The organism is Chitinophaga filiformis (genome assembly GCF_023100805.1).
Lineage (GTDB): Bacteria > Bacteroidota > Bacteroidia > Chitinophagales > Chitinophagaceae > Chitinophaga > Chitinophaga filiformis_B.
Window position 1 is genome coordinate 807,400 of the sequence record NZ_CP095855.1, and the last position, 57,671, is coordinate 865,070.

Annotated in this window: 55 protein-coding genes (2 of these 55 only partly in view); 28 read left to right on the top strand and 27 right to left on the bottom strand. The window is 47.4% G+C overall.

The genetic code is table 11. The features are described from left to right. Both MYF79_RS03355 and MYF79_RS03360 read left to right on the top strand, forming a co-directional pair. Positions 1 to 903, top strand: partial view of a BatD family protein gene (locus MYF79_RS03355; RefSeq protein ID WP_247812552.1) — the 3' portion only. The gene continues 1,080 nt to the left of window position 1, outside the view; only the last 903 of its 1,983 coding nucleotides appear in the window; the start codon falls outside the window, past its left edge; its stop codon occupies positions 901 to 903. A 19-nt stretch (positions 904 to 922) separates the two neighbouring features. Beyond that, positions 923 to 1,684: an SH3 domain-containing protein gene (locus MYF79_RS03360; protein WP_247812553.1), complete on the top strand. Its 762-nt coding sequence runs from the start codon at positions 923 to 925 to the stop codon at positions 1,682 to 1,684. 67 nt (positions 1,685 to 1,751) lie between these two features. Here MYF79_RS03360 and MYF79_RS03365 read toward each other — a convergent pair whose 3' ends face one another. The 7 genes from MYF79_RS03365 to MYF79_RS03395 form a co-directional block, all read right to left on the bottom strand. Further along, positions 1,752 to 2,504 (bottom strand): LytR/AlgR family response regulator transcription factor, encoded by a 753-nt coding sequence (locus MYF79_RS03365; protein WP_247812554.1) that lies wholly within the window; start codon positions 2,502 to 2,504, stop codon positions 1,752 to 1,754. 135 nt (positions 2,505 to 2,639) lie between these two features. Next, on the bottom strand, positions 2,640 to 3,350 hold the full coding sequence (locus MYF79_RS03370; protein ID WP_247812555.1) for a sensor histidine kinase: 711 nt from the start codon (positions 3,348 to 3,350) through the stop codon (positions 2,640 to 2,642). A 281-nt stretch (positions 3,351 to 3,631) separates the two neighbouring features. Then, entirely contained in the window at positions 3,632 to 4,339 is a 708-nt protein-coding gene (locus MYF79_RS03375; protein WP_199654323.1) for a response regulator transcription factor, read from the bottom strand. Positions 4,340 to 4,362: 23 nt separating this feature from the next. Continuing rightward, positions 4,363 to 5,382, bottom strand: coding sequence for a sensor histidine kinase (locus tag MYF79_RS03380; protein WP_247812556.1), 1,020 nt, complete (start codon positions 5,380 to 5,382; stop codon positions 4,363 to 4,365). After that, positions 5,363 to 5,869 carry a gliding motility lipoprotein GldH gene (locus MYF79_RS03385; protein ID WP_247812557.1) on the bottom strand — a complete coding sequence of 169 codons (507 nt, stop codon included), beginning with the start codon at positions 5,867 to 5,869 and terminating at the stop codon, positions 5,363 to 5,365. The genes MYF79_RS03380 and MYF79_RS03385 overlap by 20 nt, the downstream gene beginning before the upstream one ends. Positions 5,870 to 5,917: 48 nt before the next feature. After that, the gene (locus tag MYF79_RS03390; RefSeq protein ID WP_247812558.1) at positions 5,918 to 6,793 is read right to left on the bottom strand and encodes a YicC/YloC family endoribonuclease; all 876 of its coding nucleotides are present in this window, start codon (positions 6,791 to 6,793) and stop codon (positions 5,918 to 5,920) included. Between the two features lie 125 nt (positions 6,794 to 6,918). Next, a complete protein-coding gene (locus MYF79_RS03395) occupies positions 6,919 to 7,506 on the bottom strand; it encodes a pseudouridine synthase (RefSeq protein ID WP_247812559.1) in 588 nt (195 codons plus the stop codon). Between the two features lie 51 nt (positions 7,507 to 7,557). Here MYF79_RS03395 and MYF79_RS03400 point away from each other — a divergent pair, with 51 nt between their 5' ends. From MYF79_RS03400 to MYF79_RS03455, 12 genes are all read left to right on the top strand, one after another. After that, on the top strand, positions 7,558 to 8,283 hold the full coding sequence (locus tag MYF79_RS03400) for a Crp/Fnr family transcriptional regulator (protein ID WP_247812560.1): 726 nt from the start codon (positions 7,558 to 7,560) through the stop codon (positions 8,281 to 8,283). A 448-nt stretch (positions 8,284 to 8,731) separates the two neighbouring features. Next, entirely contained in the window at positions 8,732 to 11,125 is a 2,394-nt protein-coding gene (locus tag MYF79_RS03405) for a heavy metal translocating P-type ATPase (protein ID WP_247812561.1), read from the top strand. Between the two features lie 87 nt (positions 11,126 to 11,212). Continuing rightward, positions 11,213 to 11,428, top strand: a complete 216-nt coding sequence (gene ccoS / locus MYF79_RS03410) for a cbb3-type cytochrome oxidase assembly protein CcoS (RefSeq protein ID WP_199654335.1) — start codon at positions 11,213 to 11,215, stop codon at positions 11,426 to 11,428. 52 nt (positions 11,429 to 11,480) lie between these two features. Next, on the top strand, positions 11,481 to 13,607 hold the full coding sequence (gene ccoN / locus MYF79_RS03415) for a cytochrome-c oxidase, cbb3-type subunit I (RefSeq protein WP_247812562.1): 2,127 nt from the start codon (positions 11,481 to 11,483) through the stop codon (positions 13,605 to 13,607). 28 nt (positions 13,608 to 13,635) lie between these two features. Then, positions 13,636 to 13,800, top strand: coding sequence for a CcoQ/FixQ family Cbb3-type cytochrome c oxidase assembly chaperone (locus MYF79_RS03420; RefSeq protein WP_199654339.1), 165 nt, complete (start codon positions 13,636 to 13,638; stop codon positions 13,798 to 13,800). A 40-nt stretch (positions 13,801 to 13,840) separates the two neighbouring features. Beyond that, positions 13,841 to 14,935 (top strand): cbb3-type cytochrome c oxidase N-terminal domain-containing protein, encoded by a 1,095-nt coding sequence (locus MYF79_RS03425; RefSeq protein WP_247812563.1) that lies wholly within the window; start codon positions 13,841 to 13,843, stop codon positions 14,933 to 14,935. Between the two features lie 24 nt (positions 14,936 to 14,959). Further along, positions 14,960 to 16,342, top strand: coding sequence for a cytochrome c oxidase accessory protein CcoG (gene ccoG, locus MYF79_RS03430; protein ID WP_247812564.1), 1,383 nt, complete (start codon positions 14,960 to 14,962; stop codon positions 16,340 to 16,342). A 31-nt stretch (positions 16,343 to 16,373) separates the two neighbouring features. Beyond that, positions 16,374 to 16,811 (top strand): FixH family protein, encoded by a 438-nt coding sequence (locus tag MYF79_RS03435; RefSeq protein WP_247812565.1) that lies wholly within the window; start codon positions 16,374 to 16,376, stop codon positions 16,809 to 16,811. 8 nt (positions 16,812 to 16,819) lie between these two features. Beyond that, positions 16,820 to 17,536, top strand: a complete 717-nt coding sequence (locus MYF79_RS03440; protein ID WP_247812566.1) for a sulfite exporter TauE/SafE family protein — start codon at positions 16,820 to 16,822, stop codon at positions 17,534 to 17,536. Between the two features lie 2 nt (positions 17,537 to 17,538). Then, complete coding sequence (gene hemN / locus MYF79_RS03445) at positions 17,539 to 18,897, top strand: oxygen-independent coproporphyrinogen III oxidase (RefSeq protein WP_247812567.1); 1,359 nt, start codon at positions 17,539 to 17,541, stop codon at positions 18,895 to 18,897. A gap of 484 nt (positions 18,898 to 19,381) precedes the next feature. After that, complete coding sequence (locus tag MYF79_RS03450) at positions 19,382 to 20,326, top strand: UDP-3-O-(3-hydroxymyristoyl)glucosamine N-acyltransferase (protein WP_247812568.1); 945 nt, start codon at positions 19,382 to 19,384, stop codon at positions 20,324 to 20,326. A gap of 58 nt (positions 20,327 to 20,384) precedes the next feature. After that, positions 20,385 to 21,059, top strand: coding sequence for a hypothetical protein (locus MYF79_RS03455; RefSeq protein ID WP_247812569.1), 675 nt, complete (start codon positions 20,385 to 20,387; stop codon positions 21,057 to 21,059). A 3-nt stretch (positions 21,060 to 21,062) separates the two neighbouring features. On the opposite strand, the gene MYF79_RS03460 is transcribed toward MYF79_RS03455, so the two are convergent. The 5 genes from MYF79_RS03460 to MYF79_RS03480 all read right to left on the bottom strand — a co-directional run bounded on the left by MYF79_RS03460 (position 21,063) and on the right by MYF79_RS03480 (position 26,179). After that, positions 21,063 to 22,049: an NAD-dependent epimerase/dehydratase family protein gene (locus MYF79_RS03460; protein WP_247812570.1), complete on the bottom strand. Its 987-nt coding sequence runs from the start codon at positions 22,047 to 22,049 to the stop codon at positions 21,063 to 21,065. A 19-nt stretch (positions 22,050 to 22,068) separates the two neighbouring features. Continuing rightward, on the bottom strand, positions 22,069 to 22,929 hold the full coding sequence (locus tag MYF79_RS03465; RefSeq protein WP_247812571.1) for a 3-hydroxyacyl-CoA dehydrogenase NAD-binding domain-containing protein: 861 nt from the start codon (positions 22,927 to 22,929) through the stop codon (positions 22,069 to 22,071). Positions 22,930 to 23,022: 93 nt separating this feature from the next. Then, entirely contained in the window at positions 23,023 to 24,051 is a 1,029-nt protein-coding gene (gene pheS / locus MYF79_RS03470) for a phenylalanine--tRNA ligase subunit alpha (RefSeq protein ID WP_247812572.1), read from the bottom strand. Positions 24,052 to 24,066: 15 nt separating this feature from the next. Next, a complete protein-coding gene (locus MYF79_RS03475) occupies positions 24,067 to 24,759 on the bottom strand; it encodes a response regulator transcription factor (RefSeq protein WP_247812573.1) in 693 nt (230 codons plus the stop codon). Positions 24,760 to 24,769: 10 nt separating this feature from the next. Then, entirely contained in the window at positions 24,770 to 26,179 is a 1,410-nt protein-coding gene (locus MYF79_RS03480; protein WP_247812574.1) for a sensor histidine kinase, read from the bottom strand. A gap of 175 nt (positions 26,180 to 26,354) precedes the next feature. Here MYF79_RS03480 and MYF79_RS03485 point away from each other — a divergent pair, with 175 nt between their 5' ends. Further along, positions 26,355 to 27,128, top strand: a complete 774-nt coding sequence (locus MYF79_RS03485; RefSeq protein ID WP_247812575.1) for a GLPGLI family protein — start codon at positions 26,355 to 26,357, stop codon at positions 27,126 to 27,128. Between the two features lie 46 nt (positions 27,129 to 27,174). Next, complete coding sequence (locus MYF79_RS03490) at positions 27,175 to 30,051, top strand: TonB-dependent receptor (RefSeq protein WP_247812576.1); 2,877 nt, start codon at positions 27,175 to 27,177, stop codon at positions 30,049 to 30,051. Between the two features lie 193 nt (positions 30,052 to 30,244). Here the strand turns inward: MYF79_RS03490 and MYF79_RS03495 are convergent, their stop codons facing one another. Then, on the bottom strand, positions 30,245 to 30,562 hold the full coding sequence (locus tag MYF79_RS03495; protein ID WP_247812577.1) for a hypothetical protein: 318 nt from the start codon (positions 30,560 to 30,562) through the stop codon (positions 30,245 to 30,247). 309 nt (positions 30,563 to 30,871) lie between these two features. Here MYF79_RS03495 and MYF79_RS03500 point away from each other — a divergent pair, with 309 nt between their 5' ends. After that, on the top strand, positions 30,872 to 31,765 hold the full coding sequence (locus MYF79_RS03500) for a hydroxypyruvate isomerase family protein (RefSeq protein WP_247812578.1): 894 nt from the start codon (positions 30,872 to 30,874) through the stop codon (positions 31,763 to 31,765). Here MYF79_RS03500 and MYF79_RS03505 read toward each other — a convergent pair. The 3 genes from MYF79_RS03505 to mqnC form a co-directional block, all read right to left on the bottom strand. Next, positions 31,762 to 32,304 carry a GNAT family N-acetyltransferase gene (locus MYF79_RS03505; RefSeq protein ID WP_247812579.1) on the bottom strand — a complete coding sequence of 181 codons (543 nt, stop codon included), beginning with the start codon at positions 32,302 to 32,304 and terminating at the stop codon, positions 31,762 to 31,764. The genes MYF79_RS03500 and MYF79_RS03505 overlap by 4 nt on opposite strands. Before the next feature lie 48 nt (positions 32,305 to 32,352). Continuing rightward, a complete protein-coding gene (locus MYF79_RS03510) occupies positions 32,353 to 32,985 on the bottom strand; it encodes a hypothetical protein (RefSeq protein ID WP_247812580.1) in 633 nt (210 codons plus the stop codon). A gap of 222 nt (positions 32,986 to 33,207) precedes the next feature. Continuing rightward, positions 33,208 to 34,332, bottom strand: a complete 1,125-nt coding sequence (mqnC, locus tag MYF79_RS03515; protein WP_199654359.1) for a cyclic dehypoxanthinyl futalosine synthase — start codon at positions 34,330 to 34,332, stop codon at positions 33,208 to 33,210. Positions 34,333 to 34,412: 80 nt separating this feature from the next. Between mqnC and MYF79_RS03520 the strand changes: the two genes are divergently transcribed. From MYF79_RS03520 to MYF79_RS03540, 5 genes are all read left to right on the top strand, one after another. Next, positions 34,413 to 35,627: an aspartyl protease family protein gene (locus tag MYF79_RS03520; protein WP_247812581.1), complete on the top strand. Its 1,215-nt coding sequence runs from the start codon at positions 34,413 to 34,415 to the stop codon at positions 35,625 to 35,627. 84 nt (positions 35,628 to 35,711) lie between these two features. Further along, positions 35,712 to 36,644, top strand: a complete 933-nt coding sequence (locus tag MYF79_RS03525) for a retropepsin-like aspartic protease (RefSeq protein WP_247812582.1) — start codon at positions 35,712 to 35,714, stop codon at positions 36,642 to 36,644. Between the two features lie 57 nt (positions 36,645 to 36,701). Then, on the top strand, positions 36,702 to 37,937 hold the full coding sequence (locus MYF79_RS03530) for a M16 family metallopeptidase (RefSeq protein WP_247812583.1): 1,236 nt from the start codon (positions 36,702 to 36,704) through the stop codon (positions 37,935 to 37,937). Positions 37,938 to 37,996: 59 nt separating this feature from the next. Further along, entirely contained in the window at positions 37,997 to 39,280 is a 1,284-nt protein-coding gene (locus MYF79_RS03535) for a M16 family metallopeptidase (protein ID WP_247812584.1), read from the top strand. A 115-nt stretch (positions 39,281 to 39,395) separates the two neighbouring features. Next, positions 39,396 to 39,806, top strand: coding sequence for a lysozyme inhibitor LprI family protein (locus MYF79_RS03540; protein ID WP_247812585.1), 411 nt, complete (start codon positions 39,396 to 39,398; stop codon positions 39,804 to 39,806). Positions 39,807 to 39,964: 158 nt separating this feature from the next. On the opposite strand, the gene MYF79_RS03545 is transcribed toward MYF79_RS03540, so the two are convergent. From MYF79_RS03545 to MYF79_RS03555, 3 genes are all read right to left on the bottom strand, one after another. Then, a complete protein-coding gene (locus tag MYF79_RS03545) occupies positions 39,965 to 40,855 on the bottom strand; it encodes a YitT family protein (RefSeq protein WP_247812586.1) in 891 nt (296 codons plus the stop codon). A 16-nt stretch (positions 40,856 to 40,871) separates the two neighbouring features. After that, entirely contained in the window at positions 40,872 to 42,017 is a 1,146-nt protein-coding gene (locus tag MYF79_RS03550; RefSeq protein WP_247812587.1) for a formimidoylglutamase, read from the bottom strand. A gap of 150 nt (positions 42,018 to 42,167) precedes the next feature. Continuing rightward, positions 42,168 to 42,416, bottom strand: a complete 249-nt coding sequence (locus MYF79_RS03555) for a hypothetical protein (RefSeq protein WP_089829456.1) — start codon at positions 42,414 to 42,416, stop codon at positions 42,168 to 42,170. A 390-nt stretch (positions 42,417 to 42,806) separates the two neighbouring features. On the opposite strand from MYF79_RS03555, the gene MYF79_RS03560 reads away from it, so the two are divergent. Then, positions 42,807 to 43,904: a glycosyltransferase gene (locus MYF79_RS03560; RefSeq protein ID WP_247812588.1), complete on the top strand. Its 1,098-nt coding sequence runs from the start codon at positions 42,807 to 42,809 to the stop codon at positions 43,902 to 43,904. On the opposite strand, the gene MYF79_RS03565 is transcribed toward MYF79_RS03560, so the two are convergent. Beyond that, a complete protein-coding gene (locus MYF79_RS03565; protein ID WP_247812589.1) occupies positions 43,905 to 44,261 on the bottom strand; it encodes an arsenate reductase family protein in 357 nt (118 codons plus the stop codon). 144 nt (positions 44,262 to 44,405) lie between these two features. Between MYF79_RS03565 and polA the strand changes: the two genes are divergently transcribed. The 3 genes from polA (at position 44,406) to MYF79_RS03580 (ending at position 49,301) form a co-directional block, all read left to right on the top strand. Beyond that, a complete protein-coding gene (polA, locus tag MYF79_RS03570; protein ID WP_247812590.1) occupies positions 44,406 to 47,228 on the top strand; it encodes a DNA polymerase I in 2,823 nt (940 codons plus the stop codon). 238 nt (positions 47,229 to 47,466) lie between these two features. Further along, positions 47,467 to 47,988, top strand: coding sequence for a GNAT family N-acetyltransferase (locus MYF79_RS03575; protein WP_247812591.1), 522 nt, complete (start codon positions 47,467 to 47,469; stop codon positions 47,986 to 47,988). A gap of 170 nt (positions 47,989 to 48,158) precedes the next feature. Next, positions 48,159 to 49,301 (top strand): aminopeptidase C, encoded by a 1,143-nt coding sequence (locus MYF79_RS03580; RefSeq protein ID WP_247812592.1) that lies wholly within the window; start codon positions 48,159 to 48,161, stop codon positions 49,299 to 49,301. 629 nt (positions 49,302 to 49,930) lie between these two features. On the opposite strand, the gene MYF79_RS03585 is transcribed toward MYF79_RS03580, so the two are convergent. Both MYF79_RS03585 and MYF79_RS03590 read right to left on the bottom strand, forming a co-directional pair. Further along, entirely contained in the window at positions 49,931 to 50,281 is a 351-nt protein-coding gene (locus tag MYF79_RS03585; protein WP_247812593.1) for a hypothetical protein, read from the bottom strand. Positions 50,282 to 50,292: 11 nt separating this feature from the next. Continuing rightward, positions 50,293 to 50,910, bottom strand: coding sequence for an L-threonylcarbamoyladenylate synthase (locus MYF79_RS03590; protein ID WP_247812594.1), 618 nt, complete (start codon positions 50,908 to 50,910; stop codon positions 50,293 to 50,295). Positions 50,911 to 51,022: 112 nt separating this feature from the next. Here MYF79_RS03590 and mtgA point away from each other — a divergent pair, with 112 nt between their 5' ends. Then, entirely contained in the window at positions 51,023 to 51,736 is a 714-nt protein-coding gene (mtgA, locus tag MYF79_RS03595; RefSeq protein ID WP_247812595.1) for a monofunctional biosynthetic peptidoglycan transglycosylase, read from the top strand. A gap of 7 nt (positions 51,737 to 51,743) precedes the next feature. Here mtgA and MYF79_RS03600 read toward each other — a convergent pair whose 3' ends face one another. From MYF79_RS03600 to MYF79_RS03615, 4 genes are all read right to left on the bottom strand, one after another. Further along, positions 51,744 to 52,268, bottom strand: a complete 525-nt coding sequence (locus MYF79_RS03600; RefSeq protein WP_247812596.1) for an AAA family ATPase — start codon at positions 52,266 to 52,268, stop codon at positions 51,744 to 51,746. 9 nt (positions 52,269 to 52,277) lie between these two features. After that, on the bottom strand, positions 52,278 to 52,913 hold the full coding sequence (gene pnuC, locus MYF79_RS03605; protein WP_247812597.1) for a nicotinamide riboside transporter PnuC: 636 nt from the start codon (positions 52,911 to 52,913) through the stop codon (positions 52,278 to 52,280). Between the two features lie 18 nt (positions 52,914 to 52,931). Next, complete coding sequence (locus tag MYF79_RS03610; RefSeq protein ID WP_247812598.1) at positions 52,932 to 54,605, bottom strand: PNGase F N-terminal domain-containing protein; 1,674 nt, start codon at positions 54,603 to 54,605, stop codon at positions 52,932 to 52,934. Between the two features lie 110 nt (positions 54,606 to 54,715). Further along, positions 54,716 to 55,312, bottom strand: coding sequence for a NifU family protein (locus tag MYF79_RS03615; RefSeq protein ID WP_199654377.1), 597 nt, complete (start codon positions 55,310 to 55,312; stop codon positions 54,716 to 54,718). 260 nt (positions 55,313 to 55,572) lie between these two features. On the opposite strand from MYF79_RS03615, the gene MYF79_RS03620 reads away from it, so the two are divergent. Then, entirely contained in the window at positions 55,573 to 57,129 is a 1,557-nt protein-coding gene (locus MYF79_RS03620) for a glycoside hydrolase family 10 protein (protein WP_247812599.1), read from the top strand. A gap of 183 nt (positions 57,130 to 57,312) precedes the next feature. Here MYF79_RS03620 and pafA read toward each other — a convergent pair whose 3' ends face one another. Beyond that, positions 57,313 to 57,671: the 3' portion of an alkaline phosphatase PafA gene (pafA, locus tag MYF79_RS03625; protein ID WP_247812600.1), read on the bottom strand. Its footprint extends 1,279 nt past the window's final position; 359 of the gene's 1,638 nt are visible here — the last part of the coding sequence; its start codon lies beyond the right edge, outside the window; its stop codon occupies positions 57,313 to 57,315.

Below are 57,671 nucleotides of genomic sequence, written 5' to 3' on the forward strand. Positions count from 1 at the left end.
ATGACGGCAAGCATCGACAAGCGGAATCTCACCACAGACGATGCCCTTACGCTGAAGGTTGTAGTGTCCGGCCAGGGTAATGTGAACCTGCTGAACGGGCCCAAAGTGGATATACCTGCCGGTTTTGAAAAATATGATCCTAAAGTGACTGACAATATCGAGAAGAACAGCAATCCGCTGTCCGGCTCACGTCAGTTCGAATATGCGCTGATGCCCCTGGAAGCAGGCGATCAGACCATTCCGGCTGTGGAGTTTTCTTACTTCGATGTAGCCTCCAACAGCTATAAATCGATCCGTTCAGCACCTTTTTCCGTGCATGTCACTCCGGGAAAACAGACGAAACGCGATAAAGAAGACTTCAGCGTAAACAGGAATACTATTACCTCCAATTACAACGGAGTGCTCAACTGGGTGAAGGAAGGCAGGTTCCTGCTGGTCAGCCCGTTATTCTACATCCTTTTGCTTGTGCCAGTTCTTTTACTGGCAGGCGCCCTGGTATATCGCCGCAGGCTGAACTATCAGCAAAATAATGCAGCGTTCCTCAAACACCGTTATGCTAATAAAGTGGCACTGAAACGACTGGAACTGGCGGCGCGTTATCTGAAGGAAGGAAAAGACAAGGCTTTCTATGAAGAGACTTCCCGTGCTATATGGGGTTATCTCAGTAATAAATTGCATGTTCCTTTTGCAGACCTCAGCAAACAGCTTATACAGGATAAACTGACCCGGCAGCAGGTGAGCGTACAATATACGGCCCAGCTGTTTGACCTGCTGGACGATTGCGAGATGGCGCTATATACACCAATGCATAACAACGATAAAATGCAGGGTACTTATCAGCAGGCCGTATCAGTGATCAGCCATCTGGAAGATGAACTGCAAGGTGTAAAAAGTGTTGTGTAAACTCAGGTAACTATAACGGATGAAAAGAACATTAACAGCTATCTGTGCTTTCTTTGTGCTGGTATACAACGTTTCAGCTGCTGCTCCGGAACAGCAACAGCAGTTTGAAAAGGCCAACCAGCTTTATAAACAGAAACAATACACTGAAGCCGCCGGTATCTATCAGCAACTGATTGACGAAGGCTATCACCAGCCGCAATTGTTCCTTAACGCCGGCAATGCCTGGTATAAAGCCAATAAAACCGGCCTGGCAATATATAACTATGAGAAAGCGCTCGGAAAGGATCCTTTCAATAAATCCGCCCAACATAACCTGTCCGTTGCCAATCAAAGGGTAGAAGGATATGTAAATGACCTCCCCCTGTTGTTCTTTCAACAGTGGTGGCTGCAGCTGCAACATTTCCATAGTCCCAATGGCTGGGCCACCGGCGCCGTTATTTTCTTCTGGGTGCTGATAGCGGGCATTATTGCTATGCTGATCGCTCCATCTGTTAAACCCTCATTGCTGCGGTGGGGGACAGGGGCGGCATCGCTGCTGTTCTTCCTTTACCTTACAATGGGCATCAGCACCTACGTCACTGCCAATGCACACGACGAAGGCATTATCATGGGTGCTGCTGTGAAAGTGAAAGCGGCTCCGGACCAGGGAAGTAAAGATATATTCGAACTGCACGAAGGCGTAAAAGTGCAGGTAACCGATGCTACACAGGAATATTGTAAAATATTGCTGCCGGATGGCAAGACCGGCTGGCTGGCTTGTGCAGAGATTAAGAGGTTGTAGAGAGGCTGCAAACTATAGGCTACAGGCACGTAGGGCAACCTCTTCTCCTGAAGCCCGTAGTTTGCGGCTAAAGCTTTTCGATCCTTTCCATAAACTCCTGCTTGCGCTGACGGGAAACGGGTATACAACTACCGTCAGTCATAATGATATCTCCTCCATCGCCCTTGATATACCTGTCCATATAGTTCAGATTGACCAGGTAACTGTGATGCACCCTGAAGAAGCCTTTGTTCTTCAGCAATCCTTCCACTTCTTTTAAAGAGCGGCATACAAATGAAGGTTCGGCGCCATTTATCAGGTGAATACAAGTGCTTTCCCCTTCGGCTACGCAATAAAGGATGTCTTTTACCAGCAGCATTCTCAGGCCTTCGGGGCTTGGAAGTGCCAATCTTTCGCCGGGGTAAAGATGCTGATGCAGGAATTCCATCAGGGAATCTGTTTTTTCCTCTGACTGTCCCTTTTGCCTTTGCCGCATCATTGCCTTATCAACGGCGTCTACCAGGTCTTCCCTGATAATTGGCTTGAGCAGATAGTCCAAGGCATTATGGCGGATCGCGTCCAGGGCATAATGATCATATGAAGTGGTAACAATAACGGAAAACGAAGCCTCCCTGCATTCCTGCAGGACTTCAAATCCATTCAATCCCGGCATTTCTACATCCAGGAAAACCAGATCCGGTTGATATTTTTCTATTGCCTCCAGTGCAGAGATCCCATCAGCGCAAACGGCCACTATATCTACTGCAGGGCAATGTTTCTCCAGCAAAAGCTTTAATACACTTCTGCTAAGTTTTTCATCATCCACGATAATGGTGCGCATGTTTTTCTAATTCTTGTCCCCAAAAGACTCTCCCTCAGTCAGCATAAGAAAAGCACAGGCGAGAGTCTGATATAATATACAATATTCCGTGTAAAGATGTGAAAGTTTATTTTAGGCAGATGCCGTTTTTATGTCTTACATTACGGCCTCTCTGGCAGCGATTTGCTGCATACTAATAATAACAAGATGACCGCTTGGTTGTTGCATTTCATTGTAAAGTTCCTGCTCTGTTATACCCGCACGCATATTATACCGCTCGTTAATAGCTTCCAGTCTGGCTGCAGCGATCGTGATTCCCTGGGAAAGATGGGCATCATCGCCGGAGGGGGCCTGATGGATACCATTATCTTCGATCCGAACGGAAAGCATTTCATTTTCCCTGCTTATACTGATCCGCAGGCAACCTCCCGTCTTGGCCGGGCGTAACAACAACCTGCGCCAGATGGCTTCCTGGATGTAAGGCTGAATAATGAGAGGAGGTACAAATGTGACCTGCTGGAAGACGTCGGGAGCGATTTGCAGCTCATAGTCGAACTGGGGGCCAAAGCGGAGCTGCTCCAGCTGTAAATACAGTTCCAGCGCCTCAATGTCCTCTTCTAGGTTTATCCATTCCCGGTTACAGTTACGGATAATAAGGCGCATCAGGCGCGCAAAGCGGGTCAGGTAGAGGGAAGCCAGATCTGTACTGGTAGTAAGGATGTAGTGATGTATAGCGTTCAGGCTATTGAAGATAAAATGAGGATCCATCTGCGCCTGGAATGCGTGCATTTCCAGGTGTATCAGCTGCTGCCTGCTTATCTCTTTTGTTGAAGCCTGCTTTATATGCTTCTCGCGTATATAAAACACACAGCAGATCATGATCAAACTCAACAGAAAAAACACCCAGTACGGCCAACCTACTGCATTGAGTATGTTAGAGCAAAAGACCAAATTTGAAAAGGTTTACGAAAGGATACAAATTATAAGCACCTCACAAAGTCGCACATTCCTTATAGCACGATACTAAATACGGAGTTAAGACCGTGCTAAATATCCATCAAATCTGGTTCCCGGGAAAGGGGCAATTAATACAAGGCAGCATTTGCAGAACAACCGGGGGAAAACGAAGGGTAAGTGGCGGTAAATGGCTATTCCGTGAACTTGTATCCCACCCCTCTTACTGAGTGAAAGTACCTGGAATTCCGGCTATCCTCTTCAAAATATTTACGGAAATTGAGAATAAAGTTATCAATTGTACGGGTGGTAGGGTAAACATTATAACCCCATACTACCTGCAGGATCTTTTCACGGGTTACTACCTCGCCCTTATTTTCGATGAGCAATTTCAGTAACATCGTTTCTTTCTTGCTTAGTTCATAGTGTTTTCCGTCTTTACCGATGCATTCCTGTGCGGCAAAGTCGATCTCGTTGCTTCCGAAACGATATACGGTGGATACACTGTCCTTATCCTGTATGCGTTTATTTTTGACGATCAGCTTTTCCACGCGCAGTAGCAGCTCTTCCAGGTTAAAGGGCTTGGTCATATAATCGTCCCCGCCCTTCTTCAGGCCCAGTACACGGTCTGCGCTGCTGTTCTTCGCACTGAGGAACAGGATGGGGACTTCATTATTCTGGATACGGATGTTCTCACAAACGGCAATACCGTCCATTTCCGGCAGCATGATATCCAGGATGATCAGGTCAAAATATTCGTTCTTTACCGCCTTTAAAGCGGCGGTGCCATTATCTACAGCTGTTACTTCATATCCCTCCAGCTCCAGGTTCAGTTTCAGGGCCTCCTGGAGGTTTTCTTCGTCCTCTACCAGTAGTATGGATGCCTTAGTAGCTTCCTTCATAGTTAATAATTGCAATCGCTAATTTACACTCTTTGAATGGAATATACGGGCCAGGTTATCTCAAAACTGGCGCCCGCAGGTACGTTATCTTTCACGACAATCGCACCTCCATGCTGCTGTACGATCTTTCTGCTGAGGAACAATCCGAGCCCGGACCCTTTTGCTTTACGCGTATTTTCATTGCCTATACGATAAAACTTGAGAAAGATCCTGTCCCGCTCATCCACCGGGATGCCAGGCCCCTCGTCTGTTACCTTCAGTTTCAACATGCTTCCGCTGCATTCTTCCAGCGTTACATCGATCACAGTATGTCTGGGAGCATATTTAACAGCGTTTTCGACCAGGTTGCTCAGCAGGATCTGCAGCATGAATTTATCTCCATTGATCCACACATCTGGCAAAATATGTGCCTGTATCGTATGTGTCGAAATGCGTGATTGCATTTCCCTGATCCCCGTTTCCAGCAGATCGGAGAAATTAATGTCCTCACGGAACAGCTGATATCGTTGCGCTTCCATCTGGGAAGCCAGCAGAATATTGTTGCAAAGCTGGTCCAGACGGTTGGTCTCCCGGATGGTGTTATCCAGTAGCTTTAGTCGCTTTTCCTCATCCAGCTTGTGTTTACGGAGCGTTTCCAGGTTTAGTTTTGCGGCAGCGATGGGCGATTTCAGTTCATGTGTGACCGCCATCATGAAATTCTGCTGCTGCTGGGATAAGCGCATCTGCTTCCAGATAGAGCGGTATACGAAGAATCCTCCCAGCAAAATAATAGCCAGAAAGATAATACCTTCTCCAAAGAACATGACAGAACGTCTCTCTTCGGTGGTCTGTATACGGTCTGATTCCTGGTGAAATTCCACCGGATGTGCAATACTGTCAGTCCGGAGCATCAGGTTCTGCATTTCAAAGCGGGTGATCTGTTCACTCTGGTTGAACAGGAGTACCCCCCACCATACCAGCGCGAGGATGGTATATGCCAGTACAAAAAGATATACGAAGTGGATACCACTTCTTCCCTCCATTTTACGGAATAGCCTTTTCATTTTTTCGCAACCCGGCTTTCTCAATCCGCAGGCCTACATTCATGATGTCCGGCAACGGATTTTGCCGCATGTTTTGTTCAAAAGTAAACTTGTATGTACCCGGCTTGTTCAGGATGGCATTCTGCTGGATGGGGATCTTATGCTCATAAATGTCATCCAGCCCGCTACCCAGCCATTTGCCGCTCATATCTGCCAAAGGTAGTTCTACCCTTTGTGTTACCGGTTTTTCTCCCGGGAACTGGGTATGTACCTGCAACCATATATTGCTGAAAGGGTAGGAGTCTTTATGCCGTACATTTACATAGATATTGTAAAGGTATGCCGTGTCCTGAGGCTGCACGGTAACCTCAAAAACAGGTTTATAGGCATAGGACCATTCATGCCCCGGAATATCCAGGTTCTTTTCATAGGTGTCCATCTTCAGTGGCTGACAGGCCGCTGTTACCAGCATTCCCGCTGCCACAATAATCCGGCAGAGTTTATTCATATTTTATCGCAATACGTTTTATATCTGAGGAACCATATCGTTGCCTGATCACAGTACATTCAGCACCTGTTCTTTTGCCTTTTCCAGTTCATCTTTCATGAGCACCACCCATTGCTGAATGTTGGCATCATTCGCTTTGGAACCGGTCGTATTGATCTCGCGTCCAACTTCCTGGAGCACGAAGCCCAGTTTCTTTCCCTTTGAAGGATCTGCCTCTGCCAGGATCTCCTTGAAATAACGGCAGTGGTTTTCCAGCCTGATAAGTTCTTCGGAAATATCGAGTTTCTCCAGGTAAAAGATCAATTCCTGTTCCAGGCGGTTCTCATCCACATTTTCCTTCCCCACATGTTCTGCCAGCAGGGCTTCCAGTCGCTGACGCACCCTGTCTTTACGCAGCGGATCCAGTTCTCGGACCTTTATACAGTAGGATTCTATGTTTTCTATACGCAGCAGCAGGTCTGCCGACAGCATCTGTCCTTCATCCAGGCGATGGGCATCCAGGTCGGTAACTGCCAGATGGATCACCTTTTCCACCTCCAGCCATTCTTCTTCAGAGATCTGTTCTGTAGCCGGCGATACCACTTCGGGCAGCTTCATCAGTACATTCAGCATGTCTTCCTGGGGAAGATTCAGTTCTGTAGCCAGAGAAGTAATAGTGCTATGGTAATATTTAGCCAGATCAGTATTAATGACCACCGGACGGGTAGCCCCGTTTTGCCTTATATTTACCGTCGCATCCAGGGTACCGCGCAAGAGGGTTTGCTGCAGCTTGTTACGGATATCAAACTCATAAGGCTTCAACAGCGGGGAAATCTTCAGGTTTACCTCAAATTGCTTACCATTGAGCGATTTTACTTCAACCACTATTGTGGTCTCGCCCTTGGTAGTTTCCGCCCTTCCAAAGCCGGTCATTGATTTCAGCATAATAGAGATTTGTAGGCAACAAACCTACCTAAATTAGCCCAAAGCACAAAGAATAGGTGCAAGCAAACAACAGCAGGACACCATATAATGCGCCGGGAAACCACGTCGGGGCATCTCCGTAAAAGTTACCTGAAGAGCATATCATAGAGTTCCTTTTGCCCCATTTCCCGCATCTGTCCTGGCTCCAGCCCATCTACAGTGACGCGGCCTATCCGGTAACGGATAAGTCTCAACGTAGGAAAACCCACAGCCGCTGTCATCTTTCTGACCTGCCGGTTTTTACCCTCGCCGAGCACTAACCTGATCCAGGGAGCAGGGATAAGCTTACGGAAACGGATAGGTGGATTACGTTCCGGTACAACAGGATCGGTTTCAAATAAAGCGGCCTGGCAACGCCGGGTTAAATATTGCTTGCCGTCTACGGCGATCTTTACCCCTTGTTTCAGTTGTTGCACTGCTTCGGGTGTCACCGCACCATCTACCTGGACCCAATATTCCCTTTCGTGGGCAAATTTCGGATCCAGCAACCTGTTTGTCAGCGACTTATCGTTGGTAAGAATGAGCAGGCCCTCACTGTCATAGTCGAGCCTGCCAACCGGATAAACATCCGAAGGAACTTTAAAGTAATCCGCCAGGCTCTCCTTTCCTTCCTCCTTCCCGAAACGGGTCAGCACCTGGAAAGGCTTATATATAATAAAGTATTTAAGTGACATGCTTGAAGTAGTAAGGGAACGTACGCTTATTTTGGCTGTAAATTAGTAATTTTGCAGACTGAAACTATGTGTACGCCTTTCCATAACGCTTCATGTACGAATTGCCAGGACCGCTTTGGATCAATTTTATTCAAAGCGGAGAAGTGCAATCTGGAAGAGATCGAATCTGCCAAGGTGTGTACTATGTACAAAAAAGGCCAGATCGTATTCCAGGAAGGCGCATACCCCTTCGGCATTTACTGCGTGAACACCGGCAAGATTAAACTGTCACATTGTGGCGATGATGGCCGGGAACAGATCGTGCGTCTATGTAAACCAGGCGACATTATCGGCTATAAGGCGCTCCTCAGTGCAGAACGTTACACCGCTTCTGCGATTGCCCTCGACGATTCTTCCGTATGTTTCATTCCCAAAGACCTTTTTATGAGCGTATTGCAGAAAGATGCCAGCCTTTCCCTCGAAATGATGCGCATCCTGGCCAGTGAGCTCAGAAAAGCAGAGATGAAGATCACCCACCTGGCCCAGAAACCCGTACGTGAGCGCCTGGCAGAAACCCTGCTTTTCATAAAAGAAACCTATGGCGTGGAACAGGATGGTTATACGCTCAACGTCCGCCTCTCCCGCGAGGAAATCGCCAACCTGGTAGGTACCGCTACAGAATCGGCCATACGCCTGCTTTCCGAGTTCAAAAAAGATGGGCTGATCGAATTGCAGGGTAAAAAGATCCGCCTCCTGAACCCTGAAGAGCTGACCCGTACAGCCAACCTGCAGGATTGAGTCCACTTCGGGTCCGCTCAGATCCACATTAAGCCCGGGTCCAAGTCGCTTCGAACGCTGCATTCATTCCACCCGTAGCTAATTCAAAACCCTGCCGAAACAGCTTCACAAACCTCTCTTTCAATCTGCTTTACTGTAAAGCAAATAATGAATTTACAATAACACCTGTAAAGTAAATTCTGAAGCTCCGCACAAAAATGTAAAGTTTTTCTGTACTAAGACATAGGCCAATAAATACCGTCCTGATACCGCTTTGATACCGCTAATCTTACGTTAAAGTTACGTTCAGGGACGTAAGATTAACGTAAGATTAGCGGTATCAAAGCGGTATCTGGACGGCATCTGGACGGGGAAAAAGCACAAAATGTTGATAAGGATCAGTTCCGCTTTTGACACCCATCATTGTCCTCCCGCAACGATGCAGGTAGTTTTGCAAAAATCCTTTATCATGGCAACAATAGCTGTCGCGCCCGATACCAAACTGAAATGTGCTCACTGTGGGGAAGACTGCCCGGACGGGAAAATACTACTGGACGACAAGCATTTTTGCTGTGAGGGATGTAAACTCGTATACGAGATCCTGAACGAAAACGGTCTCTGCGACTACTATACACTTAATAACAATCCTGGCCAGTCGCAACGGATCCCCGTCAGAAAAGATAAATTCGCCTTCCTGGACGATAACAAAATACAGCAACAACTGATTCAGTTCCAGGATGATACCCAGACACATGTCACTTTCTATATTCCGCATATCCACTGTAGCTCCTGCCTGTGGCTACTCGAAAACCTGCACCATCTCGATGCCGGCGTTCAAAGGGTGAATGTCAATTTTGCCAAAAAAGAGGCAATGATCGTATTCCGGCAGCAGGAAACCTCGCTCAGGCATATCGCAGAAACCCTGACCAGCATTGGTTATGAGCCATATATCAGCCTGCAGGACCTCCGGCAGCAAAAACCCCGTATACAGCGCGATCTGGTCTACAGGCTGGGGGTGGCCGGATTCTGTTTCGGCAATATCATGTTGCTTAGTTTCCCGGAATACTTTTCCCACTACGGGTATGCGGACGTAAAAATGAACCACATCTTCCGCTGGCTCAACCTCACACTATCGCTACCCGTCTTCTTTTACAGCGCGCAGGTATTCTTCCGCTCCGCCTGGGGCGGTCTGAAAAGCGGCTTTCTGAATATCGACCTGCCCATCGTGCTGGCAATCATCGTCACCTTTGTCCGCAGCCTGACAGACGTTCTTACAGACAGTGGCGGCGGGTATTTCGACTCTATGACGGGCATCGTTTTCTTCATGCTCGTAGGGCGTATCCTGCAGGATAAAACCTACCAGGGCCTGTCTTTCGACCGTGATTATACCGCCTATTTCCCTATTGCCATTACCGTACTGAAAGACAAACAACAGATCCCGACCGCACTGCCGGACATCAAAACCAACGATACTTTACTGATCCATAACCAGGAACTGATCCCTGCTGACGGGATCCTGCTAAAGGGCAATGCCATTATAGATTACAGCTTTGTAACAGGAGAAGCCGTTCCCGTACAGAAAAGCACCGGAGAGATCGTGTATGCGGGAGGCAAACAGCTGGAGGGAAATATTGAAATTCTTACCATCAAAGAGGTTGCACAAAGTTACCTTACCAGTCTTTGGAACAGGGAAGAGCTCAAAAGGCCGCGGGAGAAAAAACCATCTTTTATTCACCTGCTGAGCCGCTATTTTACCTGGGTAGTACTGACCATCGCGATTATTACAGCTACATACTGGTGGGCGTACGATCCATCACGTATATGGCCTGCAGTAACCGCAGTGCTGATCGTTGCATGCCCCTGTGCCTTGTTGCTGGCGGCATCTTTCACCAATGGGCATATCCTCCGCATACTGAGCAGGCATCATTTATATCTCCGGAATGCCGATGCAATAGAAAGGCTCGCAGACGTAGACCACATTGTGTTTGACAAAACAGGCACCTTAACCGGCAAAGCCACTTCCAGCGTGTCTTACCAGGGCATGCCGCTCACTAAGGAAAAACTATGGGCCATTGGTACGCTGGCAGCACAATCCACACATCCGCTCAGTAAAATGATCGCATCTTTTTGTGGCAAGGATGAAAATCTGCCGGTGAGGAACTTCAGGTCAGTAGCAGCAAACGGTATCAGCGGCTGGGTACAGTATAATTTCATTCAACTGGGCAATGCAGCATTCACAGGCACAACCAGTAAAATAGAGACAGACGGCAGCACCGTGTATATTACTATCGACGGGCAACAGACCGGTTGCTTTATCATCCGCCATCACTACAGAGAAGGTATACCTGCACTGCTGCAACACCTGCAGAAGAAATATGCATTATCATTATTGTCCGGCGATAATGATGCTGAAGCAGCCTATCTGCAGGAAATGATGGGATCTTCTGCCAGCCTGCATTTCGCGCAGAAGCCGGCAGACAAGCTCGGCTATGTGTTATCTCTCCAGAAACAAGGCCATCGCGTACTCATGATCGGGGACGGGCTCAATGACGCAGGCGCATTGAAGCAAAGCGATGTAGGCATATCACTGACGGAAAACAGCAATAATTTCACGCCTGCCAGTGACGGCATTCTCGAAGCTGATCAGTTGATACAGCTGCCTCGTTTCATCAGGACCTGCAAGAACAACAAACGTATTATAGTCGCCACTTTCATCATCTCTCTCTTATACAATTTCATCGGCTTATTCTTTGCCGTACAGGGCATCCTCTCTCCGTTAACAGCTGCCATACTCATGCCTGCAAGCTCCATCAGCATTGTGCTGCTTACCTATGGCCTGAGCGAATGGCTGGACAGACCATGATATGAATCAGTGTCCCGATTGAGCGGCATCATCGTATCCGCATACGCGACATGCTAGCTTTGCTCATGTAATTTAAACCCACATACTATGAGCGTGATCATCATACTTCTCGGAGCCAGCCTGTTGGTGGCAATCTTCTTCCTCGCTGCATTTATATGGTCAGTCAGGAACGGACAATTTGAGGATGATTTTTCCCCTGCACACCGTGTGCTGTTCGACACAAAGCCAGCTGAAAGCGGCTGCAAATCGGGGAATGCATGCAGTAACAAGGACTGCAAGTCACGCATCTGCAATCATAATTGATTCTCCTTTCTATACTATCAACTCATCTCTTATCATTCGTAATTGAACAAACATGTCTCTCGAAAAGTTTTCGTACGATAACCGTACCGTGAAATGGTTTGCATACGCCTGTATCGGCTGGGGGCTGATCGGTATGCTGGCCGGGTTGTGGGCTGCGCTGGCGCTGGTGTTGCCCGACCTTAACCTGGGTTATGCACCTACAACATTTGGTCGTCTAAGACCCGTACACACCAATGCTGTCATTTTCGCCTTTGTAGGTAATGGCATCTTTATGGGTGTGTATTATTCATTACAACGCCTGTGTAAAACACGCATGTTCAGCGATGTACTGAGTAAGATACATTTCTGGGGATGGCAAGCCATCATTGCCGGAGGCGCTATCACATTATTCATGGGCTGCACTACCGGTAAGGAATATGCAGAGCTGGAATGGCCTTTCGACATCGCCATTACACTGGTCTGGGTCGTGTTTGGAGCGAATATGCTCGGTACCATCCTCCGCCGTCGTGAAGCGCATCTGTATGTGGCTATCTGGTTCTACATCGGCACATGGGTGGCTATTGCCATGCTGCACATCGTGAACTCGTTCGAGATGCCGGTATCTTTCCTGAAAAGCTATTCCTGGTATGCAGGCGTGCAGGATGCACTGGTACAATGGTGGTATGGACATAATGCGGTGGCATTCTTTCTGACCACTCCTTACCTCGGACTGATGTACTACTTCGTACCGAAGGCTGCCAACAGACCGGTGTATTCGTATCGCTGGTCCATCATTCACTTCTGGGCACTGATCTTTATCTACATCTGGGCGGGACCTCACCACCTTTTATATACAGCCTTACCTGAGTGGGCGCAATCCCTGGGCACTGTATTCTCTATTATGCTGATCGCACCATCCTGGGGCGGTATGCTGAATGGCTTGCTTACACTGCGTGGTGCGTGGGACCGCGTAAGGGAAGACGCCATCCTGAAATTCTTTGTAGTAGCGCTGACCTGTTATGGTATGGCTACATTCGAAGGACCGATGCTGTCACTGAAGAATGTGAACGCCATCAGTCACTATACCGACTGGACCATCGCACACGTACACGTAGGTGCCTTGGGCTGGAACGGATTCCTGACATTCGGTATCCTGTACTGGTTATTACCTCGTCTTTTCACTACTGAACTATATTCCCGTAAATGGGCCAATACGCACTTCTGGCTGGGCACACTGGGTATCATTTTCTATGTGATCCCATTGTACTGGGCTGCGTTCACACAAAGCATGATGTGGAAACAGTTCACACCGGAAGGACAGCTGAAATTCCAGTTCCTCGAAACAGTGAATACCATCATTCCGATGTATGCGCTGCGCGGCCTGGGTGGTATATTGTATATCAGCGGTGTGATACTGATGATCGTGAACCTCGCCAAGACCGTACGCCGTGGCTCTTTTGTAGCAAATGAACCTGCTGAAGCAGCGCCATTGCCAAAAGTGATTCAGACACATGGCAAAGCTCACTGGCATAACTGGATCGAGCGCAGGCCTATACAGCTGGCCGTTTTCAGCCTGGTAGTAGTAGCAATAGGAGGTATTCTCGAACTGATCCCTACCTTCCTTGTAAGAAGCAATATTCCTACCATCACCAGCGTAAAACCATATACACCGCTTGAACTGCATGGCCGCGATGTATATATCCGCGAGGGTTGCTATACCTGCCACTCACAGATGATCCGTCCTTTCCGCGATGAAGTAGCGCGTTATGGTGAATATTCCAAAGCTGGTGAATTCATTTATGACCATCCTTTCCAGTGGGGTTCAAAAAGAACTGGTCCGGACCTGGCCAGGATAGGAGGAAAGTACCCGGATTCATGGCACTACAACCACATGCTGGATCCTACGTCTATGTCTCCCGGCTCTATTATGCCACAATATCCCTGGTTGTTCGATGATAAAACAGACAAGGCAAAGACACCTGCTATGATCAACGCTATGCGCAAGCTGGGCGTACCATATCCTGCAGGATATGAATTGCAGGCCAATGCAGATATGGCTAAACAGGCACAGGAAATAAGCGCCGCATTAAAGAAGGACAAGCTGGAAGTAGCGCCGGATAAAGAGATCGTTGCGCTTATTGCTTACCTGCAACGCCTGGGCGCCGATATCAAAAATCCTGTGGTGGCAGAGAAAAAATAATGTGATCAAACAGTAAATCTTACGAGATATGAAATTCATCAATTACCTGCAATCTATAACAGGTGTAAGTATATACCCGCTGGCATCTTTGTGCATATTCACCCTGTTCTTTGTGGTGGCCGCATTCTGGGCATTGAAGGCTGATAAAGGCATGATAGACCATATACGGAACATTCCGCTGGATGACCGCTGATCACAGCATGCTTATTTTATCATCTCCTAATCGCAACATTATGAACAAGAAATCAATCACTATAACCGGCTTATCCCTTTTTACCCTATGCCTGCTGCACAGTATGCCGGCAGCAGCACAATACAAGCCTACCCCACCATCAGAGCTGGGGCATCCGGTAGCTATTGTACTGCTGACGGTTATTGTCGGCCTGCTGATCGTCATCGCTATCCTGGGCAGTGCTGTGCTTAACGCCATGGACGTTTACAGGGAAAGAGTAAAAAGCGAAAAAAGTAAAGCGATCGTTTCCATCGCGATCCTGGTGGCAGGTATCCTTTCTTCCAACAGCCTGCTGGCGCAGGAAGCTGCGGAAACAGCCAAACCCGTTGCTACTAATATTATCAGCGGATTGTCCGACACGTCTTTTTATATACTGGCGTCTGTCATCTCACTGGAGATCCTGATCATTATATCCCTTTTGTATACGCTGCGCGTGCTGTTGGGTATAGAAAGGAAAAAGAAGGTGGCGGCTCCCGGCAAGCCGGTTATACACTGGCTTGAAAAGCTCAACAAGACCAGAACACTGGATGCTGCTTCAGAAATGGAGGAAGATATGGGCCATGATTATGATGGCATCCGTGAGCTGAACAACCCTACACCTCCCTGGTGGAGATGGGGTTTCTACTTCAGTATTGTGTTTGCCGTTGTTTATGTATGGCGCTTTCAGATAGCACATTCCGCTCCATCGCAGGTTGAGGAACTGGCCATTGCAGAAGCTGCAGCAGCGGAGGCAAAAGCAGAATATCTTAAAAATGCGGCCAACAATATCGATGAAAACAGTGTGACACTGCTGACAGGTGCTGATGATATTGCTTCCGGACAAAAGATCTTCTCTACCAGCTGTGCACCATGTCACGGTCCCCAGGCGCAGGGTGTGGTAGGTCCCAACCTGACGGATGACTACTGGTTGCACGGAGGACAGGTGAAGAACGTATTCACCACTATTAAGTATGGCGTGCCTGAGAAAGGGATGAAGTCCTGGAAAGACGATTTCTCTCCCAAACAACTGGCACAACTGACCAGCTATATCAAGAGCATACGTGGTTCAAATCCACCTAATCCAAAAGAGCCGCAGGGCACATTAGAAAAAGAGTAGACAGATCAAGTAAACATATTCGTGATGGAAGAATCGTTCAGAGACAGCCTGGCGACTGTTGACAAGCAAGGAAAACGCAGCTGGATATACAGCCAGAAGCCGAAAGGTAAACTCTATAACGCGAGGAGTGTGCTAAGCTTCCTTTATTTCCTTGCGTTTTTTGCCGGCCCATTCATTCAAGTGAATGGCCGGCCCTTGTTTTTGTTTAATGTAGTTGAAGGCAGGTTCATATTGTTCGGCGCCATATTCTGGCCGCAGGACTTCTTTATATTCGGCTTAGCCATGGTGGCTTTTATCCTCTTCATTGTAGTATTCACCATGGCCTTCGGCCGCCTGTTCTGCGGATGGGCATGTCCACAGACCATCTTCATGGAAATGCTCTTCCGCAAAATAGAATACTGGATAGAAGGTGATGCATCTGCCCAGAAACTTTTGAACAAAGCGCCATGGAACACGGACAAGATCGTGAAAAAGACCAGCAAGCATATCCTCTTTTACATGCTGTCTTTCCTGATCGCCAATACGTTCCTGGCTTATGTAATCGGCATAAACAGTTTGCTTGAAATAATAACCGGTCCGGTTACAGAACATACAGGTGGTCTTGCCGCAATGATCATTTTTGCAGGCGTGTTCTATGGCGTATTTGCCTTCTTCAGGGAGCAGGTATGCACGGTAGTATGTCCTTACGGCCGCCTTCAGGGTGTGTTGCTGGACAGGGACTCTGTGGTGGTAGCATACGATTATACCAGGGGAGAGCCCCGCGGGCATTTTAAAAAACAGGCAGACAACAACCTGGGCGATTGTATCGATTGCCTTCAATGTGTAAAGGTATGTCCAACCGGCATAGACATCCGCAATGGTACACAGTTAGAGTGCGTGAACTGTACCGCCTGTATTGATGCCTGCAACTTCATGATGGAAAAAACAGGACGCCCCCTGCATCTCATCCGCTATGCATCAGAGAACGGGATCGCCAACAAACAGCCCTTACACTTTACCACAAGGATCAAATTATATAGTTCCGTGCTGGTGATACTGCTCACCGCCATCACCTGGATGCTGGTAAGCCGGAAACCGGTAAGTGGAACGATCATCCGGACAGCAGGCATGTTGTACCAGGAAAGAGGTGCTGACAGTATCTCCAATCTTTACCGGATTAAGCTGGTCAACAAAACAGCCAGCGATATTCCACTCAGCCTCCGGCTGGAAGATGCACCAGGCAAAATAGAACTGCTTGGTCATCAGCAGGTAACTGTAAAAGGGGAGCAACAGGGCGAGGGTATCTTCTTCGTTATATTGCCCCGTACCGCCATCAAAAAGCGTAAAACAACCTTACATATCACGCTGTATACAGGCAACAATAAGGAGGGCACCATCGGCACCACCTTCCTGGGACCTGCGCAGTAATTGTTATATCCTTCATCAAAATATCCGAATCATGAACTGGGGTCATAAAATCATTATCGTATTCATTCTTTTTGCAGCGGGCATCCTCACGCTGGTAACCAAAAGTATGCGCACCCGCATAGACATGGTTACGCCTAATTATTACGCAGAAGAGCTGAAATATCAGCAGGTGATCGACGGCAGGAGAGAAGCCCTTTCCCTTTCTGCGCCTGTCAGCATCAATCAGTCAGAGAAGTCAGTTGGTATTCTTTTTCCCGCTGAAATGCAGGGCGTTCCTCTTGAGGGCAACGTGTTGTTCTACCGTGCCTCAGATTCCCGCCAGGACGTCTCTCTCCCTTTACAGCCTGATGAGAACGGGCTGGTGCTGGTTAGCAAGAAACGATTTCAGAAAGGCAATTACCGGGTACAATTACAATGGGAGGCAAAGGGAAAATCTTATTACCAGGAAAGTTTTGTAACCGTTAACTGATACAGATCATGCTCCTGACGTTTTTATATGCCTTGTCGCTGGGCTTCATCGGCAGCTTTCACTGTATCGGCATGTGCGGGCCCATTGCGCTCACCCTCCCGGTGCAACACCTGGACGGCGTCCGTAAGCAGGTGGGCATTCTGTTGTACAATGCAGGAAGGGTTACTGCCTATGCCGGCTTAGGCCTTGCTTCCGGATGGCTGGGCAGACAATTCTTCCTGGGAGGCCTGCAGCAGTGGTTGTCTATTCTGCTTGGAACTGGCATGTTGCTGCTGATAGTGCTGCAATATGGTTTCCGCCGGCACCGCTTCCAGCTGAATACGGGCTTTTATACACGTCATATCAAAACAATGCTGGGCAACCTGCTTCGTCGTCAGCAACAGCATACCCTGTATGCGATCGGCTTCCTGAACGGCCTATTGCCCTGTGGCCTGGTATGGTTTGCCATTACCGGGGCTGTAGCCACCGGCAGCTCCCTGCAGGGCGCCCTTTTCATGGCAGCCTTTGGTACAGGTACACTACCTGCTATGATAGCGCTAAGCTGGTTCAACGATCTTATCAGTATCCGCCTGCGTAACCGTTTACGCAGCTGCATCCCATATGTTCTCACCGTTATGGCCATTCTGCTCATCATGCGCGGGCTTAATCTGAATATTCCATACGTCAGCCCCGCATTGACTGCACCGGGCGAAAAAGTCTCATTACACTGCCTTAAACCATCCTGATCATGCAACTCATTAGAAAATATAACACCGCTGCTCCCCGCTATACAAGTTACCCGACCGTTCCTTACTGGGATGAGCAGCAGTTTGATATCGATACCTGGAAGCAGGCTTTACTGCAATCTTTCCGCGCCACCAACCACACGGAAGGGATCAGTATCTATATCCATCTGCCTTATTGTGAACAATTGTGCACTTACTGTGGATGCAATAAACATATTACCGTCAACCATGGCGTAGAAGCCCCCTATATACAGTCTATACTCAATGAATGGGAGCTGTATCTGCAGCTGTTCAAAGAACGTCCGCGCATCAGGGAGATCCATCTTGGCGGAGGCACACCAACATTTTTCAGTCCACAGAACCTGCACAACTTACTTTCCCGTATATATCTGCATGCCGATCTGTTGCCTGATGCCACACTTAGTTTCGAAGGCCATCCAAACAACACGACAAAGGCGCATATGCTGACGCTGTATAATCTTGGCTTCCGCCGTATGAGCCTGGGTATTCAGGACTTCGATCCGCGCGTGCAGGACATCATCAACCGGATACAACCCTATGAGACGGTGGCAGAAGTCACCGCCACTGCAAGAGCTATCGGTTATACCTCCATCAACTATGACCTGGTATATGGCTTACCCCTTCAAACCATGGAAAGCGTAGGAGATACGATTAATAAAGTAATGCAGCTAAGGCCGGACAGGATCTCTTTCTATAGCTATGCGCATGTACCCTGGGTAAAAGGTGTTGGTCAACGGCGTTATTCTGAGGCAGATCTTCCAAAGGATGAAGAGAAGAGAGCGCTCTATGAGCTGGGTAAAACACTGTTCGCTGAGAACGGGTATACAGAGATCGGGATGGACCACTTTGCGTTGCCTCATGACAGCCTGTATCATGCCTGCAATCAGGGATCATTACACAGGAACTTTATGGGATATACCGATCACCATACATCGCTTATGGTGGGCCTGGGTGCGTCTTCTATAGGAGACAGCTGGTATGCATATGCACAGAATGAAAAGCGGATCGCTATATGGCAGCAGCTTGTGAACAGCGGACAGTTCCCTGTAGTACGTGGTCACATCCTGGATGCGGAAGACCTCCGGTTGCGTCGCCATATTCATGACCTTATGTGTAGTTTTAAGACAGCCCTGAGTGAGGCAGACAGGAGAAGCCCCGTTATTGCAGAAAGCCTCGAAAGGCTTGAGGAGCTTGAGAAAGACGGGCTGGTAGACATAACGGAAAATGCAGTATCTGTTACCGGGAAAGGCGGGCCTTTTATCCGCAATATCTGTATGGCTTTTGATGCCCGCTTATGGAGAAAGCTGCCACAATCTCAACTGTTCAGTACTGCCATCTGAGTTCTTCCGCAGCTTATTCACTTCATTCTTATCACTTTATACCCTTTGAAATTATGTTACTGAAAGGCAGTGTGCTTTTCCAGAAATTGGAATTTAGAAAGGTCCGGTATACAGGGTGATAAAAAGTAGTTCCCTGTTCATATCTGAAGAGATAAAACCAGGCTTGAAAGATCAGCGGAAACACTTGCGGGGAAAGGATTTCACAGGGCATTAAAAAAGTCTGACCGTGTTTACAATCAGACTTTCTTGTTATGTGAATGGGTTAGTAAGTACAGGGAACAAAAATTCCCTACACAATATTAAAAAGAATTTCATCACAAAAGAAAAAAAATGCAAACTTTTTTATTCACACACTAAAAAAAATGTGGATAACAACAGTTACAAAGAAGCGTTAAAACTTCATTTCTCTTCTTGATGAAACAAAAACGGGTGAACAATCGTATCGTATTCTCTACTACCTTTGCTCCACTAAACAACAGAAAACATGAAGTTTAATGAACCGATCGCGGTAACGGAAATAGCGGCATTCATAGGCGCAGAGCTGGAAGGCGACGATACGCTGATGGCCACCGGCATCAATGAGATCCATAAGGTAGAACCGGGTGACATCTCGTTTGTGGACTTCGCAAAGTACTATGATGCCTGCCTGAGATCAGCAGCTACGATTATCATCATTAATAAAAAAGTGACTTGCCCTCCGGGAAAAGTATTGCTCGTAACAGACGATCCGTTCAGTGCTTATGTGAAACTGGTAAAACGCTTCCGTCCTTTCGAACCAGCCACCAACCCCATCAGCGATTCTGCTGTGATAGGCGAGGGGACTATCATACAGCCGAATGTATTCGTTGGTAATCATGTTACTATCGGTACCAATTGTATCATTCATCCCAACGTAACTATTTACGACAATTCCATCATCGGGAATAACGTGATCATCCATGCAGGCACTGTTATCGGTGCGGATGCCTTCTATTTTAAGAAACGGGCCGACAGGGAGGTGATGTACGATAAACTGGAAAGCTGCGGAAGGGTGATCATTGAAGATGACGTGGAAATAGGCGCTGGCTGTACCATTGACAAGGGTGTAAGTGGCGATACCATCATCGGCCGTGGCACGAAATTCGATAACATGATCCACATAGGACATGGCACTGTCATCGGCCGTAATTGCCTCTTTGCCGGTCAGGTAGGTGTAGGCGGTAAAGCACATATAGAAGACAACGTGATCCTCTGGGGCCAGGTAGGTGTTTCAAAAGACCTTACTATCGGGAAAGGTGCTGTTGTGCTGGCGCAAAGCGGTGTACCTTCTTCACTGGAAGGAGGTAAGGTATACTTTGGCTCTCCTGTTGAAGATGCCAAGGTTAAGATGAAGGAAATAAACTGGATTAAACGTATTCCTGAGATCTGGCAAAAACTGTATGGCCATTGATATATTATTTCACAGGCTCCATGCAAACCATGGAGCCTTTTTGTTTAAAAGTCTCTCTATGCCCCGGCATTTTCTTACACTTATATTTCTGATCACCTTCAGTAACCTTGCTTTCGCCCAGGACGGTCTTTATACCTCCACGCAGGAATGGCCCGTCAGCATCAGTGACGGATGGTTTACAGCAAAAACCATCTCCTTCGGCCAGTACACCACCTCCTCCCGGAAAAACGGGATAGCCGATGCGGCAGCGGTCAGCTTCATCAAAGATCCTGTAAACCCATTCAATATCCGGGTTAGCGGCAGGGAGGAGAACATACTCACACAAGTCATACAGGCTGCACATATTGCTTTTTCCGGGCATTCCCTGCCCTCATTTCTGGACAATATGCCGGCAACTGCACTCTTCTCCTACATATTGATCAACGGGACCAAAAATGAGCCCCTAAAACGATGGGAGATGATCCTGAAAGATGTGAATTACCTGGAATTGAATGAAAATAAACCGGCAGGCATCCTGCGCTCGGCAGACGATGAGGTGCGTGTTACAGCCCATAACCGCTTCGGCACTAAAAACTCTTATGAGAATATCTGTTATGAATTTCACATCCGCCGGCAGGTAGTGGCGGCTGTTGTTACAGGAGCCCATCCAAGGGTATGGATGAGCGCGGAGATGGAAGGAAAGCCGCTCCTGCCGGTATTAGCAGCGGCCATAGGAGCGCTCCTTGTCAGGTAAGCGTTATCCCTGGCGGCGCTTCTCCTCCAGGAAAACCCGGCACATATCGGCAATTGTTGTTTGTAAGGGTGTAAAAGAGAATCCCGGCAATGCTTTCAGGATCTTTTCATTGCTGTAGTATACTTTCAGCTGTGCGGTCCGGGACGTTTCCTTGGTCAGCAATGCCTTTTTACCGGATAGCTTGCTTTTTATTGCCTCCAGTCTCCATACGATTTCCGCCATCCAGGGCTTTACAGCAATATGAGGTGGCTTTTTTCCCAGTTGATGTGCCATTTCTTTAAACAGGTCGTAGTACTTCCAGTTATCGGTTGTCAGCACGAAACGTTCCCCTTCTATATCGCTTTCCATCAGCCTGAACATGACTTCTGCCACATCGCGTACATCTGTGAAACCGTTGATGCCTTCTGTATAATATGGAAATTCTTTCCAGGCGTTTTTTATCAGCATACCGGAGCTATCCTCCCAATATCCGGCGCCCAGTATAATACCCGGGTTAACAATGACAACATCCAGGCCTTCTGCCATACCTCTCCAGGCTTCCATCTCTCCCAGGTGTTTACTGACACTATACCTGGAATTATTACTGCCATCCCGCCATTCACTTGATTCATCAAGCACGCCGTCTACCCTTGCCCTGCCCAGTGCTGCGGTGGAACTAACATGCACCAGCTTTCTGACACCTGCATCAATAGCAAGATTAACTACGTTGGCAGTTCCCTCTACATTCACTTTCATTATCCGGTCCTGCTCACCGGGACTGAACGATACCACGCCTGCACAATGATAGACTTTATCTACGCCCTGCATAGCGTCTTCCAATGCGCTGACATCCAGCACGTCGCCCTGTACCCATTCTATCTTATGCCGTATATCTTCTACCTGAGGAGGAATTGCTGTGCGGTACAAAGCCCGTACCGGCTGTCCGACATTCACCAGTTTACGTAATAAATGACTGCCTAAAAAACCTGTGCCGCCCGTAACTAAATTCATGAAATAAGTCCCGTTTGCGTCAAAGATAATTATAAAATCCCTTCCCGCTTTTCTTCCCCAATGCACCTTCCTCCACCTTTGCTATCTGTAAGGGGCTGGGAGCGAAGCGGGGCGCCCCGTTGTATGCGTCATAAAGGGAGCGCGTCACCGCCAGGTTAACATCGTTGCCGATCAGGTCCATCAATGCAAAAGGCCCCATACGGAACCCCGCGCTTTCCAGCAGGCGGTCTATGCTTTTGTATCCTGCAACCCCTTCTGCGGCTATCTGCATCGCTTCCAGGTAGTAGTGCCGGGCCACCCTGTTGACGATAAATCCGGGGGTATCCTGCACCATTACAGGCGTTTTTCCCAGCCTTTGGGATAGTGTGTATAAGAGCGCTGCAACATACGGTGCTGTATCTTTTCCTTTAACGATCTCCACCAGTTTCATTACAGGCGCCGGATTAAAAAAGTGCATCCCGGCCACCCTCTCCGGGTGATCTATGCCGGCAGCAATACCGCTCACCGGCAGGGATGAAGTATTGCTGGCAAGTATGGTAGCGGGCGTATTGATGGCCGCCAGCTGATTGAACAGCGCCGTCTTTATCTCCAGCTTTTCAACAATCGCTTCTATGACCAATTCCGCCCGGCAGTCTTCCACATGAGCGGTAAAAGTGATCCGCTCAAGCATCGCGTCTTTCTCTTCAATGGTCATCTTCGCTTTCTTTACGGCATTGTCCAGCTGCAACGTGATCTGTTGCTGCGCTTTTTCAAGCATGGACGCCTGTACATCAAACAATATGGTACGGTAACCGCTTGCTGCTGCTACTTGTGCAATACCGGCGCCCATTGTGCCGGCGCCACATACAGCAATCGTTTTGATCTGGTCAGCTGTGATCATACGGGGAATTTATCGGGGTAAAAAAGACAAAGGAGAAAGCGGCGGTGATACAAACGCACGTTTTCTCCTTTGCAACTATCTTATTTTAAGTCGTCAGAGCGCTCCTTCAAACTGCTCCAGGAACCGGGTATCGTTCTCAGAGAACAGTCTCAGGTCCTTGATCTGGTAATTCAGCATGGTAATACGCTCTATACCCATTCCGAAAGCGAAACCGGTATATTTTTCAGGATCGATCCCACAATTCTCCAGCACTTTCGGATGCACCATACCACAACCCAGGATCTCTACCCAGCCGGTATGCTTACATACATTACATCCTGAACCGCCACAGATCTGGCAGGATATATCCATTTCAGCACTTGGTTCAGTGAAAGGGAAGTAGGAAGGGCGGAAACGGATACGGGTGGTGTCTCCGAACAGTTCCTTCACGAAGTGGTACAGTGTCTGTTTCAGATCAGCAAATGATACATTCTCATCAATGTACAGCCCTTCCACCTGGTGGAAGAAGCAATGCGCCCTGGCGGAGATCGTTTCATTACGGTATACACGGCCCGGACAGATGATGCGGATAGGCAGCTTACCTGCTTCCATGGCTCTTACCTGTACGGAAGAGGTGTGGGTGCGCAGCAGCCAGTCCGGATGCTTACTGATGTAGAACGTATCCTGCATATCCCTTGCAGGGTGATTTTCCGGCAGGTTCAGTGCCGTAAAGTTATGCCAGTCGTCTTCTATTTCCGGTCCTTCTGCAATGGCAAAACCCAGACGTTCAAATATGCTGATGATCTTATTTCTGACAACGCTGATAGGATGGCGGGTACCCAGCCGGTGTGGTTCCGCCGGCAGTGTGAGGTCTGCATCGGAGGTAGCGGCGGCATTGCCGTCTTTCAGGTGCTCGAACTGAGTATACCTTTCTTCCGCCAGTTGTTTAAACCCGTTCAGTACCTGTCCAAACTCTTTTTTACGCTCGTTTGGCACCTGTTTCATTTCGCCAAACATAGCCTTTACGATTCCTTTTGTTCCAAGGAATTTAATGCGGTATTGTTCAAGATCCGCGGCCGTAGCTGGCTCGAATGCTAATATTTCCTGTTTGTAGGCAGCTATTTGCTGTTCTATCTGATCCATAGTCAGCAAAGATAATTAAAAGATCAGTTTATACCCTACCCCCCTTATATTCACGATCTGTACCCGCGGATCATCTTTCAGGTACCTTCTCAGCTTGGTGATAAACACGTCCATGCTGCGGGCATTGAAGAAGCTGTCATCTCCCCACAGATCGAGCAGTACGGTCTTTCTTTCCATTACCTGGTTCAGGTTTTCCGACAGGCGCCGCAGTATCTCTGCTTCCCGATGGGAAAGGAACTCCGTGTTATTGTTCCGGGTAAGGGTCTGTTTCGTATAATTGAACATATACTGCCCGATCTGTATGACGTCAGCGCCCGCCTGAGAGGGTTCAGATGCCGGCATTTCTTTGAACCGTTGCAGCAGGGCCTTTATACGCACGATCAGCTCATCCATGCTGAAGGGTTTTTTCAGGTAGTCGTTCCCTCCCAGTTCGAACCCTTTTACCACATCAGTGGTCTGGGATTTTGCTGTCAAAAAGATAATAGGCGTGGTCTTATCCTGCCGCCGGATCTCTGTCGTGACCGTAAAACCGTCCATATTAGGCATCATGATGTCCAGCACGACTACATCCGGTTTATGTTCCTGGTATAAACGAAGCCCTTCTTTGCCGTCGGCGGCATAAAGCATTTCGAATCCCCTCATTTCCAGGCTGTCTTTCACTATCTGTCCCAGTTGCCATTCGTCCTCTATCAGTAATACTTTTGACATTGTGCAGGTGTTAAACGGGTATTTGTATAATAAATTCACTTCCTTTTTCCGGTTCGCTGTGCACTTTGATGGTACCGCCGTGCAGCGCCACGATCTTTTTTACATAACTAAGGCCCAGGCCGAATCCCTTTACATTATGCAGGTTGCCGGTGGGCACCCTGAAGAATGTATCAAAGATGTTCTCCTGGTATATTTTCGGTATCCCGATCCCATTATCCTTTACCCGGATGATGAGCTTTCCGCTTTCCAGCATGGTTTTGATGTATACGGACGGATGATCTCCGGAGTACTTGATCGCATTGTCTACCAGGTTGCTGATCGCGTTGGACAGGTGGGTCTTGTCTACATCCACAGATTGCTCTCCCAACAGGTTATCATAGCGGAATTGAACAGGGCGGCCGGCTTTCAGCTGGTGATTGGTAATGATACTGTCTATAACCTCTCCGATATCTGTATCTTCTTTGAACAATTCGATCTCTTCTCTTTCCTCTGCCGCGATCTGCAGTACTTTTTCCACCAGGTCGGACAGTCTTTGCAACTCCTGCTTTGAAATGTCGAGATAGGTCTGCGTCTTGCGCTGGTCGTTCAGGGCGTTGAAATTCTGCATAGCCTCCACCGCTGCAGATACAGTAGCGATAGGTGTTTTCAGCTCATGCGTCATGTTATTGATAAAGTCATTCTTCACTTCAGAAAGCCTTTTCTGCTTCAGAATGGTACGAAGCATATATACAAAACAGATGGTGGTGAGTACCAGCAGCAACAATGAACCCGCCAGCGTCCACATCATCTTCGCCAGGATATATTGCAGCGGCGACTCAAATTTGGCCTGCACAAAGAGATTGCTGGCCGGGTTGAATGGTATTTTAGCCGTTTGTAAAGGTGGCCTTTTCCTCAGGCTGTCCCTGAACCCTTCCCGGTTGTACCCGTTAAAGCTGATATGAAAAGTATCCAGCTGGTAGGGTGTCAGTATCTGGCGGGAATGCAATTCGGCAGTGAATACAGAATCCAGTTTGATCAGTTTCACACTGTCGCTGGTCAGGTTGTTCAGCAGGATGAGGTCAGAGATCTGCCTGGCCAGTGTATCGGCATACTCATTACCAGCGTGCAGTTCGCGCCTGCGTTTAATCGTATCTGTTAATGTTCCTTCGCGCATGCCGGCTCCGCCATGTGCCCTGGCCGTATCGCCCGGCGGAGGCATTTCGCGGGGAATTCTGAATGAATCGCGGTCTCTGCGGAAAAAGCGGCGCACATCAGCAAACTGCTTATTGAAAACAGCTGTTCGTAAAGACTCGTTGATGTCTTTATTGAACTGATCGAGTTGTATGTGGTAGGAATTGTACAGCCAGTATCCCTGGAAGAAATAGATGCCAAGTATACATACACACATTAGTATCAGGATGTTGCGGATCCGCTGACGCATAAATTGCCGGTTTTTCGCTGTTAAGTACGCTCCCGCCGGGGAGGTATGGTACAAAGCTATTGGTTCCTTCCGTACCCGCCCTAAGCCCTTAACAATAATTAACAGTAAATAAAGCTATTTAACCAACAAATGAGCACCGAATAATGACTTTTGTATCAGAAAAAACTCAGAGCATATGAAGAACTTTTCAAAAACACTCCTTAGCCTTGCCCTGGTTACCTTCTCGGGTATGACGGCCTTTGCGCAGGATAAGAATACCGGCGTGATCGATTATGAAATAAATGCAAAAATGCCTCAGCGTGGCGGTAATGAAGGTGATGGGGAAGAACAGGTCATTACATTCAATCAACACTTCTACTTCACTGGCGGTAAGGGCAAGCTGGAGACAGACCGCCCTGATTTTGGCGGTCGTGGTTTCGGCGGCGGACGTCCTGAGGGCTCACCTGGTGGTGATGGCAATGGTGGTGGCCGCGGCGGTCGTTTTGGTGGTCGTATGCGTGGTAATTTCGGTGGCGGATATGTAGACCTGAGCGGCAAGAAATACCTGCAGGTATTCTCAAAGCCCGACGATAGCACCAAAACTTACTATGCAGAAGAAGCATACGCTTCTGCAAAAGACGCGAAACTGGGCGACAAGACTAAAAAGATCGCCGGTTACAATTGTAAAAAAGCAACTGTTACCGTACGTAATGAAGAATACACCGTATGGTATACACAGGACCTGCCTTTCAGCTACAGCCCTGTCAATGGCCTCCTGCCTGATGGCAATGGCGTGGTGCTCTCTGCAGAAAGCAGCAGACGTTCCTTTACTGCTACCAAAGTGGACTTCAAACCGGTAACTACCAACGTTTCATTACCGGCAAATGCAGAAAAAGTAACGGAAGATCAGTTGCGCGACATGCGCCGTGAAGCGATGCAAAAATTCCGTGAACGGCAAAACGGGAATTAATTAACAGACTAACTTGCATCGTTTCCTCCTTACCAATTCCCTTTTCATGAAAAGATTTACCCTTGTTGCCACTTTACTGTTCCTGTTTGCGCTCTCCACACAAGCGCAGCAGGGGCAGATCAAAGGATTACTGACCGACTCTTCTGCAACACATCCTTTACCGGATGCAACCGTAGCCCTGCTGAACGGCAGGGATTCTTCCCTCGCGGCCACCACTTTTACCGATAAAAAAGGGGCATTCTCGTTCACCGGTGTTGCCCTGGGCAACTACAGGGTGTACATCACTTTCCTGGGCTACCAGCCGGTTTTTAAAAGCGTCACGATTTCCGCAACCCAGCCAGTACTGGATATGGGCGCCATACATCTGAAAGGTAAAGGCCTGCTGTTGAACGAGGTGGAAATTATCCAGGAAGTGCCGCCCGTTGTGGTAAAGCTGGATACACTGGAATTCAATGCGGGTTCTTTTAAAACAAGAGAGAACGCAGTAGTGGAAGACCTGCTGAAAAAGCTACCGGGCGTATCAGTAGATAAAGACGGCGTGATCACAGCACAGGGGGAAACCGTGAAAAGGGTATTGGTAGATGGTAAACCTTTTTTCAGCGACGATCCTAAACTGGCCACTAAGAACCTGCCGGCAGATATCATCGACAAGATTCAGCTGATAGACCGTAAGTCTGACCAGGCACAGTTCACCGGCATTGACGACGGCAACACAGAGAAAGCGATCAACATCACGATTAAAAAAGACAAGAAAAAAGGCTTCTTCGGCAGAGCTTCTGCCGGTTATGGCGATAATGACCGCTTTGCAGTCAATACAAGCCTGAACAGTTTTCGCGATAACAAACAGTTGTCCTTCCTGGGAAGTGGCAATAATGTGAATAATCTTGGTTATACCTTCAACGACGTCTTCAACTTCAACGGCAACACCGGGGGAGGAGGAGGCGGTGGTGGTGGCCGCGCCGGCGGAGGCGGACGCGGTGCGGCACAATCCACCATCAGCAGTCTTGGCGGCAACAATACCACGGGTATCACCCGTAACTGGAATGCCGGGTTTAACTACAACCAGGACTTTGGTTCGAAGCTGAAAATAAATGGCAGCTACTTTATCAACGATACACGGACCGAAACAAACAGGCGCAGCAACAAGCAGACCTTTCTGACTGACACCACCTACTATTATGACCAGCAGTCTGGTTCCCTTACCGACAACAAGAATCACCGGCTGAATATGCGGGTTGAATACCAGATAGACTCTATGCATTCATTGATTGTTACCCCCAGTTTCAGTTATTCCAACGGCTCTACCAACACGCTCAATCAATATGAATCACGGGACGAGAATAAGGTGCCAACAATAGACGGAGAATCCAGGAACAGCAGTCATGCTACTTCTCCCAACTTCTCCACTACTGCCCTGTTCAGAAAGAAGTTTAACAAGATCGGCCGCACACTCAGCGCCAATTTCAGCTTTGGTTACAATACGACGGACAGGCAGAACTTCTTTAAAACGACAGACATTCACCTGGCAACAGCTACGACAGATTCCTTCAGCACCGGCTACGACAGGATGACCAATGCGGATAATATGGGCCGCAATATGGGCGTACGACTGACTTATACCGAGCCGCTGATGAAAGACCGTTTCCTCGAGCTGTCTTATGCATGGAATAATAACTATAGCGATTCCAGGAACCTCACTTATGATGTCAATGGCACCAGTGGTAAATACGATAAACTGAATGATAGTCTGACCAACATATTTGAGAACACATTTACCACACAACAGGCAGGCATAGACATCCGTACGCAGAAATTAAAGTATGATTATACGTTTGGATTAAACGTACAGTTCAGCAGCCTGCTGAACGACAACGTCAGCAGAAAAACACGCATTGATCAGCATACTGTCAATTTCTATCCATCAGCGTCATTTAACTATAATTTCCAGAGAGGCAAAAGGCTGCGTTTCCGTTATAATGGCAGCACCGCCCAGCCTACAGTCACGCAGTTGCAGCCATTGCCAGACCTGACCAGTTCATTGTATGTTCAGCAAGGTAATCCTGATCTGAAGCCATCCTTTTCACACAGTATCAACATGGGCTATAACGTATTTAACAACAGCACGTTCCGTGGCTTCTTTACCAACGTGAACGCCAGCTTTACAACTAATAAGATCGTAAATGCCAACCGTGTTGATACATCAGGCAAACAGTATACGAAACCGGTAAACGCCAATGGTGCATACAATCTCAATGCCTTTGCCGTAAATACCATTCCCATCAAAAAGCTGAAGACCTCCCTGAATCTGAACACCAATCTGAACTACAGCCGGGATGTAAGTTTCACAGGCACTCAAACAGGCTTTACAAAGCTGCTGAGAAATTATACCAGGAACTTTGGCATTACACAGGGATTCAACTTTAATTATACACACAAAGAGTTGTTTGATATCTCTGCAGGTGCCAGTGTTAACTATAGTGGTGCACGATATGATATTCAGCCAATAAACAACACAGACTATTTTAATTATGCATTCTCGTTTGATTATAACGTCAACCTGCCACATGGTTTCATAATAGGAAGCGACATTACTTATACCCTGAATGCGGGCAGGGCTGAAGGTTACAACGTTGACGTAACTATGCTGAATGCGTTTATTTCGAAAAGCGTATTCAAGGATAAAAGAGGTTTGATAAAACTGAGCGGCTATGACCTCTTACATCAGAATGTAAGCGTGGGACGTAATACAGGCGAGAACTATATTGAAGACGTGAACAACATGGTATTACAGCGGTATTTCATGATCAGCTTCACTTACTTCATCAACAAATTTGCGGGTAGCAACAACAATAATGGCGAACGCCGCAGAATGGGCAATCCGGGAATGCGGATGGGCAATCCGGGATTTATGAGGGGAGGTTGACAACATAATACTCAAATACAAAAGGTCTCACATGTTGTGAGACCTTTTTTTATTGATAAATGTAAAATGACTCCGGATCCGATAATTTCTTGAAAGGTTGAAAGGATAACAAAGGTGGAGACGTACTTCCTCCTTCATGCCTCCAGCTTTGAAACCTTACAACCTTAGTATTTTTCTGCTGATGCTTATGGCACTATAGCCCGGCTACTTTGTATCTGCGTACTTTCTGAGCCGTCTTGCGTTCCCTGATGCTCTGTGTCACTTTTCTTACTACCCAGCTCAGTGTAAATGTTGGGATAAAATCCAGACCAGGAAATAGTTCTTCCATGAAGTTGAAAACACTTCCGAAAGCGCCCAGGCTACTGCCAAACATCCGGTAGAATATAATGGCAGAAATGGGGGCCCAGATCACATCACTTACTTCTCCTAAAACCGGCACAGTATAACTTGCACATCCAATCAGGTCCATTACAACACAAGTCCATAATGCAGGGGTAAATCTTCTTTCCATGCAGACCTCCGCTTTAAATGTTATCTAAGTATAATCAAATAGCTTACCAATTTCAATTACGGTTGAGCGGTATGGGAATTACGATGCGGCGTTGTGGCGTTTTTTTATAATAAATATCTGTAACACAATCTCTTAAAAAAATGCTGATTTACTGGTCTGTATATTCGTAATTCTGTTAATCAAACATAACTGTCCTCTAAATATTAGAACGTATTGGCGCACTATAAAGTTACGAACTATTTAAGGTAACAGCTGTACGCAAATTTTAAAATGCGTAGTTTCACGGTCAACAGTAAACAATTTACCAACATGCTTAACCAAAATTCCCGCCGCGATATGATCAAAAAAGCCGCTGCTATGGCGTTTGCGTCTACTTCTCTGGCCTCTCTTTCCACCCGTGTAATGGCTCACGAGGGGAAAATGGATGAAAAACTGAAAGGCCAGATCAATCACTCCGTATGCGCCTGGTGCTACAACGATATTCCACTGGAAGAACTGTGCAAGGCAGCTAACAGGATCGGCCTCCAGTCTATAGACCTCCTGGATCCGAAAGATTTTGCGACTGCAAAGAAATACGACCTCACCTGCGCCATGGTGGCCTCTATCAATAAAGACTGGAATATTTCCCGCGGCTGGAACAGGGAAGCGCATCATGATCAGCTCGTTACTTACTATGAACACCTGATAGATGAGACATCGAAAGCCGGCTTTACAAACCTGATCTGCTTTTCCGGCAACAGGGACGGGCTTGACGACCAGGCGGGCATTGAGAATTGTGCAAAAGGCCTGAAGCGTATTATGAGCTATGCCGAAAAGAAAAAGGTGACTATAGTAATGGAACTGCTGAATAGTAAAGTGAACCATCCAGATTATCAGTGCGACCACACAAACTGGGGGGTTGAATTGTGTAAATCTATTGGCTCAGAGCGTTTTAAACTTCTTTACGACATTTATCACATGCAGATCATGGAGGGAGACGTGATCCAGACCATTCGTAATAACCACCCATATTTCGCGCACTATCATACCGGTGGTGTTCCGGGCAGGAATGAGATAGATGAGACACAGGAGCTATATTATCCTGCTATCATGAAGGCTATTCATGAAACAGGTTTCAAGGGTTTTGTGGCGCAGGAATTCGTGCCTAAACGCGCTGACAAGCTGGCCTCCCTGAAACAGGGCGTAGAGATCTGCGATATTTAATATTTCCAGTCCTGCCTTAAGATCCCCATCACCACTGTGTCTGCATACTGACCATGGAGTTTGGCGCTGTGGCGGAGAATACCCTCTTTGGCAAAGCCCAGGCGGATGGGGATCTGGGCACTCTCAATATTCTGCAAAGCAAAACGTACTTCTATCTTATTCAGTTTCAGTGTCTGAAACGCAAAAGAGACCAGTGCTTTACAGGCGCTTACTGCAATGCCCTTACTGCGGAATTGCTCCCCCAGCCAGTACCCGATCTCTGCTTTGTCCAGCTGATGATCCCAGCAATGCAGGTCTATTACTCCACACAATTGCGCCTGGTACCAGATGCCAAATGCGATGGCTTCCTGGTCTTCCGCCTTCCTCAACATCATTTCAATAAAACGTAGTGTATGTTCCTCATTGGTATTGTAGTCTACCCAGGGTAGGAACCGACGCAGGCTCCTCCGTGAAGCATCCAGCTGGTTAAAGAGGGTTGGCGCATCCCCAGGCTGCAATTGCCTGAGGGTAATTGTTTCATTAACAGGTAATTCCAGCATAAAAAAATGAGGTTTGGCGAAATGCCAAACCTCAAAAGTAACAAAATCCTAATTTTTTGCTATCAGCTGCTGCTTCTGCATATCCTTTACGATCTGCTTTGCAAACAGATAGGCCTGCCTGTATGCGGTTGGAGGGTCTACCGAATCTGTCTGTGCATTATAGATCAGTTTCTTTTCTTTCAGGTCATACAGGTTAGTATCCCACTGATACTTTGTATTTACCTGGTAATAACCGGGATCGTACATACGTCCGTACCACCCCCTGTAATAAGGCCAGAAACCGCCATAATACGGATATCCGTAAGGACCATAGTTAGGCACATAGGTCTTCTCACGGGACTTGTCCACCATTGCGATCGTCATCACCTGCGCCACATCGCTGTTCCGGAATTTCCTGAGGGCTGCTTTTTCATCGCCTTTACCCAACTCGTCGTCCGGCCCATAGGTAGCATAAGCAGAGACTGCATTGTAGCCTTCTTTCTTCAGTTCGGAAACCAGATTATTCTCCATCTGTATACGCAGATTGCGTTCCTTCGCAGGCACCAGCGCTATCACCATGATCTTATTGTCCTGCTGTAACCGGGCTTCCGGCGTTTTCCAGGACGAAGTCAGCTTAGTACTGGTACACGCTGTCACCGACAGCAGTCCAAGGGCCATCAAAAATAATCCTAACTTTTTCATATTTCCTCCTTTTAACTACCTGTTAGACGGCGGCAGGAGGGAAGAGTTACATGAGAAGAATAAATTAACATTTCTTTGATCCTCAGGCAGTAGTGCAATTCCAGATCCTGGAATTTTTGTCCGGATACTGGAATGTTATATTCCTGGTTCAGGGGTGCTTCGTAAAAAACAAGGCCCGGAAATCATGCGATCTCCGGGCCTTATTTATGTTGATATGTCAGATTAGTAATTGATGACCTGCTCCTGTATTCCCTGCGGGATGTCGCGGAACTCGTACAGCTGGGTACGCAGTTGTGGCTCGAATCCTGCCTCGCGGATGGCCTCCTGCATAGAGCGGTAAGTAAACCTGTGCGGAGCGCCGGCAGCACTTACCACATTCTCCTCGATCATGATGGAGCCAAAATCGTTCGCACCTGCGTGCAGACAGATCTGGGCAACCTGCTTGCCTACTGTCAGCCAGGAAGCCTGGATGTTCTTGATGTTAGGAAGCATGATGCGGCTCATTGCGATCATACGGATATACTCTTCTGACGTGGTCATATTGTGTACGCCACGGATGCGGGACAGCAGCGTATCTACATCCTGGAACGTCCATGGAATGAATGCCGTGAAACCGTAGTGGCCTTCCGGCTTTTCACTCTGTACCTGCCGGATATCGGCAAAATGCTGGAAACGTTCCATTAATGTTTCCACATGGCCAAACATCATAGTAGCTGAAGACGGAATATTCAGCTTATGGGCGGCCCTCATCACATCCAGCCATTCCTGCGCACCACATTTTCCTTTGGAGATCAGCCTGCGCACGCGGTCATTCAATATTTCCGCTCCTGCGCCGGGCAGACTTGCCATACCTGCTTCTTTCAAAGCAGTCAGCACTTCAATGTGGGTGCTCTTTTCCAGTTTGGTGATGTGCGCTACTTCGGGGGGCCCGAGTGCATGCAGCTTAACGTTCGGGTATAACTGCTTCAGCTGCCGGAAGGTATCTACATAAAATTTCAAGCCCAGCTCCGGGTGGTGACCACCCTGCAGCAGCAGCTGGTCTCCGCCAAACTTCAGCGTTTCTTCTATCTTCTTTTTATATTCGTCGATGGTGGTAATGTAGGCTTCTGCGTGACCAGGTACCCGGTAGAAATTGCAGAATTTACAATTAGCCGTACACACGTTGGTGGTGTTCACATTACGATCTATCTGCCAGGTCACCTTTCCATGTGGCACCTGTTGCTTACGCAGCTCATTCGCAATGTCCATCAGTTCTGCAAGCGGAGCCCTCTCAAATAGATAAATCCCTTCTTCCGGTGTAAGCCACTCGAAGTTTAATGCTTTCCTGTATAGATCTTTCAGTTCCATGATGGACAAAGGTAGGAATAATGTTAAATTTATAGCATCGTTATTCTGTCACGCATAACTGTATGCAAAAATCTACGCTGTTGAAGCACTGTTGGCTTATAATAATTGCCATTACTTGTTTATTCCACGTTGCCGCCGCGCAAACGCCACCTACAATTGCCAGCCCCCGGAAGCCAGGGGAATTGATCACCCGTTTCCCCTTCAAACAATACTATGGAGGAGTCGTTGTAATACGCGCCTGCCTGGCGGGCATCCCCGATACCCTGCAGTTCATTCTCGATACCGGCAGCGCCGGTATTTCCCTGGACACGAATACCTGTGTCCAATTGGGCATCCATCTGACGCCGACCGACAGGATCGTTCGCGGGGTAGGAGGGTCCAAAACTGTTGCTTTTGCCATGGACAGGACCTTGCAGTTGCCTGGTTTACAGGTAGATAGTCTTGATTTTCATGTCAATGACTATGAGTTGATCAGCCAGGTGTATGGGTTACAGGTGGATGGCATTGTCGGTTACAGCCTGCTGAGCAAATTCATTGTAGAGGTGGATTATGATACCGAGATGATCTCCATTTACGAAAAAGGGCCTTTTTCCTATCCCAAAGGCGGGCACCTGATGCGCCCTTCACTAACCCTGATCCCTATTGTGAATGCCTTCCTGAAGAATGGCAAAGCGCAGCATTATAACCGTTATTATTTTGATACCGGCGCCGGTATGTGCCTGCTGCTTTCCCAGCAGTTTGTAAAAGACAGCGCAATCCTCTCCTCCCGGAAAAGGCAGCGTAAAGTGATACAGACAGAAGCACAGGGACTTGGCGGAAAAATGACCATGGACATCACCACCATACAGGAGTTTAAACTGGGTAGCTATGCCTTCCGGAACGTGCCTGTCTATATCTTCGATGACGTCACCAACGTCACCGCTTATCCCTTCCTTGGCGGTATGGTGGGCAACGATCTGTTACGCAGGTTCAACCTCATCCTGAATTATGGCAAAAAGGAGATCTACATGATGCCTAATTCTCATTACAAAGATCCCTTTGACTATTCCTATACAGGATTGATTATTTACCTGATAGATGGCAGGATCGAGATCACCGATATCATTAAAGGCTCTCCCGCTGAAAAAGCCGGCCTGCAAAAGGGTGATGTCATTATTGCCGTCAACAATATTTTCTCCAACAATCTTCAACAGTACCGCGACATTCTCAAAAATGTGGGCACGCGTCCCAGCTTATTGATAATGCGCAATAAGGAACTGATGATAAAAAAAATCCAGATCAAAAGCATATTATAACTGCCTGAAATAATACATTGCACAATCCTCCGTTAGAAACAGGGAGGAGGGAAATCCCCGTCCGGGAGACTTTATAAGGAGACAATGTTTATCGTGAGACAGTATTTTATTGCCATACTTGTTTGCCTGCCGGCAATTCTTCAGGCGCAGGATGCCGCCAGCCAGAAAGCGGTTGCTACGTTGCCATTCCATCTGTACGACAGGTATATGGTCATCAGTACCACCCTTTCAGGCACTACACCTTCCGGGTTGCCCCCGGACAGCCTTCATTTCATCTTCGACACCGGGGCCGAAGTAACTACGCTGAAACAACAAACTGCCGATCAGCTGGGCTTAGAGGTCAAGGATAACGGAGGACTGAGTGGTACGGACGCCGTGGTGGTAAGGGTGCCAACAGCCACCCTCAATGTATTGTTCCTGGATAAAACCCGCTTACCCTTCGTGAAGGTATACATCGAGCCGCTGGATGAATTCCAGGACCTGAGTATAAAAATAGACGGCATTATCGGGGTGGACCTCCTGAAATCCTTCATTGTGAAGATAGATTACGAAAAACAGGTGTTGCAGCTGTTCCGTTCAAATAAAACGCCGGCCAATACTCCCGGCCAGCGTCTGCCCCTGAGCATGAACTTCAAGACCCCGGTGATAGAGGGCACAATAAACTTACCTGACGGCCAATCACTTAGCAGCCGTTTCCACTTCATTTCCGGAGGGGAATACGGTATTCTGTTCAACTTCCCGTTTGTGGAAAAACACCGGCTCAATACCCGGTTGCCTGTGCTGAGCACGGATATCGTCAAGGATCTTTACAAAGAATTAACTTATACCAATACCAGCCTGCCCAGCCTTGACCTTGGCACCATACACCTGGACCTGGTGGCTGCCAGTTACTGTAAAGATGTGAATGATGCCGGCTCTGTGCATGAAATGGCCGGATCTATCGGGTTCATGGTCTGGAGACAATTCCGTAGTATTACCATCAATTATAGCGGGCGCGAGCTGTTTCTCGAAAAATAAGACCCCGCCTATTCTCCCATTCTTTTAGTTAAATTGCATCTTTCATAAACAGGAAATATGATTCATTACAATAAATTCACCTTAGCCAACGGATTGCGCGTGATTGTGCATGAAGACCATACCACTCCTATGGCAGTGGTAAACGTGATGTACGATGTAGGCGCGCGCGATGAAGATGCCAGCAAGACCGGTTTTGCTCACCTGTTCGAACACCTGATGTTTGGAGGCTCTGTCAATATCCCGGAATATGACGAGCCATTGCAAATGGCCGGCGGCGAAAACAATGCTTTCACCACCAGCGACCTCACCAACTACTATATTCAATTACCTGCTGAAAATATAGAGACTGCCTTCTGGCTGGAAAGTGACCGTATGTTGTCCCTGGCATTCAGCGAAAAGAGCCTGGACGTACAGCGGAAAGTAGTGTGCGAAGAGTTTAAAGAACACTATATCAACAAGCCCTATGGCGATGTATGGCACAAAATGAGAGAACTGGCTTATGCCGTACATCCCTATAAATGGATGACTATCGGCAAGGAACTTTCCCATATTGAGAATGCACGCCTGGAAGATGTGAAGGAGTTCTTTTTCAAATATTACCGTCCTGCCAACGCGATACTGGTAGTAGGGGGCCATGTCACCACTGCACAGGTAAAGGCACTGGCCGAAAAATGGTTTGGCGATATTCCTTCCGGCCAGCGCGTACAACGCAAACTGCCGGTAGAGCCACCACAGACCGCCGCTCACAAACTTGAAGTGAAAGCGAATGTCCCGCTGGATGCATTATACAAATGCTATCATATGCCCGGACGCACAACGAAAGAATATTACGCCATAGACCTGATCTCAGACATCCTGGGGGGTGGCGCTTCTTCCCGTTTGAACCAGGTGCTGGTAAAAGAGAAAAAACTGTTCAGTAATATTGACTGTTATCACTTCGGAACACTGGATGCCGGCCTGCTTACCATTGAAGGTAAGCTCGTCAAAGGCGTGAAAATGAAGGACGCAGAAAAGGCTGTTCAGGAAGAAATAGATAAAATACAGCAAACTGCTATTCCTGAACGGGAATTGCAGAAGGTGAAAAACAGGGTAGAAAGTATGCTGGCCTTTGAAGATATGGGACTGCTTAACCGTGCGAATAACCTGGCATTTTATGAGCTGATCGGAGATGCGGCATTAATGAATGAAGAATTCAGCCACTATGAAGCGGTGACTTCAGCTGATATGCACCGCGAAGCGCAGCATCTTTTTGACGAGAAAAATTCCAATACGATTTACTATTACGCTGGATAACGCTGTCCGCCTGAATTACAGACAGTTCTTCCTTTGTAAATAAATATGATTTAAGATTGATGATAAACCGGAAAATTGCCCCTAAGATAAAAGATGCCACCGAGTTCGATATCACGTTGAAACCTTATGAAAAGGTTACACTGGACAATGGCATCCCAGTATATATCATAAAGTCTGATGAACAGGATACCCTGCAGCTGGAACTTGTGTTCCCGGGCGGCAGCTGGTATGAAACCGAGAACCTGGTAGCTTCCGCAACGAACTTTCTGATGAAGAACGGCAGCAGCAAACATACTGCGCTTGAGATCAATGAAAGTATCGACTATTATGGCGCTTACCTGAACCGTAACAGTCATCATGAATATGCTACTTACACACTGCATTGCCTCACCAAACACTTCGGGGCTTTAGTGCCTGTATTGCAGGAGGTGATCCTGGATCCGGCATTCCCTGAAGAGGAACTGGCTATCTTCCGGCAGAATATGAAGCAGCGCCTGGCGGTGAACCTCCAGAAATGTGACTTTGTTGCCAACCGGCATATTGACAAATATCTCTTTGGAGAATTCCATCCATATGGAAGGGTGAGCAGTATGGACGCCTACGATGCATTGCAGACATCTACGCTCCAGGCCTTCTATAAACAGCATTATACTTACAACAACTGTAAGATCTTCGTAGCCGGCCACTTGCCAGCCAATCTTATTGAGTTGCTGAACCAGGCTTTCGGCAAGGAAAAATGGAACGGAGAAACTTCCATCATCCGGCCAGAAATGACAATACTGGCGGCAGAGGAAAAGAAATTCCGCATCTTCAATGATGAAAATGGCGTACAGGGCGCCGTACGTGTAGCACGTCCCTTCCCGAACCGCTACCATCCCGACTTCCCTAAGATGCTCGTGCTCAACACCATTCTGGGTGGATACTTCGGCTCCCGCCTGATGAGCAACATCCGCGAAGAAAAAGGATATACCTACGGTATTCATTCCCAGTTGTATAATTTCCGGCAAAGCAGTGCCATCAATATTCAGACAGAAGCGGGCAGAGATGTGTGCGAAGCTACAATAGAAGAGATCTACAAGGAATTGCGCACCCTGCAACAGGAACCGGTTCCCGAAGAGGAACTGCACCTGGTCCGCAACTTTATGATCGGCTCCATCCTGGGCGACCTCGATGGCGCCTTTGAAGTAATCCAGCGCTGGAAGAACCTGATCCTGAACGGACTGGATGAAAATTATTTTTACAACAACATTAAGGTCATCAAGACAATTACCGCCGGAGAGCTCCAGGAACTGGCACAGGAATATTTCACTCCTGAAGATTTCTATGAGCTGGTTGTAATCTGATAACGCTTAAAAAACAGATAAAAAAGAAAGGGTTCTGCAATCAGAACCCTTTCTTTTTATTTATACATCACATATTATTATTTTACTATATTTGCGACCCTAATTGTTCAATCCTATGAAACGTTTTATCCTATGCTTGCCATTGTGCATATGCATGAATGTTTTCGCACAAACCAGTAAATCTGCTGTCGACTCTCTGGAGAAGCGTTACCAGCTTTGCCTGGCAGAAGGTAAAAGCCAATATAACTGCGCGCTTCAATATTATACCCAAATGGACAGCCTGCTGAATACAGTGTATCGCCAGCTGTACGATAACCTGGACAACAATCGCCGTGCAACTTTACAGATCTCCCAGACCCAATGGGAAGAAAGGAGACAAACATATTTTAAAGACATTGATCTCCGCGTTGAAAAGAAGCGGCCACAAACGCTGGCTGGTCTCGATGATGATATGATCGTGACCGACAATAAAGCCGCTTTCCTGAAAACACGGGTAATGGAACTTTTGGCAAGCAAACATTCCTGATACTGAAGAAGGAAAGGAATGGTATATAAGGCAACATACACTTAGTATGTTGCCGACGTATATCTTGCAGGAAGCATGCGGGAGATTATACATGATAGCAGCAGGAAAACAAGGGGTGTGAACGGGCAGGCGAAATTAGCCAGGCAATAAGGCAGGTGTTAGTGATGTGTGACCCTGCGTTTGATCATACCGCCCTTCGTATCGTTGATATTGTGTTGCACGATGAAGGCCTTTTCATCTATTTTTTCTATTTCATCAATGATCTTGTGGACTTCCAGGCGGGTCACTACTGTGTAAATGATGTCAATATCCTTATCTACCGCGCCCCGTTTGCCAAAGCCGCTTTGCCCTTTGAACACGGTCACACCTTTCTTTAAAGATAGTGTCAGTGTCTTTCTTATTAGTTCACTTTCGTTGGAGATAATGGTCAATGCTATATATTCTTCAAAACCCTGTATTACAAAGTCAACCGTTTTTGATGCGGAGAGATAAGTGAGCATTGCATACAACGCTGTTTCAACATTGATCAATACTGCGGCAATACTGAATATCACGATGTTGAAATACATGATCACTTCCCCCATAGACAACACTGTTTTCCGGTTAATGTAGAGTGCCAGTACTTCAGTGCCATCCAATACAGCACCTCCTCTTACAGAAAGACCGATACCGCCGCCCAGGAACAATCCGCCAAAAACGGCGATCAATAATTTGTCGCTGGTGATAGTTGGCACCTCAATAAACAGCAATGCGGCGGCGAGCCCAAGGATAGCGCAAAGCGCCTTCACGGTAAAATTGAAAGATAACTGCCTGTATGCCAGCAGGATGAATGGACTATTGATCACGATCAGCAACACAGAGATAGACCAGCCTGTGAGCCGGTTAATAAGGAGGGAGATCCCGGTAACACCGCCATCCAGGAAACCATTTGGCAATAAAAAACCTTTCAGCCCTACTGCGGCCAATAAAACACCTGCGACTATCAGCACGATATCCTGCACATTCTGGATAAATCCAATGCGGGCGCGTGTCTTCCTTGTCTGTGACATATAATTTTACTATAAGCTACATTCTCTCCTGGTGTCTCAACCACCTTTCAGGAATCTCATTATTGCTTGCGGTTACATAATCGCTATAGGTGCAGGGAACGAAGTCTTTTCCTTTACCAGGCAACTGCATCCACCAGCGGCCCGTTTTTTTACTCTTAAGGAATACGGTATCAATATCTGCACAAACAATATTGAACTCATAAAAGGCTTCCCTTTCATTCAACAGAGCCTCCTTGTTCTTTACAGAACAGCCATCCACAAAATACCACAACATTTGCGCAATCTGTCTCGCTGTCAGGAAATCTTTATCTTTTTCCGGACGGTATCCGTAAATGCCATAGGTACTAAGCCTTCCGCTCATACCGGCATAGCGGGAGAGGGCGCAGGCTTCATCACCTCCCAGTCCGTTAGGGGAAAGTGTATTGGCCGGTGCGTCATTATGTTTGATGATGTTGATATCAAGGCTCAACAGGTCTGTGTTCCTCAATACCGGCTCGATCTCTTCCAGATTTTCTCTCACTTTACCTAAGCGGTAGCAATCAAAGCGAAGTTTATCCAGCGTTTCCAACATGCGCGGATGTACGAAATAACTCTGGAATGCAAGGTGGTTGTAATGACGGATATAGTTAGGCTGTTCCGTCAGCATATCCATCAGAAAGCTATCCGCCGGAATAGGGGATTCTTCTTTCAGATCTATCAAAGCATCTGCAACAGTCACTTCGATCACATATTTCTGCGCAGCATACGCTCTGTATTGCGCATAGGTAAGGTCATGCGAGCCGCCGAGGATGATGATGGTCTTGTTTGAGTTGATCAGTTCTGCCAGCACCGTTCTCAAAGCGGCATATGTATCTGCCAGTGAAACGCCTTTACGCAGGTTTCCCATGTCGGCGATCTTTACATCTTTATGCCAGTAAAATAAACTGTAAAATTCTCTTCTTACAATATCCGCTGCATCGGGGCCTTTTTTACCGGGACCATAACCGCGGTCTTCATTCACGCCCAGCAGGATTATATCTGCGATATCGAGATTAGGTGTATATCCTTCTTCATACAGATCTACGATTCCCCCAATCTGGAATTCATCGTATTCCTGATCATCATTCAGACTTGCTTTGGAAATAGGAAGGAGGTAATCATGGAGGAGTGTAAAGTCTGCCATCACAAGTGTTTTTGTTTGCCGGCAAACCTACGAATCAATTGCGAAATATGTTGTTTCGGGAAGAGATGAATTACGGATTAATATTTCTTTTATGCATCAGGATGCCGCATGATCAATTGCTGGTCATGGATAAGCGGCCTTGCTTAGCTGTTAGTTCTTGTGAACAATGAATTCGAATGCTTTATGCTCCTTCCTGGAAAATGCCCGCTGTAGTACAGATCTCTTGCTTGTGACACGGTTTTTGTTGCAATCAGCAACTTCCATAACATTACATAGGTACTCCATGGTCTCCACCATTGTAAGCATATCGCTGATCTGCTTTACTGCATACTGGATCTGTTGTTCGCTATACCGATCTTCATGCAGTAAGATCAATAAATCCCTCTCTACCTGTTTCATTTGAATAATTTGACTGTTCCCTTAAATTTGTTAAAGGTGTTCTCATATAGGAGTAAGCGGCTTGGCGTGTATTCAACAACTGGATGTTACAAGTAGTAATGTTTATCCTTCTTTCTTTCGGGAACTCAACGGCTAAAAAACCGGTACTTAATTTAGTGCATCCGTTTTTTATTCATGGTAGGGCACCCGCAATCGTTCTTCTTCAAAATCTTACAACCCTGACTCATAATGCTTAGGCTACTGCACACTAATAAAATAGTCAGCCATTTTCTTGTTATCATACTCTTAAGTTCTGTTCGCTTTTGATAGATGCCTGTCTGTACGAGAGTTTACCTTTTCTTAACAGTGCGCATTTCTAAATTAAGCTAATTTCGTAAAAATTTCAAATATTTGTCCACAATTTCTACGCGCAAAACGATTCTGATAGTCCCGCTCGACTGGGGATTAGGACATGCCACCCGCGACATCCCGCTTATCCATGAACTATTAAACGCTGGCTGTAAGGTAGTTATTGCAGCAGAGGGCAAACATGCTTCACTTTTACAGCAGGAATTTCCCGAACTGACCATGCTGTCCCTGCCTGGTTACCGTATCCAGTATACACAAAAGGGCTGGCTGTTTGGCTGGAAGATCATTCAGCAGATCCCCAAGATCCTGAATGCTATTAAGTATGAACAACAATGGCTGCAGCAGGTAGTAAAAGAGCACCAGATCGACGCCGTTATTTCAGACAACCGCTTCGGGCTTTATCATAGTACAATCCCTACCGTTTTTATATCTCATCAGCTACTGATCAAAACGCCTTTTGGTGGTATCATCGAAAAGAGCCTGCAGTGGCTGAACTATCGCTATATACGTCGTTATGGCGCCTGCTGGATCCCCGATTACGCAGATGCCAACAACCTCTCGGGTATATTGGGCCATCCTTCCGTATTGCCACCCAATACGACTTATCTGGGTTGCCTCAGCCGCTTTGAAGACCGGCCTGGTACACCACAACAATACGACCTGCTGGTGCTTATATCCGGTCCGGAACCGCAGCGCTCCAACCTGGAAAAGATCGTGCTGGACCAGATCAAGTCCCTGCCTATCAGCGCACTGATCGTCAGCGGTAAACCCGGCACACCGGAAATGCAACAGATCACTCCCCGGGTACAGCAGGTGAACCACCTCAATGCGAAAGACCTCAACGAAGCGCTGCTGGCATCAAAAATGGTATTAAGCCGTTCCGGCTATACCACGTTGATGGACCTGGTGAAGCTGAACAAAAAGGCAATCCTGATCCCAACTCCCGGACAGTCGGAACAGGAATACCTGGGTAAGTTCCTCATGAAGAAGGGCTATTTTTATAATATATCCCAGCATGTATTTAATCTGAAGGAAGCACTGGACGCTGCAGAGAAATTCGAATTCAAATCATTCGAACACGAACAGGATATGGAGCAGTACAAAGGAGTGGTGAGGACGTTTGTGGAAAGCCTCGGCTAACTACTTATCCGCAGCTGCCAGCAATCCTTCTACCGTTTTTTTATCGCTGCCCACGAAGATCTGCTTTCCGACAATTGCCACCGGCCTTTTCAGAAAGGTATATTCCTCCAGGATCAGGTCGCGGTAGTCTTTTTCCGTGAGCTCCTTTTCGTGTAAACCCATAGGGCGGTATTTCTGTGACCGGCGACTGAAAAGCGCCTCATAACTTCCTGCCAGTTTGTGCATTTCATCGAGTTGGGCCGGCGTAATCTTTTCGGTCTTAATGTCCTGCAGTACAAATCCGTTCTCTTTAGCGTTTATTTCCTCCAGGATGCGTTTGCAGGTACTGCAGGTAGATAAATGATATATTTTCTTCATGTTATACACTTTCGACGCAAATATCCGCCGGCGGAAGGAACTTCCAAAATATCGGGCCGTCATTCTCCCGCAAGCGATCTTATCCAGGAGAGATAATCTGCATTTGTTTATGCGTAATTCATCATTCATAATTACTTTTGGCGGATGCAAAAGAAATTGTTTTTACTGGATGCAATGGCGCTCATCTATCGCGCCTATTATGCATTGATCAGAAATCCACGCCTCACCAGCACCGGGAGGAATACCAACGCGCAGTTTGGGTTTACTTCTACCTTGCTGGACCTTATCAATAAAGAAAAACCCACCCATATGGCAGTGGCGTTCGACACGCACGCGCCTACAGAAAGGCATTCCACCTTTGTCGATTATAAGGCTAACCGAATGGATGCTCCGGAAGACATTCTGGACTCCCTCGACGATATCAAACGTATTATCACCGGGTTCAATATTCCCGTCGTAGAGCTGGACGGCTATGAAGCAGATGACGTGATCGGCACCCTTGCCTGGCAGGCAGCAGATGCCGGTTACAGTGTTTACATGGTAACGCCGGATAAAGACTACGGGCAGCTGGTAAGGGAAAATGTTTTCATCTATAAACCGCCCTACATGGGTAACAAGGAAGAGATCCTTGGCCCTAAAGAGGTGTGTGAAAAATGGCAGATCACGGATGTACACCAGGTTATAGATATATTGGGCCTGATGGGAGATGCGGTGGATAACATCCCCGGCATTCCCGGCGTAGGAGAGAAGACCGCCATGAAACTGCTTTCCCAGTACGGCTCTGTAGAAGGAGTGATCGAGAATGCTGACAAGATTGGTGGAAAGATGGCGGAAAAGATCAAAGCCGGCGCAGAAAGCGCTATCCTTTCCAAACAGCTGGCCACCATTATCACCAATGTACCGGTTAGCTTCCATGAGGAAGATTTCTGCATCAAGCCAGCCAATAAGGAGCAATTGTCAGAAGTATTTACTGAACTGGAATTTAAAACCCTCGGGAAACGTATACTCGGAGATGGCTTTGCTACCGCAGCCACTATGGAACCGGCCTCTCCGGCCAAAGCACAGCTGGACCTGTTTGGCAATGAGATCCAGGGCGCCGCGCCGCCTCCTTCTGAGGAAGCCCAGGAAACACCTGTAAGCGTGCTGGTTGCGGAAAAAAACATCAACAATACGCCGCATAACTATCTGCTGGCCGATACGCCGGAAAAAAGGAAGGAACTGCTGGAACTGCTGTTACAACAGCAGGAGGTCTCTTTCGATACGGAAACGACAGGTACTGATGCCAATGCGGTTGAACTGGTCGGTATGAGCTTTTCCGTCAAAGCAGGAGAAGGCTGGTATATACCCGTACCATCAGATAGGGCACAGGCACAGGAAATAGTAGATAGTTTCCGTCCGCTGTTCGACACCACGCATATCCTCTTCATCGGTCAGAATATCAAATACGATATGATCGTGCTGAAATGGTATGGTGTTGAAATAAAGGGCCCTGTCTTCGATACCATGCTGGCCCACTATCTCATAGAGCCGGAAGGCCGCCGTGGAATGGACCTGCTCAGCGCTCAGTACCTGCAATACGAGCCGGTGTCTATCGAGACGCTGATCGGCAAGAAAGGAAAGGGGCAGGGTAATATGCGGGATGTGGAAATCGAAAAGATCAAGGACTATGCAGCAGAAGATGCCGACATTACCCTGCAGCTGAAGGAGAAATTCGCGCCATTACTGCCCTTGAAAGCGGTGGAAAAAGTGTTCTATGAAGTAGAAAATCCGCTGGTGAAAGTGCTGACCGATATGGAATATGAGGGTATTGCCCTCGATATACAGGCACTTTCCGATTACTCGCGCGAGCTCGAAAAAGAGATCAGGCGTGCAGAAGAAAGCGTTTATACACAAGCCGGGGTTCGTTTCAACCTGGCCTCACCGAAACAATTGGGAGAGGTACTGTTTGAAAAACTGATGCTCGATCCTAAAGCCAAAAAGACCAGAACAGGACAGTATGCCACCGGTGAAGATGTGCTGGCGAAATTATCCTCCAAGCATCAGATCGTAGAAGACATCCTGGTATTCCGTGAATTGAGCAAGCTGAAATCAACTTATGTGGATGCGCTTCCGCTGATGCTGAACAAGCGGACCAACCGCGTGCATACCTCCTACAACCAGGCGGTAGCTGTAACCGGGCGTCTCAGTTCCAACAACCCTAACCTGCAGAACATTCCCATCCGTACCGACAGAGGCAGGGAAGTGCGTAGAGCTTTCGTTGCACGGAATGAGGAATATGTATTACTGTCTGCCGATTACTCCCAGATCGAGCTGCGTATTATTGCCGCCATCAGCGAAGATGTACACATGATCGAGGCCTTTCAGCAAGGGCTCGATATTCACGCGGCTACCGCCGCAAAGGTATACGGTGTGGAGCTGACGGACGTAACACCGGAAATGCGGCGTAACGCCAAGAGCGTAAACTTCGGTATCATCTATGGTGTAAGTGCCTTCGGGCTTTCCGAAAACCTGGGCATCGCCAGGGGAGAGGCTAAAACACTGATAGATAACTACTTTGCACAGTATCCGTCCATAAAACAATATATGGACAACCAGATAAAGTCTGCACAACTGAATGGTTATGTAGAAACATTGCTGGGCCGCAAGCGCTGGCTGAAGGATATCAATTCCTCCAATGCCGTAGTCAGGGGCTATGCAGAACGAAATGCCATCAACATGCCGATACAGGGTACCGCTGCCGACATGATCAAACTTGCCATGATCGCCATCCATAAAAGGCTGAAACAGGAAAATCTCCGCTCCCGCATGATCCTGCAGGTGCATGATGAGCTGGTCTTCGATGTGTACAAAGATGAACTGGAACTGATCAAGCCATTAATAGCAGAAGGTATGCGCAACGCCCTGCCACTGGCGGTACCTGTCGAAGTTGAAATAGGTACTGGCATCAACTGGCTGGAAGCGCATTAACGCAACCAGTGCCTTAAATAATTAAAAACCAGGGACTAACGCGCACAAGCATGCATCAATGTGTGCGTTAGTTCCTGGTTTCTTACTGTTTATCCAGCTTCATGGCCGCCTCTTGAAAAGTTCATATCGAATCCCCCCGGTAACTCCATTGCAGCTACTGTTTTTCCCGCCGATAATTGGTGCTTTTTCCCTTGTTCCCCCTATTGTGTTTTCCAAAATCCTTTACTAGTTTTCGCCCATGATCCTGACGCCTCGCCTTCAATTATTACCATGTACCCTGCAGTATTTCGAAGCACTGTTACAGGGAGAAGAGGTATTGGGTGAATTGCTAAACATCCATATCCCCGAATCCTGGACAGAGTTTCCGGAAGTGATACTTGTAGCATACGACAAACTCCGTAATGACCCCTCCATGCTTGGCTGGTTCTTTTACCTGGTGATACACCAGGAAGACAAACGCCTCATGGGCGCCGGAGGTTTTAAAGGCCGCCCCGACCGGGCAGGAACCGTAGAAATAGGGTATGAGATCTCATCTCCCTACCGAGAGCAGGGATATGGCACAGAACTGACACAGGCGCTGGTCCGCTTTGCATTTAACCATTCCTACGTCAACAAGGTGATTGCCCATACGGAAGAAGAATATAATGCTGCCGTGAAAGTGCTTCAAAAATCGGGCATGCACTTCGTAGGGGAAGCCCCTGAACAACTGTGGAGATGGGAGATATCCCGGGAGGAATATCTTGTTCACTGTGTAAAATGATGCTCCTGCTTTCCCCCGGGACCGCAGGTTCCGGTACTGCCGGAAGATTGTTTTAACGGCAGCCTGCAATCTATTGCAACTCCCACTCATCATTCTTTATTCATTAAGAGTGCCTGTTTTAACTTAGATTCGGCCACTATTTTTTTAAATCTCCGAAAAACATCATTACAATGAAGACATGGGCGCTATGCCTTGCCGCTTTTTTTTCCACAGCGGCTATCGCACAAACAACCAATAAGGAAGGCAGTAACTATAAGTTCACTGTTATAAAAAACCTCGACGCAGGTGATGTAGAAAACCAGGGCAATACCGGTACATGCTGGTCCTTCTCCGGACTTTCCTTCTTTCAGGCCGAAGCGCTTCGCATCGGAAAAGGCAAGAATGTTAACCTCAGCGAGATGTATGTAGTTAGAAAAATGTATCCCCTGAAAGCATCTAACTATGTTCGTATGCACGGTAAAGCCAATTTCGGAGAGGGCGGCGGATTTCCTGACGACCTGCTCTGCCTCCGTGAATATGGCCTTGTACCACAAAGCGTATACGACGGCAATCGCGTAAAAACTTACAACCATGCCGAAATGACATCCATCCTGGAAGGAATGGTGAAGAAGATCGGTGCTACCGAATCTACCATCAACCCTAACTGGAGCAAAGCTTTTGATGGTGTATTGAACGCCTATATCGGAGATGCCCCTGAAAAATTTGAGTATAACGGCAAGAGCTATACCCCCAAAACTTTCGTCAAGGAACTGGGATTGGATGCGGATGATTACGTGTTTATCACCTCTTTCACTCACCATCCTTACTATCAACAGTTTGTACTGGAAGTCCCCGACAACTGGAACTGGGATAAAATGTACAATGTTCCTCTCAATGACCTCACAGCCATCACAGAGAATGCTATCCAGAATGGCTATACTGTTGCCTGGGCTTCTGACGTAAGCGAGAAAGGCTTCAATTTCGGACAGGGCCTGGCTATCGTTCCCGACGTTGCAAGCCTTACACCTGATCAGCTAAGCAAAGCCTTCACTGAACCGGTACAGGAATTAACCATCACTCCCGAGCTTCGTCAGCAGGCTTTTGATAATTACGAAACACAGGACGATCATGGTATGCACATCGTTGGTATGGCGAAAGACCAGAACGGAAAAGTTTTCTTCCGTGTGAAGAATTCCTGGGGAACTGCTAATCCCGGCAACGGCTATTTCTATGCTTCCGAACCTTTCTTTGCGTACAAAACGACCAGCATTATGCTGAACAAAAAAGCAATTCCGGCGGACATTGCGAAGAAGTTAGGGATCAAACAGTCTTAATTATCTCTCTATTTCATAGTGTGCGGCTGTCTCGTTTGAGACAGCCGTTCTTGTTTTCAGATGAGTGTTCCATAAAGTCTAGAGCGTACATCTTTTTTGGCGTTGGGGATACCGCGCGGTTTCAGGCTGGGATTACTGCCCATAATTTCGCGCCGCGAAACATTTTTAACCTTCAGAATTGAGTTTGTTCCATAAGTCAAAAGCGTACATCTTTTTAGGGTGGGGGATACTGCGCAGTTTCAGGCTGGGATCACTGGCTATAATTCTTTGAAGCTGCGCAAGATGAAGCATCGGGAATCGTATTTAGCTTTGGATTTTCTATTAAACCCCCATTAAGCGTACCGGCCGGCTTCAAATAATTAAGGCCAGTGATTCCCACCTGAAAACCCGTCGTATCCCTACACCAAAACATATTTGACAAAGTCAATCATCACAGCATGACGCGGCCCATTTCGATGCGGAAATGATGAGAATAAAAGCCTCACCTGGAAACAAAAAACGGGAAATACCAGATTCCAAAAAAGGAGCGATTTTCCGCTCCAATATTTATTTGACAAAGGCAATTAATTTAATTGACTACGTCATTTATATTTAACCAAACTCAATACTACGGCACCTTAGAAAGAACATCACCACTTACCTTCCAGCCGTTGCGCCTCCTGGTAACTCCCCAATCGCACCTTCACCGGCAACTGCGTCTGCTTCTCCCAATTCCACTCCTTTTTACAGAAAAAACCGAAATGTTGCTGGTAGTAATCATTTGGCGCAAATGGTGCTTTTGCCCCCGGCATCTCCTTGTTATCCGCAACCTGGAAAGAGGATAAATAAACCGGCGCAAGGACCTTCTTTGGAGCCGCCATCCACAAGTTACTTGACTTAGTCAAAGGATAAAGCGGCGCTACTGCAATCCTGCTCTGGGCAGATAAATGCGACAGGCAAGTAAATGTAAGCAATCCTGCTATGGACAACAGTTTCTTCATAATCAACTCATTTATACGAGGGCCTCCCAGCTGCCGGCGCCTTCTCTGATCAGCTCCGGTTCGTCGCCGGTACAATCTACGACAGTAGAAAAGGTGAGCCCACCAATTCCACCATCCACTACGATATCCACAATTTTACCAAACTTCTCATGAATGATCTCCGGGTCTGTGTATTCCTCTACGTATTGCTCTATCGGAAGGGAGGTACTCATTACAGGATTACCCAACTCTTTCACGATGGCCCTGCATATATTATTGTCCGGAACACGGATACCAACAGTATCTTTCTTTGCCTTTAACATGCGCGGCACCGCCCGGCTGGCAGGGAGGATGAATGTGTAAGGACCCGGTAAGGCCTTTTTCAGCATGCGGAAAGTTGGCGTATCCACACTCTTGGCATAGTCTGACAGATGGCTCAGGTCATAACAGATAAAGGAAAACTGGGCTTTCGCCGGGTTAATATGTTTGATCTGGCAGATCTTTTCTACAGCCTTATGCTGACAGATATCACAGCCCATACCATACACGGTATCGGTAGGATAGATGATCACACCGCCGTCTTTCAAACATTCCACAATCGTTTTTAAGTGACGTGGGTTCGGATTGTCCGGATGTAAGGTTAAGAGCATATGTACAAATTTACGAAAGTACTTCCGGATGCTGTCCCAATTTCCAGGCCAACGCATTTTCCACATTAAATAATCTTACTATCTTTCCAGCCAATTTGCAAAACCGATCTGGATGAATTTAAAAGGGATTGTTCCGAGAACCTGGAGAAGGCTGAAGAAGATTGCACTCATTCTATTCATTGCTCAATTTGTTTACATCATCATATTAAAATGGGTCAATCCACCGATCACCCTTACCATGATATCCTCCTGGTTTAGCCTCATTGGAACAGATAAGCATTTCCATAAAACCTGGGCAGACTATGATGAGATCTCTCAACATGCCAAGCTGGCAGTACTAGCCAGTGAGGACCAGCTCTTCCCTGATCATAACGGATTTGATTTTAAATCCATCGAGAAGGCGATGAAGCACAACCAGAAAAGTAAAAAGATCCGTGGCGCCAGTACCATCAGTCAGCAAGTGGCAAAAAATGTATTCCTCTGGCAGGGACGCAGCTGGGTGCGTAAAGGGCTGGAGGTCTATTTTACTTTCATGATCGAAAAGATATGGGGCAAAGAACGGATACTTGAAATGTATCTGAATGTGGCACAGACAGGCGATGGCATTTTCGGAGTGGAAGCTGCTGCACAGCAATATTACCACAAAAGTGCGGCCAGCCTCAATCGCGAACAGGCTGCCATGATCGCTGCCTGTCTGCCGAATCCTATAAAATATACCGTAACGCCGCCGGCGCGTATCACTTCTTACCGCCAGCGAAAAATCTTACAGCAGATGCGGTTTATCGCTCCGGATCCGGACATCGCTGAACTGGTGAGCAGTAAATAATATCAGCTTATTGTTTTTCCAGCAGTTTATCCACAGCTGTTACCGCCAACAATTTCCTTTCTTCAAAATTGCCTTTGATCTCCACCCAGGGTACACCTGACGCGGCAACAAGGTCTCTATAGATATTGTAAAAATACTCCCGCATGGCAGGATCAGGATATTCCCGCTGCGGATCTTCCTCCCAGGGAATGTCGATATAGGTTAACAGGTACAGATCATAGGGGCGCTTAGCTATCTGCGCTAAGATATGAGGGTCGCATGTCCCATACTTATACTCACTCCATACCTTGATAACATGCAGGTCTGTATCGCAGATCAACAGCCTGTTGGCGGCCGCTGCCAGATCATCTTCCAATGCCAGTTGTCCTTCTGCAATGGTGAGCAGGTCGTGTTGTTCATAGGACCGGGGCAACGCTTCCAGGTACTGGCGTGCATACTCCGGCACCCATACCGTTTGATAATGTGCCGCCAGCTGCTCACTCAACGTACTCTTTCCGGTAGACTCCGGCCCTATAACAACTACTTTCAACATATATTATAATTACTTTGCCATTCCCGCAGTGTGTTGTTCCCGCCAGATCCTTCTCCAGCTGAAATAGCCCAACACAGCAACAATGAACAGGAATATTGTCAATATTGCCGTTGGCAACAAGTGTTTGTGAAACAATAAGGGGATCGCGACAAGGTTAGACACATTGAGCACCAGCCAGTTCTCTATCTTTCGCTTCGCCAGCAGCCACATACCGCCGCAGGCCGTAGCAGATACAAATGCATCTATTAATGGTACGTCAGAGTTGGAATAATTACTGAGCAGGTATGCAAAAACGCCCCAGCCGATTACGGTTATCGACACCGTAACGATCCATTCCCGGCGATTGGCCCATTCCACCGGCGTTTCCGGTTCGCTGCCCGCTTTTTTGGCCCAGTGATACCAGCCATATACGCTCATCACAAAATAGTAAACATTCAGGGTGGCTTCCGCATACAGGCGGAACTGCTCCCTTGACAGGAGATATGCATAGATACCTGTGCTCACCAATCCCGTCGGATACAACCAGATGCTGTTCTGTTTACTGCAGATCACACTGATGGCGCCAAACAGGGCCGCCACTATTTCCAGCCAGCTCATTGCCCGTATTCCTTCCTGTAATCCCTGATATAGTGCGTCAAAATTCATGTCCTAAAGTTATGCCCCTTATTTTTCCCCTATTAAACAGCCCGAAACGTTCCAGGCGCTGAAGCTATTTCCTTCGCGCTCTCCCAGTGGGATCGCCACCTTAAAGGTATGTTCTCCCGGTGTGAGATCGGGTAGGGGAATAGTGATCGGTTCTGTCACTCCTCCCGGACACCAGTTAGACCGGCTCAGATCTGAAGATGCCAGACCATTCACAAAATTGGCTGTTGCCGGGTTTGACAAACGGAAGTTGCTGCAGTCTGTACGCCATGGAATAAAATGATATACCCTTTTTCCATCTACGAAGATCTCGTTCAGCTTCTGATTGAACTCATCTCCACCTCCCCAGCCACCATGGCCGGTTGCAGTATAACGTAAGCGGAGGTTCTTTAATCCTTCCGGTATGTTCACAGTAACGGTTAGCGAATCCTTTCCGAACATGGTACCATATTCCTGTTCCGCCATTTCCATGAGGTTGGTGGTATTAAAGACAGGCATTATCCAATGCTCCTCCTTTGTTCCTTTCTGGTCGCTGTCTGCAGGGTAGTATTTCAGACGAAGGCTTACCTTATGGCCGCCCTTGTCATAGTTACCAATGTACATGCCCAACCATACTTCTCCCTGTAAGCGCGGTAGTAATTCCGTAATATCCTGGCGATAGACGGCGGAATCAGCCCATTGGTAGCCTTTTATTTTCACCTTCTCATTATAATAATTGATACCGAAGGGAGTGAAAAAACGCATCAGCTCCATGGTGGGCAGATAGTTATCTGTCGCTACCACTCCACGATACTTCTCATGATATACAGGCAGTTCCTTTACTCCCTTTTTCAAACCGTCCAGGAAAGATGTCTTTTTATCTACGGGTACCATAAATACCGAACCCGTACGGTCGTAGGAGTCGCCGTTGGAATACTCCGCAACTTCTGCAAACAACGTCACTTCGGTCGTCTTTGGCAACTTTACTTTCTTAAGGATAACGGTTCCTCCGGCATAGTGGTAAGTGACGTTTTCCTGCTCATCTGCCGGGTCATTGAATTTATTTCCCCAGCTGATCTGCTCCTGGTTAAAGACATGCAGGGTCGTGAACCGGTTCTCGATAACCTGTCGCAGGTAGGTGGCATCGTCTACCATCGATCCCATGGTAACCGGCCATTTTAGTTCTTCGTCTTTAATATCACGCAGGTCTACTTTTGTTGCGATGTATTCGGAGGTGCCATTACGCAATGTTCTCAGTATCAGGCCCAGCCCCGGAGCAAAGTTCAGCACCGGCGTTCCTTTCATTGGCAGGGCATCGGTATACCAGATCTCAATAGTATTGGAGCGGACCTTTACTTTCGCCTTCTTGCAGGCATACCCCAGCACAGTATCGATACCCGGCAACAGCTCGGGCTGGTCATAATTGCTGAATGGCTTTTTGAATGTCAGCAGTTCCCCTTCTTTGTTGGTGATCATCTGGTAGGTGGCCTTTCCTTTGTTGTCGAGGAACTGCCGTTCTTTCTGTGCAACAGCATCCAGCGGCTGGTAGCTGGCCCTGTTCCCCTGGATGATCAGTTTCAGATTTCCTTCAGGGACGTCCTTGCCATTATATCGAAAGCCGTAGGTGATCTCGGCCCCTGGCTTTTCTTTCCCTGATTGTGCCTGTATTCCCCCTGTTATCAATAGGGCGATCCACAGCAATGAGTGTTTTTTCATAAGTATAAAATGTTTCCGAATAAGGGCTAAAGATATACCAGGGGACAATAAAAAAGCACAGTCAAAAGACTGCGCTCTTTTTTTAACACTATCATTCTCTCAACTATGGCTTATTCTGCTTCTGCCACCACTTCCTTCACTTCAGGGATCATACGCTTCATCATGCCTTCAATGCCGGCTTTCAGCGTGATCATGGAAGATGGGCAACCTGAACAGGAACCCTGCAACATCAACGTCACAGTACCGTCGTCGTAATCTTTGAATTGAATTGCTCCGCCATCCATCTCTACTGCCGGTTTCACGTAGTTCTCAAGTAATTCCTTGATACGTTTTACCACATCAGTGTCATCTGCACTTACTTCATTGCTGGCGGCAGCTTTAGTCACCACTATTTCCTCTTCGTTGATAACGGGACGGTTGTCTTCCAGATATTCCTTCAGGAAGGCTTTTATAGTAGGTATAATATCGTTCCAGTCAGTGTCCGGGGTCTTTGTCAGCGTAATGAAATTAGCCATAACAAAAACACCCCTTATGAACGGGAAGCTGAACAGCTCGACTGCCAGGGGAGACGGCTTAGCGCTGGCCTCATCCGGGAAATCGATGTGCTTACCTGGATACAACAGCTTGTTAGCCACAAACTTCATTGTTTCCGGGTTCGGCGTCATTTCCGTATATATGCTGATAATAGGATTGCCTGTTTTAATCATGGTACTCTAAACTTTTTGATGCAACAAAGGTAGCAACTTTCGTCCACATACCCAGTGGAATCAGCCGCTTTCCATATCGAATTTTACAATGGGGATATAGAGATTTTTTAACTCACATGTTTTTTTTATCTTGTTTATCCCCATTCCGGCACCGTTTGTGATGCATTATCAACTTCATGGCCGGCAGTCTGTTACTCCGGGTTGCTTAAATGAATGGTTTTGTTATTTTCGCAGTTTTTCAGGTCTTAACCTACATCTAGATGGTCAAGTATTTATTGGGAGTTGCGCTAATGCTTACCGGTGTTTTTAACCAGGTAAAAGCACAATTGCCACCCAAGAGGGAATTTCGTGCAGTATGGATTGCCACGGTGGAAAATATTGACTGGCCTTCCAGGAAAGGATTGCCGGTTGAAATACAGAAACAGGAATTTATTAACCTCCTCGATAAGCAACAACGTAACGGCATGAACGCCGTTATTGTTCAGATCCGTCCGGTTGCTGACGCCTTTTATGATTCTCCTTTCGAGCCATGGTCTGAATACCTGAGCGGTGTACAGGGACAGGCGCCCAATCCTTATTATGATCCTCTCCGCTTTATGCTGGAAGAGACCCATAAACGGGGCATGGAATTCCATGCCTGGTTCAACCCTTACCGCGCCGCTATCAGCACAGGCAGAAATAATGTCACGGCCAACCACATTACCCGCATGCGGCCGCAGTGGTTCGTTAATTTTGACGGAAAAAAATATTTCGATCCCGGTATTCCGGAAGTACGTGAATACGTCACCCAGATCATCCGGGACGTTGTACGTCGCTATGACATTGACGCCGTACACTTCGATGATTATTTCTATCCATACCCTGTGTCCGGTAAGGACTTCCCCGACTTTAACTCCTATCGCCAGTATGGCCGTAACATGCAGAAAGATGACTGGCGCCGCTGGAATGTAGATACCATTATCCAGATGGTGAGCAAAATGATCAAGGAGGAAAAGCCATGGGTGAAGTTCGGGATCAGTCCCTTCGGCATCTGGCGGAATAAAAATAAGGACCAGGATGGTTCCTATACTACAGGACTTGCCAATTATGACGACCTGTACGCGGATGTACGCAAATGGCTGAAGAACGGGTGGATTGACTACGTAGCTCCTCAGCTATACTGGGAACGTGGGCACCGCGCAGCCAACTATGAGTTACTACTTAACTGGTGGGCGCAGCACGGCTATGGCCGCAATGTATATATAGGCCATGGAGCATACCGCCTCCGCAGTAATGCCGCCTGGAGCGTTCCGACAGAGCTGCCCATACAAATCACAGAGGCCAGGACGCTTAACACTATCCAGGGCAGCGCGTTTTACAGCGCTAAATCATTCAATGGCAACCCTTTAGGACTGGAAGACACCCTGCGAAATTATTTTTACCGCTATCCCGCGCTACGGCCGGCAATGCCCTGGATAAACCTGCCCGCACCATTACCTCCTTATTTTATAGACGCTTTTGAAAGAGCTGATGGTCTGCACCTTCATTGGGCTGATGACGATACATCAGGCCGCACAAAACAATACGTATTATACCGTTTCAACGCCAGTGAATCTATTAATCTCAATGACCCTACCAAGATCCTGGCCATCATACAACAGATGCCAGATCCGCAGTTCATAGATTATTCCTATGTAAAGGGAAACCTTTACACGTATGTAGTTACGGCATTGAACCGCCTGCAAACTGAGAGCCTGGCAAGTGATCCCTTATACATGAGGAAAAACGGAAGGAAGACTTTATTTATGTTCGATCCTGAACCGGCCAGCAGGTATTAGTGACATACCGGGTTTAAAGAAACGGCTGCTCAATACTTAAAGCGCCCCAACAAGTGTCTAACTTGTTGGGGCGCTTTAAGTATTGAGCAGCCGCTTTTCATTCGGTACCTTAAAGTCAGGCTTCGTTAAAGACCTGCTAAAGACATTTTTTATTACTGAGACCTCTTCTTTTGATGAGATCAATTATTTATACACCGCCTGCACCGGTTTACCCACGGCGCCGTTAGGCATCTGGATACGCAGCATAGCCGCAATGGTTGGTGCGATATCAGCCATACTTACCATATCGTTGCTCGTTCCGTGTTTCACATGCCAGCCCATGAATACCAGCGGCAGGTGCGTATCGTAGGGGTTCCAGTTGCCATGAGTGGTGCCCTTGTCCGATCCGGAATACCAGCCTGGCTCGGGAATGATCGCGACCGAACCGCAACGCTTGGGGTTGTACCCGTTGGCGATCATCGTCCTTATTGGCTCCGGTATAGCACTGTTTCCCAGGTTATCCACATCTGCAGCAAACTGTACGCCCGGCAGCTTTTGCAGGT

Excerpts from the sequence above, each read along its gene's own strand:
- MYF79_RS03360 (WP_247812553.1), top strand. The coding sequence starts at position 923 with ATGAAAAGAACATTAACAGCTATCTGTGCTTTCTTTGTGCTGGTATAC.
- MYF79_RS03365 (WP_247812554.1), bottom strand. The coding sequence starts at position 2,504 with ATGCGCACCATTATCGTGGATGATGAAAAACTTAGCAGAAGTGTATTA.
- MYF79_RS03375 (WP_199654323.1), bottom strand. The coding sequence starts at position 4,339 with ATGAAGGAAGCTACTAAGGCATCCATACTACTGGTAGAGGACGAAGAA.
- MYF79_RS03380 (WP_247812556.1), bottom strand. The coding sequence starts at position 5,382 with ATGAAAAGGCTATTCCGTAAAATGGAGGGAAGAAGTGGTATCCACTTC.
- MYF79_RS03385 (WP_247812557.1), bottom strand. The coding sequence starts at position 5,869 with ATGAATAAACTCTGCCGGATTATTGTGGCAGCGGGAATGCTGGTAACA.
- MYF79_RS03390 (WP_247812558.1), bottom strand. The coding sequence starts at position 6,793 with ATGCTGAAATCAATGACCGGCTTTGGAAGGGCGGAAACTACCAAGGGC.
- MYF79_RS03395 (WP_247812559.1), bottom strand. The coding sequence starts at position 7,506 with ATGTCACTTAAATACTTTATTATATATAAGCCTTTCCAGGTGCTGACC.
- MYF79_RS03405 (WP_247812561.1), top strand. The coding sequence starts at position 8,732 with ATGGCAACAATAGCTGTCGCGCCCGATACCAAACTGAAATGTGCTCAC.
- ccoS (WP_199654335.1), top strand. The coding sequence starts at position 11,213 with ATGAGCGTGATCATCATACTTCTCGGAGCCAGCCTGTTGGTGGCAATC.
- ccoN (WP_247812562.1), top strand. The coding sequence starts at position 11,481 with ATGTCTCTCGAAAAGTTTTCGTACGATAACCGTACCGTGAAATGGTTT.
- MYF79_RS03420 (WP_199654339.1), top strand. The coding sequence starts at position 13,636 with ATGAAATTCATCAATTACCTGCAATCTATAACAGGTGTAAGTATATAC.
- MYF79_RS03425 (WP_247812563.1), top strand. The coding sequence starts at position 13,841 with ATGAACAAGAAATCAATCACTATAACCGGCTTATCCCTTTTTACCCTA.
- ccoG (WP_247812564.1), top strand. The coding sequence starts at position 14,960 with ATGGAAGAATCGTTCAGAGACAGCCTGGCGACTGTTGACAAGCAAGGA.
- MYF79_RS03435 (WP_247812565.1), top strand. The coding sequence starts at position 16,374 with ATGAACTGGGGTCATAAAATCATTATCGTATTCATTCTTTTTGCAGCG.
- MYF79_RS03440 (WP_247812566.1), top strand. The coding sequence starts at position 16,820 with ATGCTCCTGACGTTTTTATATGCCTTGTCGCTGGGCTTCATCGGCAGC.
- hemN (WP_247812567.1), top strand. The coding sequence starts at position 17,539 with ATGCAACTCATTAGAAAATATAACACCGCTGCTCCCCGCTATACAAGT.
- MYF79_RS03450 (WP_247812568.1), top strand. The coding sequence starts at position 19,382 with ATGAAGTTTAATGAACCGATCGCGGTAACGGAAATAGCGGCATTCATA.
- MYF79_RS03455 (WP_247812569.1), top strand. The coding sequence starts at position 20,385 with ATGCCCCGGCATTTTCTTACACTTATATTTCTGATCACCTTCAGTAAC.
- MYF79_RS03460 (WP_247812570.1), bottom strand. The coding sequence starts at position 22,049 with ATGAATTTAGTTACGGGCGGCACAGGTTTTTTAGGCAGTCATTTATTA.
- MYF79_RS03465 (WP_247812571.1), bottom strand. The coding sequence starts at position 22,929 with ATGATCACAGCTGACCAGATCAAAACGATTGCTGTATGTGGCGCCGGC.
- pheS (WP_247812572.1), bottom strand. The coding sequence starts at position 24,051 with ATGGATCAGATAGAACAGCAAATAGCTGCCTACAAACAGGAAATATTA.
- MYF79_RS03475 (WP_247812573.1), bottom strand. The coding sequence starts at position 24,759 with ATGTCAAAAGTATTACTGATAGAGGACGAATGGCAACTGGGACAGATA.
- MYF79_RS03480 (WP_247812574.1), bottom strand. The coding sequence starts at position 26,179 with ATGCGTCAGCGGATCCGCAACATCCTGATACTAATGTGTGTATGTATA.
- MYF79_RS03485 (WP_247812575.1), top strand. The coding sequence starts at position 26,355 with ATGAAGAACTTTTCAAAAACACTCCTTAGCCTTGCCCTGGTTACCTTC.
- MYF79_RS03490 (WP_247812576.1), top strand. The coding sequence starts at position 27,175 with ATGAAAAGATTTACCCTTGTTGCCACTTTACTGTTCCTGTTTGCGCTC.
- MYF79_RS03495 (WP_247812577.1), bottom strand. The coding sequence starts at position 30,562 with ATGGAAAGAAGATTTACCCCTGCATTATGGACTTGTGTTGTAATGGAC.
- MYF79_RS03500 (WP_247812578.1), top strand. The coding sequence starts at position 30,872 with ATGCTTAACCAAAATTCCCGCCGCGATATGATCAAAAAAGCCGCTGCT.
- MYF79_RS03505 (WP_247812579.1), bottom strand. The coding sequence starts at position 32,304 with ATGCTGGAATTACCTGTTAATGAAACAATTACCCTCAGGCAATTGCAG.
- MYF79_RS03510 (WP_247812580.1), bottom strand. The coding sequence starts at position 32,985 with ATGAAAAAGTTAGGATTATTTTTGATGGCCCTTGGACTGCTGTCGGTG.
- mqnC (WP_199654359.1), bottom strand. The coding sequence starts at position 34,332 with ATGGAACTGAAAGATCTATACAGGAAAGCATTAAACTTCGAGTGGCTT.
- MYF79_RS03525 (WP_247812582.1), top strand. The coding sequence starts at position 35,712 with ATGTTTATCGTGAGACAGTATTTTATTGCCATACTTGTTTGCCTGCCG.
- MYF79_RS03530 (WP_247812583.1), top strand. The coding sequence starts at position 36,702 with ATGATTCATTACAATAAATTCACCTTAGCCAACGGATTGCGCGTGATT.
- MYF79_RS03535 (WP_247812584.1), top strand. The coding sequence starts at position 37,997 with ATGATAAACCGGAAAATTGCCCCTAAGATAAAAGATGCCACCGAGTTC.
- MYF79_RS03540 (WP_247812585.1), top strand. The coding sequence starts at position 39,396 with ATGAAACGTTTTATCCTATGCTTGCCATTGTGCATATGCATGAATGTT.
- MYF79_RS03545 (WP_247812586.1), bottom strand. The coding sequence starts at position 40,855 with ATGTCACAGACAAGGAAGACACGCGCCCGCATTGGATTTATCCAGAAT.
- MYF79_RS03550 (WP_247812587.1), bottom strand. The coding sequence starts at position 42,017 with ATGGCAGACTTTACACTCCTCCATGATTACCTCCTTCCTATTTCCAAA.
- MYF79_RS03555 (WP_089829456.1), bottom strand. The coding sequence starts at position 42,416 with ATGAAACAGGTAGAGAGGGATTTATTGATCTTACTGCATGAAGATCGG.
- MYF79_RS03565 (WP_247812589.1), bottom strand. The coding sequence starts at position 44,261 with ATGAAGAAAATATATCATTTATCTACCTGCAGTACCTGCAAACGCATC.
- polA (WP_247812590.1), top strand. The coding sequence starts at position 44,406 with ATGCAAAAGAAATTGTTTTTACTGGATGCAATGGCGCTCATCTATCGC.
- MYF79_RS03575 (WP_247812591.1), top strand. The coding sequence starts at position 47,467 with ATGATCCTGACGCCTCGCCTTCAATTATTACCATGTACCCTGCAGTAT.
- MYF79_RS03580 (WP_247812592.1), top strand. The coding sequence starts at position 48,159 with ATGAAGACATGGGCGCTATGCCTTGCCGCTTTTTTTTCCACAGCGGCT.
- MYF79_RS03585 (WP_247812593.1), bottom strand. The coding sequence starts at position 50,281 with ATGAAGAAACTGTTGTCCATAGCAGGATTGCTTACATTTACTTGCCTG.
- MYF79_RS03590 (WP_247812594.1), bottom strand. The coding sequence starts at position 50,910 with ATGCTCTTAACCTTACATCCGGACAATCCGAACCCACGTCACTTAAAA.
- mtgA (WP_247812595.1), top strand. The coding sequence starts at position 51,023 with ATGAATTTAAAAGGGATTGTTCCGAGAACCTGGAGAAGGCTGAAGAAG.
- MYF79_RS03600 (WP_247812596.1), bottom strand. The coding sequence starts at position 52,268 with ATGTTGAAAGTAGTTGTTATAGGGCCGGAGTCTACCGGAAAGAGTACG.
- pnuC (WP_247812597.1), bottom strand. The coding sequence starts at position 52,913 with ATGAATTTTGACGCACTATATCAGGGATTACAGGAAGGAATACGGGCA.
- MYF79_RS03610 (WP_247812598.1), bottom strand. The coding sequence starts at position 54,605 with ATGAAAAAACACTCATTGCTGTGGATCGCCCTATTGATAACAGGGGGA.
- MYF79_RS03615 (WP_199654377.1), bottom strand. The coding sequence starts at position 55,312 with ATGATTAAAACAGGCAATCCTATTATCAGCATATATACGGAAATGACG.
- MYF79_RS03620 (WP_247812599.1), top strand. The coding sequence starts at position 55,573 with ATGGTCAAGTATTTATTGGGAGTTGCGCTAATGCTTACCGGTGTTTTT.